The 55881-nt window shown below is 72.0% G+C and carries 53 protein-coding genes (2 of these 53 running past the window's edge); 18 read left to right on the forward strand and 35 right to left on the reverse strand.

All coding sequences use genetic code 11. The features are described from left to right. The 3 genes in view from B9S57_RS26130 to B9S57_RS26140 are tightly spaced (each overlapping or abutting the next) and all read left to right on the forward strand, a layout consistent with a single transcriptional unit that may run on beyond the window. Positions 1–998: the end of a LamG domain-containing protein gene (locus B9S57_RS26130; RefSeq protein ID WP_103759665.1), read on the forward strand. Its footprint begins 1258 nt before the window's first position; 998 of the gene's 2256 nt are visible here — the last part of the coding sequence; its start codon lies beyond the left edge, outside the window; its stop codon occupies positions 996–998. After that, a complete protein-coding gene (locus B9S57_RS26135; RefSeq protein ID WP_103759666.1) occupies positions 995–1696 on the forward strand; it encodes a hypothetical protein in 702 nt (233 codons plus the stop codon). The genes B9S57_RS26130 and B9S57_RS26135 overlap by 4 nt, the downstream gene beginning before the upstream one ends. Then, entirely contained in the window at positions 1693–2520 is an 828-nt protein-coding gene (locus B9S57_RS26140; protein WP_103759667.1) for a glycosyltransferase family 2 protein, read from the forward strand. Before B9S57_RS26135 ends, B9S57_RS26140 begins: the two co-directional genes overlap by 4 nt. A gap of 4 nt (positions 2521–2524) precedes the next feature. Here B9S57_RS26140 and B9S57_RS26145 read toward each other — a convergent pair whose 3' ends face one another. Then, on the reverse strand, positions 2525–3685 hold the full coding sequence (locus B9S57_RS26145) for a glycosyltransferase (RefSeq protein WP_103759668.1): 1161 nt from the start codon (positions 3683–3685) through the stop codon (positions 2525–2527). A 133-nt stretch (positions 3686–3818) separates the two neighbouring features. Here B9S57_RS26145 and B9S57_RS26150 point away from each other — a divergent pair, with 133 nt between their 5' ends. Continuing rightward, on the forward strand, positions 3819–5339 hold the full coding sequence (locus B9S57_RS26150; RefSeq protein ID WP_258036616.1) for a hypothetical protein: 1521 nt from the start codon (positions 3819–3821) through the stop codon (positions 5337–5339). Here the strand turns inward: B9S57_RS26150 and B9S57_RS26155 are convergent. From B9S57_RS26155 to B9S57_RS26165, 3 genes are read right to left on the reverse strand one after another with little or no spacing between them, the layout of a single operon-like run. After that, positions 5308–6552, reverse strand: a complete 1245-nt coding sequence (locus tag B9S57_RS26155; RefSeq protein WP_103759669.1) for a hypothetical protein — start codon at positions 6550–6552, stop codon at positions 5308–5310. The genes B9S57_RS26150 and B9S57_RS26155 overlap by 32 nt on opposite strands. Beyond that, entirely contained in the window at positions 6549–8237 is a 1689-nt protein-coding gene (locus B9S57_RS26160) for a lipopolysaccharide biosynthesis protein (RefSeq protein WP_103759670.1), read from the reverse strand. Before B9S57_RS26160 ends, B9S57_RS26155 begins: the two co-directional genes overlap by 4 nt. After that, the gene (locus B9S57_RS26165) at positions 8234–9478 is read right to left on the reverse strand and encodes a glycosyltransferase (protein WP_103759786.1); all 1245 of its coding nucleotides are present in this window, start codon (positions 9476–9478) and stop codon (positions 8234–8236) included. Before B9S57_RS26165 ends, B9S57_RS26160 begins: the two co-directional genes overlap by 4 nt. 166 nt (positions 9479–9644) lie before the next feature. Between B9S57_RS26165 and B9S57_RS26170 the strand changes: the two genes are divergently transcribed. Continuing rightward, positions 9645–10094 carry an adenylyltransferase/cytidyltransferase family protein gene (locus B9S57_RS26170; protein WP_103759671.1) on the forward strand — a complete coding sequence of 150 codons (450 nt, stop codon included), beginning with the start codon at positions 9645–9647 and terminating at the stop codon, positions 10092–10094. Here the strand turns inward: B9S57_RS26170 and B9S57_RS26175 are convergent. The 7 genes from B9S57_RS26175 to B9S57_RS26205 all read right to left on the reverse strand — a co-directional run bounded on the left by B9S57_RS26175 (position 10063) and on the right by B9S57_RS26205 (position 17438). Beyond that, positions 10063–10794, reverse strand: a complete 732-nt coding sequence (locus B9S57_RS26175; protein ID WP_103759672.1) for a CDP-alcohol phosphatidyltransferase family protein — start codon at positions 10792–10794, stop codon at positions 10063–10065. The genes B9S57_RS26170 and B9S57_RS26175 overlap by 32 nt on opposite strands. 76 nt (positions 10795–10870) lie before the next feature. Beyond that, positions 10871–11293, reverse strand: coding sequence for a monovalent cation/H(+) antiporter subunit G (gene mnhG, locus B9S57_RS26180; protein ID WP_103759673.1), 423 nt, complete (start codon positions 11291–11293; stop codon positions 10871–10873). After that, entirely contained in the window at positions 11290–11613 is a 324-nt protein-coding gene (locus tag B9S57_RS26185; RefSeq protein ID WP_103759674.1) for a monovalent cation/H+ antiporter complex subunit F, read from the reverse strand. Before B9S57_RS26185 ends, mnhG begins: the two co-directional genes overlap by 4 nt. After that, complete coding sequence (locus tag B9S57_RS26190; protein WP_103759675.1) at positions 11610–12239, reverse strand: Na+/H+ antiporter subunit E; 630 nt, start codon at positions 12237–12239, stop codon at positions 11610–11612. Before B9S57_RS26190 ends, B9S57_RS26185 begins: the two co-directional genes overlap by 4 nt. Further along, on the reverse strand, positions 12236–13891 hold the full coding sequence (locus B9S57_RS26195; RefSeq protein ID WP_103759676.1) for a Na+/H+ antiporter subunit D: 1656 nt from the start codon (positions 13889–13891) through the stop codon (positions 12236–12238). Before B9S57_RS26195 ends, B9S57_RS26190 begins: the two co-directional genes overlap by 4 nt. Continuing rightward, positions 13888–14538 (reverse strand): Na(+)/H(+) antiporter subunit C, encoded by a 651-nt coding sequence (locus B9S57_RS26200; RefSeq protein ID WP_258036618.1) that lies wholly within the window; start codon positions 14536–14538, stop codon positions 13888–13890. Before B9S57_RS26200 ends, B9S57_RS26195 begins: the two co-directional genes overlap by 4 nt. Next, entirely contained in the window at positions 14535–17438 is a 2904-nt protein-coding gene (locus B9S57_RS26205; protein ID WP_103759677.1) for a Na+/H+ antiporter subunit A, read from the reverse strand. The genes B9S57_RS26200 and B9S57_RS26205 overlap by 4 nt, the downstream gene beginning before the upstream one ends. A 702-nt stretch (positions 17439–18140) precedes the next feature. Between B9S57_RS26205 and B9S57_RS26215 the strand changes: the two genes are divergently transcribed. The 5 genes from B9S57_RS26215 to B9S57_RS26235 are packed head-to-tail and all read left to right on the forward strand — an operon-like array spanning position 18141 to position 23604. Continuing rightward, positions 18141–21014 carry a sensor histidine kinase gene (locus tag B9S57_RS26215; RefSeq protein WP_103759679.1) on the forward strand — a complete coding sequence of 958 codons (2874 nt, stop codon included), beginning with the start codon at positions 18141–18143 and terminating at the stop codon, positions 21012–21014. Next, positions 21011–21448 carry a roadblock/LC7 domain-containing protein gene (locus tag B9S57_RS26220; protein WP_103759680.1) on the forward strand — a complete coding sequence of 146 codons (438 nt, stop codon included), beginning with the start codon at positions 21011–21013 and terminating at the stop codon, positions 21446–21448. The genes B9S57_RS26215 and B9S57_RS26220 overlap by 4 nt, the downstream gene beginning before the upstream one ends. Next, positions 21445–21852, forward strand: coding sequence for a DUF742 domain-containing protein (locus B9S57_RS26225; RefSeq protein WP_374935989.1), 408 nt, complete (start codon positions 21445–21447; stop codon positions 21850–21852). The genes B9S57_RS26220 and B9S57_RS26225 overlap by 4 nt, the downstream gene beginning before the upstream one ends. A gap of 6 nt (positions 21853–21858) precedes the next feature. Beyond that, positions 21859–22428 carry an ATP/GTP-binding protein gene (locus B9S57_RS26230; RefSeq protein ID WP_103759681.1) on the forward strand — a complete coding sequence of 190 codons (570 nt, stop codon included), beginning with the start codon at positions 21859–21861 and terminating at the stop codon, positions 22426–22428. A 42-nt stretch (positions 22429–22470) separates the two neighbouring features. Then, positions 22471–23604, forward strand: coding sequence for an FAD-dependent monooxygenase (locus tag B9S57_RS26235; RefSeq protein ID WP_103759682.1), 1134 nt, complete (start codon positions 22471–22473; stop codon positions 23602–23604). Positions 23605–23665: 61 nt separating this feature from the next. On the opposite strand, the gene B9S57_RS26240 is transcribed toward B9S57_RS26235, so the two are convergent. Beyond that, the gene (locus tag B9S57_RS26240) at positions 23666–24067 is read right to left on the reverse strand and encodes a RidA family protein (protein WP_103759683.1); all 402 of its coding nucleotides are present in this window, start codon (positions 24065–24067) and stop codon (positions 23666–23668) included. Then, entirely contained in the window at positions 24064–25191 is a 1128-nt protein-coding gene (locus tag B9S57_RS26245) for an acyl-CoA dehydrogenase family protein (protein ID WP_103759684.1), read from the reverse strand. The genes B9S57_RS26240 and B9S57_RS26245 overlap by 4 nt, the downstream gene beginning before the upstream one ends. Positions 25192–25282: 91 nt before the next feature. Between B9S57_RS26245 and B9S57_RS26250 the strand changes: the two genes are divergently transcribed. Genes B9S57_RS26250 through B9S57_RS26265 form a run of 4 tightly spaced genes read left to right on the forward strand, consistent with a single transcriptional unit; the run spans position 25283 to position 29067 of the window. Further along, positions 25283–26902: an AMP-binding protein gene (locus B9S57_RS26250; RefSeq protein WP_103759685.1), complete on the forward strand. Its 1620-nt coding sequence runs from the start codon at positions 25283–25285 to the stop codon at positions 26900–26902. Between the two features lie 4 nt (positions 26903–26906). After that, complete coding sequence (locus B9S57_RS26255) at positions 26907–27728, forward strand: PaaX family transcriptional regulator C-terminal domain-containing protein (RefSeq protein WP_103759686.1); 822 nt, start codon at positions 26907–26909, stop codon at positions 27726–27728. Positions 27729–27781: 53 nt separating this feature from the next. Beyond that, the gene (locus B9S57_RS26260) at positions 27782–28603 is read left to right on the forward strand and encodes a GNAT family N-acetyltransferase (protein WP_103759687.1); all 822 of its coding nucleotides are present in this window, start codon (positions 27782–27784) and stop codon (positions 28601–28603) included. Beyond that, positions 28600–29067 (forward strand): hypothetical protein, encoded by a 468-nt coding sequence (locus B9S57_RS26265; protein WP_103759688.1) that lies wholly within the window; start codon positions 28600–28602, stop codon positions 29065–29067. Before B9S57_RS26260 ends, B9S57_RS26265 begins: the two co-directional genes overlap by 4 nt. On the opposite strand, the gene B9S57_RS26270 is transcribed toward B9S57_RS26265, so the two are convergent. Further along, the gene (locus B9S57_RS26270; protein WP_103759689.1) at positions 29054–31393 is read right to left on the reverse strand and encodes a bifunctional salicylyl-CoA 5-hydroxylase/oxidoreductase; all 2340 of its coding nucleotides are present in this window, start codon (positions 31391–31393) and stop codon (positions 29054–29056) included. The genes B9S57_RS26265 and B9S57_RS26270 overlap by 14 nt on opposite strands. Before the next feature lie 4 nt (positions 31394–31397). Continuing rightward, entirely contained in the window at positions 31398–32225 is an 828-nt protein-coding gene (locus B9S57_RS26275) for an enoyl-CoA hydratase family protein (protein ID WP_103759690.1), read from the reverse strand. Between the two features lie 294 nt (positions 32226–32519). On the opposite strand from B9S57_RS26275, the gene B9S57_RS26280 reads away from it, so the two are divergent. Then, on the forward strand, positions 32520–32978 hold the full coding sequence (locus tag B9S57_RS26280) for an ATP-binding protein (protein ID WP_103759691.1): 459 nt from the start codon (positions 32520–32522) through the stop codon (positions 32976–32978). On the opposite strand, the gene B9S57_RS26285 is transcribed toward B9S57_RS26280, so the two are convergent. From B9S57_RS26285 to B9S57_RS26295, 3 genes are all read right to left on the reverse strand, one after another. After that, a complete protein-coding gene (locus B9S57_RS26285) occupies positions 32926–34404 on the reverse strand; it encodes an amino acid permease (RefSeq protein ID WP_103759692.1) in 1479 nt (492 codons plus the stop codon). The genes B9S57_RS26280 and B9S57_RS26285 overlap by 53 nt on opposite strands. A 178-nt stretch (positions 34405–34582) precedes the next feature. Beyond that, entirely contained in the window at positions 34583–35599 is a 1017-nt protein-coding gene (gene argF / locus B9S57_RS26290; protein ID WP_103759693.1) for an ornithine carbamoyltransferase, read from the reverse strand. 117 nt (positions 35600–35716) lie between these two features. Continuing rightward, entirely contained in the window at positions 35717–36949 is a 1233-nt protein-coding gene (locus tag B9S57_RS26295; RefSeq protein WP_103759694.1) for an arginine deiminase, read from the reverse strand. A gap of 296 nt (positions 36950–37245) precedes the next feature. On the opposite strand from B9S57_RS26295, the gene B9S57_RS26300 reads away from it, so the two are divergent. Continuing rightward, entirely contained in the window at positions 37246–37584 is a 339-nt protein-coding gene (locus B9S57_RS26300; protein ID WP_103759695.1) for a nuclear transport factor 2 family protein, read from the forward strand. 72 nt (positions 37585–37656) lie between these two features. On the opposite strand, the gene B9S57_RS26305 is transcribed toward B9S57_RS26300, so the two are convergent. From B9S57_RS26305 to B9S57_RS26325, 5 genes are all read right to left on the reverse strand, one after another. Continuing rightward, on the reverse strand, positions 37657–40200 hold the full coding sequence (locus B9S57_RS26305) for a polynucleotide kinase-phosphatase (RefSeq protein WP_103759696.1): 2544 nt from the start codon (positions 40198–40200) through the stop codon (positions 37657–37659). Then, positions 40197–41672, reverse strand: a complete 1476-nt coding sequence (locus B9S57_RS26310; RefSeq protein ID WP_103759697.1) for a 3' terminal RNA ribose 2'-O-methyltransferase Hen1 — start codon at positions 41670–41672, stop codon at positions 40197–40199. Before B9S57_RS26310 ends, B9S57_RS26305 begins: the two co-directional genes overlap by 4 nt. A gap of 43 nt (positions 41673–41715) precedes the next feature. Further along, on the reverse strand, positions 41716–42651 hold the full coding sequence (gene mmuM, locus B9S57_RS26315; RefSeq protein ID WP_103759698.1) for a homocysteine S-methyltransferase: 936 nt from the start codon (positions 42649–42651) through the stop codon (positions 41716–41718). Positions 42652–42833: 182 nt separating this feature from the next. Further along, positions 42834–43757 carry an LLM class F420-dependent oxidoreductase gene (locus B9S57_RS26320; RefSeq protein ID WP_103759699.1) on the reverse strand — a complete coding sequence of 308 codons (924 nt, stop codon included), beginning with the start codon at positions 43755–43757 and terminating at the stop codon, positions 42834–42836. 92 nt (positions 43758–43849) lie between these two features. Further along, the gene (locus B9S57_RS26325) at positions 43850–44386 is read right to left on the reverse strand and encodes a DUF6099 family protein (RefSeq protein ID WP_103759700.1); all 537 of its coding nucleotides are present in this window, start codon (positions 44384–44386) and stop codon (positions 43850–43852) included. A gap of 426 nt (positions 44387–44812) precedes the next feature. On the opposite strand from B9S57_RS26325, the gene B9S57_RS26330 reads away from it, so the two are divergent. Beyond that, the gene (locus B9S57_RS26330; RefSeq protein ID WP_258036619.1) at positions 44813–45616 is read left to right on the forward strand and encodes an aminoglycoside phosphotransferase family protein; all 804 of its coding nucleotides are present in this window, start codon (positions 44813–44815) and stop codon (positions 45614–45616) included. Between the two features lie 24 nt (positions 45617–45640). Here B9S57_RS26330 and B9S57_RS26335 read toward each other — a convergent pair whose 3' ends face one another. From B9S57_RS26335 to B9S57_RS26380, 10 genes are all read right to left on the reverse strand, one after another. After that, on the reverse strand, positions 45641–45832 hold the full coding sequence (locus B9S57_RS26335; RefSeq protein ID WP_103759702.1) for a hypothetical protein: 192 nt from the start codon (positions 45830–45832) through the stop codon (positions 45641–45643). A 113-nt stretch (positions 45833–45945) separates the two neighbouring features. Continuing rightward, entirely contained in the window at positions 45946–46284 is a 339-nt protein-coding gene (locus B9S57_RS26340) for a nucleotide pyrophosphohydrolase (RefSeq protein WP_103759703.1), read from the reverse strand. Beyond that, on the reverse strand, positions 46281–47453 hold the full coding sequence (locus B9S57_RS26345; protein ID WP_103759704.1) for an ATP-binding protein: 1173 nt from the start codon (positions 47451–47453) through the stop codon (positions 46281–46283). Before B9S57_RS26345 ends, B9S57_RS26340 begins: the two co-directional genes overlap by 4 nt. Positions 47454–47508: 55 nt before the next feature. Continuing rightward, positions 47509–47916 (reverse strand): cell division protein SepF, encoded by a 408-nt coding sequence (locus B9S57_RS26350; protein WP_103759705.1) that lies wholly within the window; start codon positions 47914–47916, stop codon positions 47509–47511. A gap of 75 nt (positions 47917–47991) precedes the next feature. After that, the gene (locus tag B9S57_RS26355) at positions 47992–49299 is read right to left on the reverse strand and encodes a cytochrome P450 (RefSeq protein ID WP_258036620.1); all 1308 of its coding nucleotides are present in this window, start codon (positions 49297–49299) and stop codon (positions 47992–47994) included. Continuing rightward, positions 49296–49910, reverse strand: coding sequence for an ATP/GTP-binding protein (locus B9S57_RS26360; protein WP_103759706.1), 615 nt, complete (start codon positions 49908–49910; stop codon positions 49296–49298). Before B9S57_RS26360 ends, B9S57_RS26355 begins: the two co-directional genes overlap by 4 nt. Further along, positions 49888–50241: a DUF742 domain-containing protein gene (locus B9S57_RS26365; RefSeq protein ID WP_103759707.1), complete on the reverse strand. Its 354-nt coding sequence runs from the start codon at positions 50239–50241 to the stop codon at positions 49888–49890. The genes B9S57_RS26360 and B9S57_RS26365 overlap by 23 nt, the downstream gene beginning before the upstream one ends. Beyond that, positions 50238–50660, reverse strand: coding sequence for a roadblock/LC7 domain-containing protein (locus B9S57_RS26370; RefSeq protein WP_103759708.1), 423 nt, complete (start codon positions 50658–50660; stop codon positions 50238–50240). Before B9S57_RS26370 ends, B9S57_RS26365 begins: the two co-directional genes overlap by 4 nt. Continuing rightward, complete coding sequence (locus tag B9S57_RS26375) at positions 50657–52105, reverse strand: ATP-binding protein (RefSeq protein ID WP_103759709.1); 1449 nt, start codon at positions 52103–52105, stop codon at positions 50657–50659. The genes B9S57_RS26370 and B9S57_RS26375 overlap by 4 nt, the downstream gene beginning before the upstream one ends. A 68-nt stretch (positions 52106–52173) precedes the next feature. Continuing rightward, positions 52174–53166, reverse strand: coding sequence for an MBL fold metallo-hydrolase (locus tag B9S57_RS26380; RefSeq protein ID WP_103759710.1), 993 nt, complete (start codon positions 53164–53166; stop codon positions 52174–52176). A gap of 405 nt (positions 53167–53571) precedes the next feature. Here B9S57_RS26380 and B9S57_RS26385 point away from each other — a divergent pair, with 405 nt between their 5' ends. Beyond that, positions 53572–54465, forward strand: a complete 894-nt coding sequence (locus tag B9S57_RS26385) for an SIS domain-containing protein (RefSeq protein ID WP_103759711.1) — start codon at positions 53572–53574, stop codon at positions 54463–54465. A 67-nt stretch (positions 54466–54532) separates the two neighbouring features. Here B9S57_RS26385 and B9S57_RS26390 read toward each other — a convergent pair whose 3' ends face one another. After that, positions 54533–55111: a hypothetical protein gene (locus B9S57_RS26390; RefSeq protein WP_103759712.1), complete on the reverse strand. Its 579-nt coding sequence runs from the start codon at positions 55109–55111 to the stop codon at positions 54533–54535. 201 nt (positions 55112–55312) lie between these two features. Then, positions 55313–55881, reverse strand: partial view of a transglycosylase SLT domain-containing protein gene (locus B9S57_RS26395; protein ID WP_103759713.1) — the 3' portion only. The gene runs 289 nt beyond the window's last position; only the last 569 of its 858 coding nucleotides appear in the window; its start codon lies off the right edge, out of view — the gene reads right to left on this strand; it ends in the stop codon at positions 55313–55315.

The following is a 55881-nucleotide window of genomic DNA, read 5'->3' on the forward strand; positions in this document are numbered from 1 at the left end:
ACACCGGTGCGCCCTGGGTGCCCAACGTCAGTCTCTCCACGGTCACCCCGGGACAGATCGACGTCAACTGGCAGACCAGCTTCGACACCGACGACGGTGAGCTCACCTACCGGATCTACAAGGACGGTGCGAGCACGCCCGTCCACACCGTCACCGGCTACTCGCTGTTCTGGGACCGCCCGCAGCTGAAGTGGACGGACACCGATGTGGCGGTGGGCGAGACCCACTCGTACCGCATCACGGCGAGCGACGGCACCAACACCAGTGCCAAGTCGCCGGCCCAGTCCGCGACGGTGGCCGCCTCCACGCAGGCCTACCCGGCGAGGGTGCTGTCCGACGGCGCCTCGCTGTACTGGCGTTACGACGAGGGCACCTCGACCTTCGCGGCGGACACCACGGGCGGGCTGGACAACGGGTTCCTGCGCAACGCGCCCGCCTACCGGCAGACCCCGGCCGCGATCGCGGGGAGCTCGACCGCCATCGGCTTCGACGGCGCGAGCGAGTACGCGTACAGCAACAAGCGCCACACCCAGCCCACCCGCTTCTCCGTGGAGACCTGGATCAAGACCACCACCACCAGGGGCGGCAAGGTCATCGGGTTCGGCAACCTGAGCATGCAGAACAGCACCCGCTACGACAAGCAGGTGTACATGGCCAACAACGGGCGGCTGGTCTTCGGCATCTACAGCGGCGGCTACCGCACGGTCACCACGACCGGGGCCTACAACGACGGCAACTGGCACCACGTCGTCGCCACCCAGGGCACCGGTGGCATGGCGCTGTACGTCGACGGGCAGCTGCGGGCGTCGAACTTCCTCTACACCTCCAACGAGAACTACCCCGGGTACTGGCGGGTCGGCGGCGACAACCTGGCCAGCTGGCCGAACCGCCCGACGAGCAACTTCTTCGCCGGTCAGATCGACGAGACCGCCGTGTACCCGACCGCGCTGAGCGCTTCCACGGTCAGCGCGCACTACGCCCTGAGGACGGCTGAATGAGATATCCGTTCCTGGCCGGTGCCGCCGTCGCTCTCGCGACGGCGGTGCTGGCCGGCTGCGGCTCGTCCGGCGGGTCCGGCGACGGAGGCAAGGAGGAGACCGCGGGCGGCAAGCCGTCCGCGGCGTCCTCCCCCGCGCCCTCCGTCGCCGGTCCGGCGGCCGGTTCACGGACACCGCAGCCCCAGAAGCCCAGTGCCGCCCCGAAGGCTCCCGCCGGGGACATCACCCCGGCCACCGGCTCCTTCACGAAGAAGCAGAAGGAGTACCTCACCGACCGCGTACCCAAGGGTATGGATCCGGCCGCGGTGCTCCAGACGGGGCAGGAGACCTGTGACAGGCTCCGCTACCTGGTCAAGGCCGACCGGGAGATCGCCGTCGGGGCGATCGTCTCCGGCGAGATCGCGGACGCGGAGCCGGCCGTGGCCCACCTCTGCCCCCAGAACCAGGACCTCGTCGACGAGGCCGCACGCGGCTACGCCGACGGCACCCACGAGGGCGCGAAGGTCCGGCCGGGCCGGTACACGGCCGCCTCGCCCACCAAGGCCTGCAGCTGGCAGGTGACGGGAGAGAAGGGCAAGGCGCTGCTATCGGGCTCCTCGGACACCGGCAAGCGGGTGTCGATCACCGTCCCGGAGTCCGCGCGCGCCTTCACCTCCACAGGCTGCTACGCCTGGCTGCCCCAAGGAGACAACGGATGAACAAGCTGCCCATCGCCGTGGCGATCCCCACGAAGAACGAGGGCCTGAACATCGCCGAGGCGGTGAAGTCGGTCCTGGGCCATTTCGAGGCGGTCGTCGTGGTGGACTCCCACAGCACCGACGACACGGCGAAGATCGCCGAGGAGTGCGGGGCCGAAGTCGTCACGTACACCTGGGACGGAGGGCACCCGCGCAAGAAGCAGTGGTGCCTGGAGAACGTCCGCACGGATCTGGACTGGATCCTGCTGCTCGACGGTGACGAGCGGCTCAGCCCCGGACTGCTGGCGGAGCTGCGGCGGATCTTCTCCGACCCGGAGAGCCCGAAGCCGGCGGCGTACGACATCCCCCTGGGGTACTGGTTCTCGGGGAAGCGGCTGCGGCACGGCTACACCATCCGCAAGCGGTCGCTGACCGACCGGACCCGCAGCCACTACCCGGAGGTCGGCGATCTCGCGGCACCGGGTATCGGCGAGGTCGAGGGGCACTACCAGCCGGTCGCGGCCACCGCCGAGGCGCTGAGCAACCCGATCGAGCACCAGGACCTGGATCCGGTCACGGCCTGGTTCGAGCGGCACAACCGCTACTCGGACTGGGAGGCGTGGCTGGAGCACCACCCCGACGTCAAGGAACAGGTGCGGAAGGTGAAGTCCCGTCAGGGACAGCTCTTCCACAAGGCGCCGTTCAAGCCGCTGGTGTCCTTCGCCTACATGTACGTCTACCGGCGGGGCTTCCTGGACGGGCGCGCGGGACTGGACTTCGCGCTCGCCATGAGCTTCTACCGCTGGCAGATCGCACTGAAGTCGCGAGAGGACAGGACCGGTTGAGCCATCAGGCCCTCCGGCGGACCACGTCCTCGTAGGTCTGCCGGAGGGTTCGGGTGACCGCCTCGATGGTGAACTGCTCGTTGACCAGCTCCCACGCGGCCTTGCCCGCCCGGTCGCCCGCCTCCGGCTCCAGGAGCTCCAGGACGGCGTCGGCGACCTTCCGTGCGTTGGCGGCGTCCTCGCCGACCTTGCTGTCGATCACCCGGCCCGATCCCGCCCCCGCCACATCGGGGGCCTGCCCGCAGGTGCGGGTGATGACGACCGGGGTCCCGACCGACATCGCTTCCAGCACCGAGACCGGGAACGGCTCCTCGATCGCCGGCAGCACATACACGTCCGCCTCGCGGTCGGCGGCCAGGACGTCGTCGTGCTCCAACGGACCGACATGGTCCAGGGATTCGGCCACCCCCAGCTTCCGGGCCAGCGCGAGGGTGCCGGACAGCGCGCCGGTGTCCGGCCCGGCCATGACGAAGCGGGCGTCCGGGTGGCGGGCGAGGATGTGCGGCATCGCCCCGACGAAGTCCTCGGGCCGCTTGCGCTCCTGGATCCGGGCGAGGTACAGCACGGTGGGCGGACGGCCGGGCTCGCGGGCGGGCTTGCGCTCCTGCGGGCGGACCCCGTTGACCAGCCGGACGGTGCGGGTGAGCGGGACGGGGGCGGCGACGGCGTTCACGTCGAGGCGCTCCATCTCGGTCAGATGCAGGACCGCGTCCGCCTCACGCAGCACCTTGCGGACCCCGAGGACGTCGGTGAGCTGGGCGACCTTCTTCTCGGTGGGGTCGATCATGCCGTGGGTCTGGACGACCAGGGGCGTACGGGTCGCCAGCGCGAGCAGCGCCACGGGCAGGGTCACCAGGTCCCGCATCAGATGGACGTGGACGAGATCGGCACCCCGCATCATGCGGCGGGCGGTGTTCAGCAGCCCGGCGGAGGTGATCCCGCTGACCTCGAACATCGGGAGCAGGTGCCTGGCCTGGAAGAGGTGTACCGGAACTCCCTCCACCTGCTTGGGGAGTTCACCGTCGGGGAAGCCGTCGCCGAGGGCCATGACGCGCGCGTCGTCGCCGTGTTCCCGCTGGACCTTGGAGAGGTTGAACGCCACCCGGGTCGGACCGCCGAAGGCGTGGTCCGGAGTGTGGAGCGTGACAACATGCAGGATTTTCACGAGAGTTCCCCTTGATCTCGGCAGACCGTTCACAGACTAGTCATCCCATCACCTCATGTGGGCGGATTCGTTAGAGTGTTCGCGGGCCACGAGGCCGGCGAACGGGCCCCTGAGGGCCGGTGATCGGGGGGTCATGACGTCCGTGCACGAGACGGTGGGAGCCGCGCCCGCCCGAAAGGGTGCTCCGCGCCCCGGGGCCGAGCCCCCGGAGCGGCCGATCGCCTGGTCGATGCTGTCGCGCACGCTCTCCATACCGCTCATCCTCGGCCTGGTCTGCTTCCTGCCCGCGGTGATCGCCGCCCAGCCCGGCGACGGGGTCCGGGACACGGCGTACTGGCTGCAACTGGTGCTGACCTGCTATGCGGGGGCCCGGCTGGCGACGATGATCCTCTCCACCCGGCGGCGGCTGCTCCAGGGCGTCTTCTGGATGTTCGTGTACATCGCGATGGGCGTGGCCCCCTTCGCCCAGGTGGTGATCGGGCAGACGCCGACGCCGATGGTGGGGCCCCGCCAGGACCTGGTCACGGCCATCGCGATGGTCCTGGTGGGGTGCGCCGCCTACGACCTGGGGGCGCTGCTGGCCTCGCGGCGCCCGCTGCGCCGGCGCACCCCCTCCGCGCGCGGCCCGGGCGGGGGGCCCGCCGTGGCGCATCCGGTGCGGCTTCGACTACTGGTGCTGCTGGCGTTCACGGCGAGCGCGTTCTACGTGCTGAAGCTCGGCGGGCCCGCGGTCTTCTTCACCAGCCGGCAGGAGATCAACGAGACCGTCGCGGCGAGCGGAGTGACCGCGGAGGGGTCCAACGTGGGCTCGGCGTTCATCAAGGGCTTCGGCCAGGTCCCGGCGCTGTTGGCGCTGCTCTTCTACACCCGCCGTCTGGCGACCTCGCGCAGGGCGCGGCGCTCGCCCTCGACGGTGCTGGTGTGGGTGGCGCTGTCGGGCCTGAACCTCCTGGTGAACAACCCCATCTCCAACGCCCGTTACTGGTTCCTGACCGTCGTGGTGTCGCTGCTGTTCGCCGCCTTTCCGAGCAGTGCGGCGGTCTACCGGACGGTGCTGACGACGGGAGTGGTGGGGGCGCTGGTGCTGTTCCCGTACGCGGACAGGTTCCGGTACGAGGAGGGGGGACAGCGGGCGGTGCAGTCGGCCTCGGTCTTCGACCCGCTGGTGACCAAGGACTACGACCAGATGGTGATGTTCGCCAACACCATCTCGTGGGTCGACACCCGGGGCCATACCTACGGTCGCCAACTGGCGGGATCCGGGCTGTTCTTCGTGCCCCGAGCGCTGTGGAGCGGCAAGCCGGAGGACACCGGGGTCCGGGTCGGGCAGTGGATGGGCCTGCGGATGACCAACCTCTCGGCTCCGCTGTGGACCGAGTTCTGGGTCGACTTCGGCGCCTCGGGAATCATCGGCGGTCTCGCGCTGATCGGATACGTGTCGGCGCGCACCGACCGCAGGTACGCCCGGGCCGTCACCCGGGCGGGCCCCGGCCCGGGGAGCACCCTCGCGATCGCAGCGCCGCTGATCGCGGGGTACACCTTCATCCTGCTGCGTGGTCCGCTGCTCCAGGCGGCGGGGAAGCTGGCCATCGGAGCGCTCTGCCTCGTGCTGATCACGACGTTCAGGGAGCAGAGGGCAGCGCGTCGGCGCTGAGCACCTCACCCGCCGCGGGGCTCCGGCGCCGCAGTCGCACGACCCGGGTCCAGGTGGCGACGGCCTTGCAGACCGAACCGAGGCACAGCCCCCAGGCCGCACCGGGCACCCCGCCCAGGGCGTAACCGCCGGCCATGAAGACGACGGCGGTCAGCGAGAAGACCACCTGGATGCTCAGCGTCGTACGCGGGTCGAGCATGCGCAGGGCGAGCAGTCCGCAGGTCCCGGCGGCCATGGCGGCGTACTGGCTGCCGGTCGCCGGAAGGAGCGCCGATGCCACCGGCCAGGTGTCGCCGAGGAGTTCGCGGCCCGCCCGGTCGGGGAGCAGCACCAGCGCCGTGGCCCAGAGGGCGGCGGTGCCGGCGAGTACGGCGGCGAGCGCCGCGGTGGCACGGACCCGGCGCCGCTCGCCGGTGATGCGGCCGAGCAGCGGCGGGCCGAAGGAGGTGGCGGAGGTGAACAGCACGTTGAGCGGTCCGAAGAGGGTGGTCGCCCCGCGCAGCGCGCCGACCAGGAGCGGATCGGCCACGGCGCCGAGGCCGAGCACCGACAGCTGGCCGGTCGCGTTGCCCACGCCGAACTCGACGACGAAGCGCTGCCCCAGGTAGCCCCGGCTCAGCATGGGGCGCAACCGTACCGGCGTTCCGCTGGTCGCGCGGTGCAGCAGGAGGGCGGAGAGCAGGAGTGCGGGGAGGGCGGACAGCCCCCACACGGCGACCAGCCGGGCGGGGCCGGTCCCGTACCCCTGGGCGGACAGTGCGCCGAGTGCGCAGACCAGTCTCACCAGGTCCGAACCCAGAGCGAGATGGGGCCGCTGGAGGGTGGAGAAGGCGTAGCGCAGGGCGTCCTGCCCGAGCACCACCGGCAGGACGAGTCCGAGTACGGTCAGGGCGCGTGCGGTGTCCCCGGGGACGAGGACGCAGACGCCGGCCATCAGTGCGCCGAGGACCGCCGACGCCGCGACGGTGAACACGGCGGCCGAGCGGCAGGCCCCCCGGGCGTCCTCTCCGCCACCGCGCCGAAGCACCAGTGGCTGGCCGGTGTAGGCGCCGCCGGCGCCCAGCAGCACCGTGAAGACGAGGTAGACGGCGGAGAAGCGCGCGAAGTCGGTCACGGTGGTCAGCCGTGCGGCGGCCACCAGCACCAGGATGTTGGTCAGGGCCGCCACCCCCTGGTCCGCGACCGAAGCGACGATCGCGGTGCGGGCTCTCACCGGCGCGCCCCCGGAAGGGTGACGGAGCGCAGTCCCATCGTCTCGGCCGGGTCCCCACCGGGCGCCGGCGCGTCCGGACCCGCGGGGGGTCCGTCCGGTCCTCCGCCGGTACGCCTGCGGGAGGACCTGGGCGCGCGCTCGGCGCGGCGGAACCGGCCGCGCCCCGGGTGGAGCAGGGCGCCGAGCACCGACCCTCCGGAGGCGCCGATGATCTCGCGGATGCGTTCCAGGTCGCTGCGGTGCACCTCACGGGGGTCACAGACGATCATGACGCCCTCGACCCGGTCCACGAGGGCCACGGCATCGGCGTACGACAACACCGGCGGGGCGAGGACGATGACCACGGCGCCCGGCCGGTCGGCCTCGGCGACGATGCGGCCGACGGACGCGGAGGTCAGGGCGCGTGGCACGTTGTCCGCGGTGGCCCCGGCCACCAGGGCGAAGGCCCCGGAGCCGGGCACGTCCACGTTGGAGCGGCCGCCGGCCGGCCAGCTGCGGTCGCCCTCATCGGCGGCCCAGCGCGGCGGCCTGACCTCGTGGGCCGCCGGGCCCAGGTCACGGGCGAGGGACGGGGTGCGCAGGTCGGCCTCGACGAGCAGGACCTCGCGCCCCATCTCGGCGAAGGCGGCGGCCAGGTTGGCCGCAGCGGCGGACGCGGCGGCGTTGTCCCCGCGTGGCGCGGTCACCAGGAGACGGCGCCGCTCGGCGAACGAGGGGTCGTAGGCGAGCCGGAAGGCGACCGCACGGTACTCCTCGGCCAGCCGCGACCCGCTTCGTCCGATGGCGAGCAGAGCCCCTGCTGCCGTGCGCTCCCTCGGCAGGGTGCCGAGCAGCGGCGCACCGAGCGAGCGCACCAGCTCGCGGGGGGAGCGCACGGCGGGGTCGAAGACGAGGCGCACCCAGGACAGCAGCAGCCCGAGGGCAAGGCCGACGACCGCGCCGAGCCCGAGGAGCAGCGGGAGCCCTGCGCCGCTGGGCTCGGTGGGGGCGACGGGCTTCTTGTTGAGGTAGCCGGGAGTGGTGTCGAGTGCCCCCAGTTCGGAGATCTTCCGGCTCAGTTCGGAGATGGAGACGATGATGTTGGCGCGGGCGCTGCTGACGTCGTCCGCGGCATCGACGCCGGTCCGCTCCTCCAGCAGGTCGCGCTTCTCCTCCAGCGGTTTCAGCTGGGCGCGGTAGCCGTTGGCCATGTTGTCGATGCTCTCCTCGGTACGCGCCTTCCGGTGCGCGAGGTAGGCATTGGCCAGGGCTTCTGCGCGGGATCTGGCCTGCTCCGGGGTGTCCCCCGTGTAGGAGAAACGCAGGGTCAGGGTGTTGGGCGGGTTGGTCACCTGGAGGCCCATGAGGAGCTTCCGCGCGGTGACGTCGTCGCCCTCCTTGAGCAGGGTGGCGGCGGCCAGGTCACCGACGGTGTCACTGACCGCGGTCTGCCGCTCGGAGCCGATGTTGATGCCCTTGTCCGCGGAGGCACCGGTGGCGAACGGGTCGGAGGTGGCGGAACGTACCTGCACCTCTCCGGTGGCCGCGTAGGTGTCGTCACCGCTGAGCGCGAGGAAGCCCCCGCCGAGCAGGCCCACGACGACGCCGACGACGAGCAGGGCGCGGTAGCGCAGGAGCTGGCGGAACTGGTCCCGCAGCAGCGCCGGTTCGTCGTGGTCGTCCGCCGGGCGGATCGGATGTGTCATCGGCGCGCTCCCCCTTGTGTGTCCCCGGCTCGCGCGGTTCCCGCTCCCGCGTCCCCCAGGGCCTCGGCGAGCAGGGCGTCGAAGCGGGCGAGACCCGCCTCCCTGCTCAGGTGCTGTGCGACGTACCTCGGCCCGTGGGATCCCAGCGCCTCCGCCGCCGGCGGATCGGCGGCCAGTCCGCGTACGGCGGCGAGGAGCGCGGCGGGGTCCTCGGGCGCCACCAGGACTCCCGCCCCCGAGCGGCGCACCTCGTCGGCGGTGCCGCCCTCGCCGGCGACCGAGGCGACGACGGGGCGTCCGGTGACGAAGTACGAGGTGAGCTTGGACGGCACGCTCATGTCCAGCACGGAGGCCCGCTGCGTCACCGCGAGCACGTCGGCGGCGGCGAGCACGTCGGTGAAGCCGTCCGCGCCCGCCGGCGGGAGGAAGTCGAGGTTGGGCAGCCCCGCGGCCCGTTCGCGCAGCCCGTCACGCTGGTTGCCGTCGCCCATGAGGACGACCCGGATGTCGGGGGCCAGCCGCGCCAGGTCGACGAGGACGTCGAGTCCCTGCTTCAGCCCCATGTTCCCGGAGTGGAGCAGCACGGGGGTCTCCTCCTTCCAGCCGAGGCGCGCGCGGGTGGCGGCGCGGTCGGCCGAAGGTCCTTCCACATGCGTCCAGTTGGGGACCACACGGATGCGCCCGGGGTCCACCCCGAGGGCGGTGACGCCTTCCACGAAGCTCTCGTGGATGACACCGACGAGGGCCGCTCCGCGCAGTGCGTACCGCTCGGCCCGGGCGGCGACGGCCGCCGCCCTGCCTCCCCCGCGGATGCCGCTCTGCGCGGCGGCGGCGCCCATCAGGTCCTGGACGACGGGTATGTGGGGGACGCGGTGGCGGTGCGCCAGCCGGGCGGCGATCACACCGCCCGCGAGGCTCGGCATCTGGGAGATCACGGCGTCGGGGCGTCCGGAGGGCGGGGCGAGGATGCCGTGGGCGAGCACGGAGGCCTCGAACGCACCTCTGCGCAGCGCGGTCTGACGGGGTGGTACGTAATGGCGGCGCCGGTGCACGCGCACGCCCTCGCGGCTCTCCACCCTCCGCCACGCACCCCGGTACCGCTCGTCCACCCGCCAGGCGGGGTAGTGCGGCATGCCGGTCAGGACCTCGGTCCTGGCCCCCGACGCCGCCCAGTGCTCGGCGAGCTGGGTGGCGTACGGCCCGATGCCCGTCAGCTCGGGGGCGTAGTTGGTGGAGACCACGAGAAGTCTGCGGTTCTCGAACAGCTTCTGATGCTCAGCAGCGGACAACGGATGATCGCCTTCCCCCCGGAACAGCCTCTTCCTTGAGCTTATCCGTTCACGGGTTGCACAAGTGTTCTTCACAGTAAGGTCGTTGCACCAGTTCCACCGTGGGGGGAGAGAACGGATGGTGCAGCACAGAGTCGGTTACGCACCGGGGGTGTACGACCTGTTCCACGTCGGCCACCTGAACATCCTGCGGCATGCCCGCAGCCAGTGCGACTACCTGGTGGCCGGGGTCGTCTCCGACGAGATGGCAGCGCTGGCCAAGGGCCACAAGCCGGTGATCCCGTTGCGCGAGCGGCTGGAGATCGTGCGGAGCGTGCGCTACGTGGACGCGGCGTTCGTGGAGACGGTTCCGGACAAGGTCGAGACCTGGCAGCAGGTCCGCTTCGACGTCATCTTCAAGGGCGACGACTGGCGGGGCACGGAGAAGGGCGAACGCCTGGAGCGGGACTTCGCCGAGGTCGGCGTGGAGGTCGTCTACTTCCCGTACACCGTGCACACGTCCAGCACCCAGCTGCGCAGGGCGCTGGACGTGCTCGTCAGCCGGCCCGGAGCGCTCTCAGCTCCCTGAACCACTTGGCGAGGAACGCCACGAGGAAGAGGGCGTGCACGGCCGCGAGCACGGCGTACCCGGCCCGGAAGGCTCCGGGTGCGCCGAGCAGCAGGAAGACCAGGCAGAAGACCCCGTAGTCCGCGGGCAGCAGTGCGACGGCACGGAGCCGGGAGACCGGGGCCGGGGGGCCCTCGGCCACCGGCGCGGCGCGGGCCGCCGCCTTGCCGAGCTGCTCCCGCAGCAGCCCCGCGCAGAAGGTGAGCACGGCGACGAAGAGGAAGCCGAGCGGCAGCAGCAGCCAGCCCTCGGCGGGCAGTCCGTCGAAGCGGAAGAACGAGATCAGGACGGCGCTGTGGACCAGGACCATCTTCGCGCAGTCCACGACATGATCGAGCCATTCACCGTCCGGCCCGCCCCGCCCGGTCAGCCGGGCGAGCTGCCCGTCTGCCGAGTCGAAGGCGAAGCCGACGGCCAGACCCGCGTAGACGAGCACCCCGAGCCACCAGGACGGTTCGACGAGCGCCACGGCGGCGATCGACGCGAAGGTGAACGCCGCGCTCAGCAGAGTGACTTGATTGGGCGTCAGCCCCACCCGGTACGCGCCCGCCGCGAGCAGACGCCCGGCGGGCCGGTTCACGTACCTCGAGTAGAGCGACACACCCTTGGACGACTTCTGTGCGCCGCGCAATTCGCGCAGCACCGTACCCGTACCCGACATACGCCCCCCAGCGCCCGGTGGTTCCCGGCCGCATCATCGCAGACCACGCGGGAGCGCGGGGCGGATACGGGGCACTTCACGGCCCGGCCTCGGGGGATCGGCCCTGCCCGGTGCCCGGATCCGGCCGCTGTTCCGTCCCCCGCTCCGGTTCCGGCTCGGTCAGCTGGGCGTCCAGGTCGTCGAAGAGCAGCTCGCCGCGCTCGATCTGCCCGGTCCGGTAGGCCGACCGTGCCACGAGGTGGGCCGCCACCGGGCCCGTCATCAGCTGGAAGAAGCCGATGAGGGCCAGGGTCGCCAGGTCCATGCCGCCGCGCAGCCTCAGCGCGACTCCCGCCAGCACCAGCAGCAGTCCCAGGGTCTGCGGCTTGGTCGCCGCGTGGCTGCGCGACAGGACGTCGGGCAGCTTCAACATGCCGACCACGCCCAGGAGGCAGATCGCCGCACCGAGGAACACGAGGACCGCCCCGGCCGTGTCCGTGACCTGCACCCAGACGGTCATTTCCGTCCCTCCTCGCCGGCCGGCCTCCGGCGCGACAGCGGCTTGTCGCGCACGGCGATGAAGCGGGCGATGCCGACCGACCCGGTGAAGCCGAGGAACGCGAGAACCAGCATGATCGGGAAGTAGAACGAGTCCCGCGCGAAGGCGGACTTGGCGCCGAGGCCCGCGATGATCACGGCGGCGCAGACATCGAGCGCGATGGCCCGGTCCAGCATCGACGGCCCCCGGCTGATGCGGACGAGCAGCAGCGCTCCGGCGACGACGATGAGCACCACGGCGGCGGTCATCAGCACCCGGTCGACGGTCTCGGGACCGCTCATGTCCCCTCCTCCCCGCCGCCGGTCGCGAAGTCGGGCGGCGGCCCGGACACCCGGGCGATCTCGTCCTGGGTGCCGAACGCCCGTACCGTCAGCTCCTCGAGCCTCCAGACCGAGCTCCGGGCCGCTTCGAGCTGCTCGGGCCGGTCCGCGTCCAGGACGTGCAGGAAGAGTGTGGCCGTGGCCCTGCGCACCTCGACGACGGATCCGCCCGGCACGTTGGACACGGTGACGGCGGTCGCGGCGAGCATGAGATCGCTGCGGCAGCGCAGGGGGACGCCGATGACGGCGGGCCGGTGCGGCCGGTCGGCGAAGATCTGCCGGGTGACCTTCACCCCCGAGGTGTACATGTCGTAGAGCAGGTAGCCGGCGAGCCGGACGATGCCCCAGGGGTGCAGCCGCAGCCCCAGGTCGACCTGGGGCAGCGGGAACGCCAGGCAGACGACGACCGCGACGGCCGCGCCGGTGATGACGTTGGCCCAGCTCAGGGTGGACCAGAGCAGGACCCAGATCAGGGTGAGCCAGGCGATCAGCGGTAGATCGAGCACCCGGCGCCGGCGGCCGGCGAACTGGACGCTGTACGGGGGCAGGTCGGAATTGCGGTGCGACAGGGTGATCAGGCGCCTCACGGGCCGAGCACCTCCTCCACATAGGGCCGGCGGGCGATGAGTTCGGCCGCGGATCGGTCGGTGAAGGCCGTCAGGGGCCCGGCGAGGACGGTGAAGGCGAGCCCGAGCAGGACGGCGGCCGCGGTGGCGGCGGTCATGGCCGGTGGCGGACGGACCGAGGTGGTGACGGTCCGCCCCTGCAGGGTGGCGGCGACGCTGGTCCCGGACGGTCTCCCTGCCGGGACGACACCTTCGTCGCCCGTCCCCGGGATCTTGTCGGGTCCGGTGTCGGCGTCGTCGTCGTCACTGTCGTCGGCGGCCTCCAGGACCGTGCCGTAGGCGGCCTGGCCCGGTGGCGCGGCACGCCAGAAGGCCAGATTCCAGATCTTGGCCATCACGTACAGGGTGAGCAGGCTCGTCACGGTCGCCCCGGCGACGAGGACCCAGGCCCACGCGCTCCCGTCCGCGACACCGGCGCGCATGAGGCCGAGCTTGCCGATGAAACCGGAGAGCGGGGGGATCCCGGCGAAGTTCATCGCGGGGACGAAGAAGAGCACCGCGAGCAGCGGAGCCGCTCTGGCCAGTCCGCCGAGCCGGGTGAGCTCGTTGGTGCCGCCCCGTCGTTCGATGAGCCCCGCGACGAGGAAGAGCGTGGTCTGCACGGTGATGTGGTGGGCGACGTAGAAGATCGCGCCACCGTACGACTCGCGCGTGGCCAGGCCGATGCCGAAGACCATGTAGCCGATGTGGCTGATGAGGGTGAACGAGAACAGCCGCTTCAGGTCCGTCTGGGCGACCGCACCGAGGATGCCCACGATCATCGAGGCGAGGGCGACGGCCATGAGCAGATCGCCGAGCCGGTTCCCCGGGAACAGGAGGGTCTCCACCCGCAGCATGCAGTAGATGCCGACCTTGGTCAGCAGTCCGGCGAAGACCGCGGTGACGGGGGCGGGAGCGGTCGGGTAGGAGTCGGGCAGCCAGGCCGCGAGGGGGAAGACGGCGGCCTTGACGGCGAAGACGGTGAGCAGCATCGCCTGGATCAGGGTCTGTACGCCGAGGGGGAGTTCGGGGAGCCGGAGGGCGAGCTGGGCGAAGTTGGCGGTTCCGGCCGCCGCGTAGGTCATGGCGATCGCGGTCAGGAACAGCATCGAGGAGAACAGGGAGATGATCACGTACGTGGATCCGGCGCGGATCCGGGGGCCGGTCCCGCCGAGCGTGAGCAGGACGAAGCTGGCGACCAGCATGATCTCGAAGCCGACGTAGAGGTTGACGAGGTCGCCGGCGACGAAGGTGAGGGAGACCCCGGAGACCAGGATGAGGTAGGCGGGGTGGAAGACGGCGACGGGCGTCTCCTTGTCCCGGTCCGCCATGCCCTGGCCGAGCGAGTAGACCAGGACGCAGAGGGTGACGGCCGAGGAGACGGTCAGCATCAGCCCGGCGAGCCGGTCGGCGACCAGGGTGATACCGAGCGGCGGCGCGAAGTCCCCGAGGTCCACGGAGAGGGGCCCCTGCCGGTCGGCGGCGATCATCAGCGCCACCGAAAGACCGAGGACGGCCGTGAGGACGGCGACGCTGATGGCGCGCTGGAAGCGCGCGAGCCGGGTACCGAAGGCGAGGCTCAGCCCGGTGGCGCAGAGCGGCAGGAGGACGGGCAGCGGAACGAGCGCGTTCATCCGGCGGCTCCACGGTCGGGGCCGGGTGCCACGGGGCCCTCGGGAGGGGCGCCGGAGGGCCCGCGGCCGGTGCTGTCGGGGGGATGGTCCACGTAGTCCTCCGGGTCGGCTCCCAGCACGTCGTGCCACAGGTCGCCACCGGCGTCGCGCCCCCGGGCCTGCAGCGCCCGGTCGGCGCGCAGCCGGCCGCGCAGCCGGCGGTGCTCCTGGCGGTAGCGTGCACGGTCCTTCCGCGTGCGGCCGGGCTCGGCCCGGTACTCCTCGCGGAGTTCGGCCCGCTCCCCCAGCACCTCGGCGCGGAGGAAGATGCGGCGGTCCTCGAGGTCGTCGTGGACCTCGTCCGTGCCGGTCAGCTGGTAGCTGCGGTAGGCCATGGCGAGCAGGAACGCCGTGGTGGCGAGCGTGATGACGATGGCGGTGAGGGCGATGGCCTGGGGCAGCGGGTCGGTGATGCGGCGGAGCGGTGCGCCGTAGAGCAGGGGTGCCGCGCCGGCGGATCCCGTCGACGAGAGGACCAGCAGATTGATGCCGTTGCCCGCGATCACCGCGCCGAGCAGGATGCGGGTGAGCGGCCGGGTCAGCATGAGCATGCCGCCGACCGCGCAGAGGACCACCGCCGTGGCGAGGAGGGAGACGCTCATGATCATCGGCTCGGCTCCCCGGTCCCGGTGTCCGTCGCGGGGGCCAGAGCGCCCGCCGCCCGCTCGATCTGCCGGTCGACCTTGGCGCCCAGCGCCCGCACGATGTCCAGGACCACGCCCAGGACCAGCAGGTAGACACCGAAGTCGAAGAGGACCGAGGTGCTCAGGTGGTAGTCACCGAACACGGGCAGGTGCCCGTAGTGGGTCCAGGCGTGCAGCACCGTGCCCTCCGCGAGACCGCCCAGGGCGACCCCGGTGGACACGAACAGCCCGAGGCCCGTGAAGAGTCCGGGCTGCAGCGGCGCGGCCTCGGCGAGCTCGAACCGTCCGCCCGCCAGGTAGCGGGTGATGAGGGCGAGTCCCGCGACGAGCCCGGCCACGAAGCCGCCGCCCGGCATGTTCTCCGCGCAGAACAGCAGGTACAGGGAGAGCACCAGGATGGGGTGGAAGAGCAGCCGGGCCACCACCTCGAAGACGACGGAGCGGTGTTCGGGCGCGAGGGTGGATCCGGCGGCCAGCCAGTCGCGTTCGGGTGCGGTGTCGTCGCCCTGCGGAAGACCGTTCAGCCGCCCGTTCGACAGCACCCAGGCGGTCTCCCCCCGCAGCTCGTCCCGGTTCATGGAGGTCTCGCTGCGCCGGTGCAGGTAGATGAGGCTGGTCACCCCGATCGCGGCCGCCGCCAGGACGGCGGACTCCCCCATCGTGTCCCAGGCGCGCAGGTCGACGAGGATGGTGGCCACGACGTCCTTGAGCCCGTGGTGGGCGACCTCCTCGACCATGGCGGCGCCGGCGGGTTCGGCGATGCGCGCGGCGCCGGCCACCCACACGGACACGCCCACCGTCGCCGCGGCGCCCAGCGCCACCGGGATCCGCATCGCCCGCCGCCAGGTGCCGATCGCCTCCTCGAACCGTACGGGCATGCGGCGCAGGACCAGCACGAAGACGATCATCGACACGGTCTCGACGCAGAACTGTGTGAGCGCCAGGTCGGGTGCGCCCTGCACGACGAAGAGCAGGGCCGTCCCGTACCCGGTCAGACCGGCCAGGACGACGGCCTTCATCCGGCGGCTGACGGTCAGGCAGGAGAGCGCTGCCGCGCAGGTCAGCACGGCGACCGCGCCCTGGAGCGGGGCGTCCCACACCCGGGGGGCGACCGCTCCGTCCCAGGGGCGGTCGGTGAACAGGACCGCCAGCTGGCCGACGAGCGTCACCAGGAGGGTGATGGCCAGGTAGACGGAGAGCGAGCCGCGCTGGACGAAGCCGGTGACCTGCAGGGCGACGCGTTCCAGGCCGAGCAGGAGGTGCCCGAAGACGCTGTCCGCGGTCGGCCAGGCGATGCGCCGGGAGATCCGGGTGACCGCCGTGCGCCCCGCGAAGAGCGCGGCACCGCCCGCCCAGGCCGCGACGGAGAGCAGCAGGACCGTCCCGAAGCCGTGCCAGAGCGCGAGGTGGTAGGGGTGGGCGGGCGCGGGGAACGCGTCCGCGTACGCGGCGAACAGACGGTCCGTCCACCCGACGCCGGGACCGAGCACCAGCCCGGCGAGGGCCAGCACGGCGGGCGGGGCCAGGAGGCCGGCGCCGACCCGGTGGACGGGGGTGTCGGCCAGACCGGCCTTGCGGGCGAACGCTCCCCAGAGGAAGCGCAGGGTGTACGCGACGGTCAGCACCGAGCCGACGACGAGGACGGCCAGCGCCCAGCGGTCCGCCCTGTCGCCGCGCAGCAACGCGTCGAAGGCCGCCTCCTTCGTCGCGAAACCGAGGAGCGGCGGCACGGCGGCCATGGACGCGGCGGACAGCACCGCGACGGTGCAGAGCAACGGCATGGCGCGGCCGAGGCCGGAGAGCCGGCGCAGATCACGGGTGCCCGTCGCGTGGTCGACGATGCCGGTGACGAGGAACAGCGCGGCCTTGAACAGGGCGTGCCCGAGGATCATCGCGACGGCGGCGAGTGCGGTGTCCCGGCTTCCCGCTCCGGCGAGCACGGTGAGGAAGCCGAGCTGGCTGACGGTGCCGTAGGCGAGTACGAGCTTGAGGTCGTTCAGACGCAGGGCGCGCCACCCTCCGAGGAGCATGGTCGCTCCGCCCAGCACCAGGACGACGGGCCGCCAGACGGGGATGTCGGCGAAGGCGGGAGCGAGCCGCGCCACGAGATAGACCCCGGCCTTGACCATGGCCGCGGCGTGCAGATAGGCGCTGACGGGGGTGGGCGCGGCCATGGCGTTGGGGAGCCAGAGGCTGAACGGCCAGATCGCCGACTTGGACAGCGCCCCGCACAGGACGAGGACGACGGCCACCGACACCGCGAGGGTGGGCTCCGGCGGTTCGGCGACGATCGCGGAGATCCGGTAGGTGCCCGCCGCCTGGCCGAGGATCAGGAAGCCGACCAGCATGGCCAGGCCGCCCAGGGTGGTGACCGTCAGGGCCTGGAGGGCGGAGCGGCGGTTCTGTTTGCGGGTGCTGGTGTGGCCGATCAGCAGGTAGGAGAAGACCGTGGTCAGCTCCCAGAAGACGTAGAGCGAGATCAGGTCGTCCGCGAGGACGAGGGCGAGCATGGCGCCGGCGAAGGCCAGCAGATTCCCGGCGAAGGAGGCCAGTTGGGGCGACTCGTCGGTGAAGTAGGACGCGCAGTACAGCAGGACGAGCATGCCGACCCCGGCCGCGAGCAGCACCATCAGCTCGGCGAGCGCGTCCAGACGCAGGGCGACCGACACGTCGTAGGTCCCGATCCACTCCCAGGACCAGGTGACCGACTTCCCGGAGGCGGCGCCCTCCCACCGGGTGGCCGCCCAGACCGTGGCGGCCGTCGGCGGCAGGGCGAGCACGAGGAAGGCGAGCCTGCCGAGCCGTCGCACCAGCGGGCCCGCACAGGCCGCCAGGACGAAATGACTGACGATGAGCGCGATCACGACAGGGGGTCCGGAGCAAAGGCCACCGAATACAGATATATCCCCCGGCCCGGTTCACCCGTCCGGCGCGCCGCGCGGCAGCCGGTCCACTGGTTCCGGCCCACCCCGCCGCTCGCCCCTCCTCGTCGCACTGTCGTCACGGAACGGCGTCTGCCCTGTTCGCGGCAGGTCACACGGCATGACGTGACGCCCGGCCCCGGCGGCCTCACCGCCGGGCGTCCCGGACCGGAGCACCCGGTCCGGGCTCAGGGGCAGGTGCGCGTGGCGGCCGGGCGCCTCGCCGGGAAGCCCTCGGGTACGCCCGAGGGCACGGAGCCGGCAGTGGGCGCCGTCCGACGTCGTGATGCCGCTCCCCTCGAACGACCTCTTGACGCCATGTGGAGGGGGTGGGACGGCCATGTCCATCGCCTCCCCGGCGCACGGGCGAAGGCCGGAAACGTATACCCGCACGTTCAGCGTCGCTCCGGAGCACAAGACCCGCCACCTGGCACGACGGACATCACCGACACTTCGCCGGGCATTCATGCAGATCCTGTGGGCACGCCGTGTTGCACATGTGAGGCCACTTTCTCTTCTTTTTTGCACTGTGGCTAATATCCATGTGTCCAAGTTCTCAACGTATTTGACCAGTCACCGACTGGCATCGACGTCAAGGAGAATCCCCTGCGCACGCGCGCGTCACGGCGGACCGGCTCGGCACCCATGTCGTTGCGGACGGCCCTCCTCGTACTGGCGATCGTCCCGGGAGTCGCGCTGGCAGCCCTGTGGGCCGTCACCAGCGGTCAGACCCTCCTGGACTTCCAACGTCAGGCAGCCCAGGGACTCTTGGCCGAACAAGCGGGCCAACCGTCCAACATCGTGTACTACAACCTGCAGGAGGAGCGCCGGCTCAGCGCGGAGGCGCTGGCCCGCCCCGGCGACTCCGGCAAGGCGCTGAAGCAGCAGCGCACGCTCACCGACGAGGCGATCGCGACCTTCCAGTCCCTCTCGGACGTCAACGCGGACGACGCTCCCGACGAGGTCCAAAAGGCCGTCGGCAAGGCCCGCGAGGCCATCAGCCGGCTGCCGGCCCAGCGGAGTCTGGTCGACGAGGGCGACGCGGACCAGCAGGACGTCGTCTACGACTACTACACCGATCTGATCGCCGTGGACCTCCAGTTGTTCGCCGCGCTCAGCCATGTGGACAACGGCGAGGTGACCACGGCCGGCCAGCCCCTGGTGGACCTCTTCTGGACCAAGGAGATGATCTCCCGGTCGGACGCGATCCTCGCCCGGGGCTGGCCCGCGGGCAAGCTCGGCGAGGAGGACGTCCAGGCGGTACGCGAGGCGGTGTCCGGCCAGTCGTTCCAGGCCGGGATCAAGGTCGCCCCCTACCTCCCCGAGGACGAGCGGGCCCGGTGGGACAAGCTGACCGCGAGCGCCGCCTGGCGGGACAAGACGGAGATCGAGACGCAGCTCCTGAGCGCGTCGGCGGACCGGTCCGGCGCCGTCGAGCTGGAGGGCGACGAGAAGACCTGGCGGGGGGCGATGGACGAGGTCACCCCGCAACTGGTCGACCTGCTGGAGCAGCGCACCGACGCCGTCGTGGAGATCGGCAAAGGCACCGTCATGTCCCTGCTCCTGAAGACGGTCCTCACCTCGGTGATCGGACTGCTCGCGGTCGTCGCGGTCATCTGGACGACCTGGCGCCTCACCCGCAACCTCCGCAGGCGCATCTCCACGCTCCAGGAAGGGGCCGAGGAGCTGGAGCGGACCCTGCCGGACGTCGTGGAGCGCCTGGCCCAGGGGGAGAAGATCGACGTCGGGACGGAAGCCCGGGCGATCGAGGCTCCCGGCGAGGGCGGCGACGAGCTGACCCGGCTGGGCGACGCACTCAACCAGGCGCGCACCAGCGCCCTGGCCGCGGCGGTCAGACAGGCCGACCAGCACCGCGGCTTCGAGCGGCTGTTGCAGCGCATCGCGCGCCGAACGCAGCAGCTGATCGGCCAGCAGCTCAAGAAGCTGGACGAGCTGGAGCGCAAGCACGAGGACCCCGAGGTGCTCGACGGCCTCTTCGACCTCGACCACCTGACGGCACGTCTGCGCCGCTACGAGGAGAACCTGGTGATCCTCGCGGGTGGCTCCCCGCACCGGCGCTGGCGCAAGCCCGTGCCCCTGCTGGACGTCATGCGTTCCGCGCAGGGTGAGGTGCAGGACTACCGCCGGGTGGTCGTGGACCTCGACGGCGCCCCGTGGCTGGCAGAGCGGGCCGTCGGCCCCGTCTCCCACGTCCTGGCGGAGCTGATCGAGAACGCGCTGACCTTCTCCCGGCCGCCGAGCCCCGTCGAGGTCCGAGCGGCGCAGGTGAGCCGGGGCCTGGCCATCGAGGTCGAGGACCGCGGGCTGGGCATGGACGAGGACCAGCTCGCCGAGGCCAACGAACTGATGAGCCGTCCGCCCCGGATGGACGTGCTGGCCCACTCGGACGACATCCGGCTCGGCCTCTACGTGATCTCGCGCCTCGCGGACCAGCACGGGCTGCGGGTGGAGTTCCGGTCCTCCGCCTTCGGCGGGACCCGCGTGGTCGTCCTGGTCCCGGACGCGCTGATCGTGCCCGAGCCGGGCACCGGACCGGTCGGCCTGCCGTCGGCCGCTCCCGCTCCGGCGGAGCGCTCCCCCGCCGCCCCCGGGGCGCTGCCGACCCGCGTGCAGGGGCGGGCGACTGCCGGGATCACGGCCATCGCCGACCACGCCGCCAGGTCGCGGCCCGCCGGCGAGGAGCGGCCGTCCCCCGAGCAGCCGTACAGCGGATCCGGTGACCCGTTCCCGGTGCCGGGACGTCCCTTCCCGCCGGACGCCGAGCCCTTCGCCCCGGACCCCGAGGCGGACACCCCGTACCCCCAGACGGCCCCGTACTCCGAGACGGAGCCATACCCGTACACGGACGCGGACACCTCGTACGCCGGCACGGACCGCCCGTCCACCTCCGGCGACGGCCCGTACGACGAGCACGGGCAGCCCTACGCCGACGTCCCGTCCCCGGAGGCGATGCGGCCGTACGCGGACAGCACGTACCCCGCATCCGGGCAGCCGTACGCGGAGGCGTCCGACCCCTACCCCGGGACCGGCCGGCCCTACGCAGGCCGGGAACAGCCCTACATGACGGCCGCGGGGCAGTACCCCGTGCCCGGTCACGCCTACGCGGAGCCGGTCCAGGACGTGTACGCCGCGCCCGGGCCGTCCGGTCCGCAGCCGTACCCGGCGGGAGGTGACACCACAGGTACGCACGCCTACGGTGCGCCCGGGCAGGGCACTCTCCCCGCCGGCCCCGCGGAGCCGGAAGGCGGGGAGCCCCCGCTGCCACGCCGCGTACGCCAGGCCAGCCTGGTGGACGAGCTCCGGCTGAACCCGGCCGCCCGGACATCCCCGCCCAAGCCCCCGAGCTGGGACGAGAACCCGCTGCTGCGCCCCGTCCCCCGGCGGGCCGGTGCGGCGATCGGGGCATTCCAGCGGCGCTCGCGCGCGGCACGTGCGGCGGAGGAGCCGCCGGGCCCCGCACCCGCCGCACCCTCCCCTACGAGAGAAGACCGGTCATGACACGCACAACGGCCACCCTCCAGGATCTGGACTGGCTGCTCGACGGCCTCGTGGACTCGGTCGCCGAGACACTGAACGCCGTACTGCTGTCCGACGACGGACTGGTGGTGAGCCACTCGCGGACCATCGAACGCGCCGACGCCGAACGGCTCGCCGCGATATGCACCGGCCAGCAGAGCCTCGCCCGTGGGGTGGGCCAGCTGTTCGACGGCGGTTCGGTGCACCAGGTGATCGTGGAACTCGCCGACCTCTGGCTCTTCATCATCGCCGCGGGCCAGGGCACCCACCTCGCCGTCGTCGCCTCACAGGAGGTCGACGCCGAGGTGATGTCCCTGGCCATGCACAACCTGGTCCAGCAGGTCGGCCAGAAGCTCACCGCGCCGGCACGCGACGACTTCGACGCCTTCGGCACCGGGGACGGGCAGCGGGTGTGACTCCCTACTGGGACGACGGGGAGACCGAGGAGGACGGCGCGGGCACGATGGTGCGCCCGTACACGATCACCCGCGGCAGGACCGCCCCCGAACGGGACGACTTCAGCCTCATCACCGTGCTCACCACCGCGGAACAGCCGGCGGACCGGCACGGTGCGCCCCTGCGGGCAGGCCGGCTCCAGCCGGAACACCGCATGATCCTCGACCGCTGCCGGCGGCCGGCCGCGGTCGCCGAGGTCTCGGCCGGCCTCGATCTGCCGGTCTCGGTGACCAAGATCCTGCTGGCGGATCTGGTCGCCCAGGGCCTGCTGCTGGCCCGTGCCCCGCTGACGGTCGCCCGGGCCTCCGGCGGGGCCGACATGGGCACGCTGGCCGCCCTACGTGACGGACTCCGGAGACTCTGAACCGATATGACAACCAGTCAGACGGCGCCTTCCGCCGTCAAGATCCTCATAGCCGGTGGCTTCGGCGTCGGAAAGACCACCCTGGTGGGCGCCGTCAGCGAGGTGACACCGCTGCGCACCGAGGAGTACCTCACCCAGGCGAGCGTCGGCGTCGACAGCCTCGCCGGGGTGAGCCGGAAGGACACCACCACGGTGGCGCTGGACTTCGGCCGCATCACGGTCAGCCCGGAGCTGGTGGTGTACCTCTTCGGCACGCCCGGCCAGGAGCGTTTCTGGTTCATGTGGAACGACCTGGTCAACGGCGCGCTCGGCGGCGTCGTGATCGCCGACACCCGCAGGCTCGAAACGAGCTTCGCCTCGATCGACTTCTTCGAGAGCCGGGACATCCCCTTCGTGGTGGCCATCAACTGCTTCCACGGGCACAACACCCGCACCGCGGACGAGATCCGGGCCGCGCTGGACCTGGATCCGCACGTCCCGCTGCTGATCGGAGACGTCCGGGAGCGGGCCTTCGGCCGCGATGTCCTGCTCGCCCTGGTCGACCACCTGATGGCCCTGCCCGCGGCCGTCGGCTGACCACCTCCCCTTCCCCTTCCTTCTCGCCTGGAGAGATCTGAGATGGCAACACCCTTGCGTGTACTGGTACATGGCGGTGGCATCGGCGGACTCACCCTTGCCGTCGCACTCGCCCGGAGCGGGCACACGGCCGAGGTCGTCGAGCTCCGTGACGAGCTGGACGCACTCGGCGTCGGCATCATCCAGCCGTCCAACGCCCTGCACGTCATGCGCGAGATCGGCGTGCTCGACGCATGCCTGGCGGCCGGCTTCGCGTGGGAGGTGCTGACCATCTGCGACCCGGCCGGCACCACCCTCGCCAAGATCCCGCAGCCGCGGATGGACGACGCCCCGGCCAGCAGTGGCATACCGCGCCCCGCCCTGGCGAGGATCCTGGGCGACGCCACCGCCGCCGCCGGCGTCCCGATCCGCTTCGGTACGACGATCAGCGAGCTGTCCGACGACGGGTCCGGTGCCGACGTGACGCTGTCCGACGGCTCCCGCTCCCGCTGGGACCTCGTCGTGGGCTTCGACGGCATCGGCTCGCCGCTGCGGGCCCGGCTGCACGGCGACCGCTTCACCCCCGAGTACACGGGCTTCGCCAACTGGCGGGTCACCGTGGGCCGTCTGCCCGAGGTCCAGGGTGTCGTGGTGAGTGCGGGCCGGTCGTCCACCAAGGCGCTGCTCACCCCGATCACGGACGAGCTGATGTACCTGGCCGCCGTGACCGCCGAGGAGCCGGACTTCCGGCCGGACCCCGCACGGGCCCACGAGCAGCTCGCGGAGCGCCTCGCCTCGTTCGGCGGGCCCGTCGCCGAGGCCCTGGCCTCGGTCACCGCGGCGGACGACGTCGTGTACTCGCGCATCTCGCAGGTCACGGTGGACGCCCCCTGGCACGTCGGCCGGGTGGTCCTCGCCGGTGACGCCGCGCACGCGAGCACCCCGAACCTCGCGCAGGGTGCCGCGATGGCGGTGGAGGACGCACTGGTGCTGGTGCGCTCGCTGGACGCGGAGGACGACGTCGCGGCAGCCCTCGACGTGTGGGAGGAACGCCGCCGTTCACGCGCGATGTTCGTCCAGAACCTCTCGCGCGCGCTCCTCAAGGAGGAGACGGGGAGCGCGACGACGCCCGAGGAGGACGAGCTCCTGAAGGTCGGCATGCCGGGCGCCGCCCACGTACTGGTCAAGCCGTACTAGTCCGGCCGGCGCGGTCGAGGGGCGGTGCGTCCGGGCCGCACCGCCCCTCCCGCGTCCCCGCTCAGTCCAGGACCGCGATGCCGTCGAGTTCGACCATGGCCTGCTCGTCCCAGAGTCTGGCCGCGCCGATGACGGCCATGGCCGGGTACTCGCGCCCCGCCAGCCTCCGCCAGATGGTGCCCAGTTCATGGGCGTGGGCGCGGTAGGCGGCGACGTCGGTGGCGTAGACGGTGACCCTGGCCAGGGAGGCCGGGGCGCCGCCCGCCGCGCGGAGGGCGGCCAGGAGATTGGCCAGGGCCGTCTCGAACTGCTCCGGCAGGGTGGCGCCGACGATCTTCCCGTCGCCGTCCAGCGCGGTCTGGCCCGCCAGGAAGACCAGCGTGCCGCCGGTCGCCGTGACGGCGTGCGAGAAGCCGGTGGGCGGGGCGAGCTCGGTGGGATTGATCCGGGTGATCGGGTTCATGCGGGCGTCTCCTGTGTCGCGTACAGCTCCTTGGCGATGATGGTGCGCTGGACCTCGGTGGCGCCCTCGTAGATCCGGGGTGCGCGGACCTCCCGGTAGAGGTGTTCGAGCAGATGGCCGCGGCGCAGGGCGCGGGCTCCGTGCAGCTGGACGGCCGCGTCGACGACGTACTGCGCGGTCTCGGTGGCGTACAGCTTGGCCATGGCCGCGCGGCGGGGCACCCCCGGCTCGCCCGCGTCGTGGGCGGCTGCCGCCGCGTAGACCAGGAGCCGGGCGGCCTCGGTGCGGGTGGCCATCTCGGCGACCTGGTGCGAGACGGCCTGCAGGTCCTTGAGCGGGGCCCCGAAGGCGGTGCGGTGGGCCGTGTGTTCCAGCGTGGCGTCGATCGCGGCGCGGGCCATGCCGACGGCGAACGCCCCGACGCTGGGCCGGAAGAGGTTCAGGGTGTCCATGGCGACCCGGAACCCCCGGCCCGGCTCCCCGAGCACGTCCTCGGAGGTCACGGGTACGCCGTCGAGGTCCAGCGCGCCGATGGGGTGCGGGGAGAGCATGTCCAGGGCCGTCCCGGTCAGTCCGGGGCGGTCGGCGGGGACGAGGAACGCGGTGACGCCGCGCGCTCCCGCGCCCTCGCCCGTCCGGGCGAAGACGGTGTAGAAGTCGGCCTCCGGGGCGTTGGAGATCCAGCACTTCTCACCGCTCAGCCGCCAGCCGCCGGCGGCCGGCCGAGCGGCGAGGGCGAGCGCCGCCGCGTCCGACCCGGCGCCGGGCTCGCTCAGCGCGAAGGCGGCCACCGCCCGGCCGGCACGCACCTCGGGGAGCCAGCGGGCACGCTGGGACTCGGTGCCCGCCTGCCGGACCGGCCCGGCCCCGAGGCCCTGGAGGGCGAGTGCGGTCTCCGCCTCGGTGCAGCCGCGCGCCAGCGATTCGCGCAGCAGGCAGAGGTCGAGGGCGCCCGAGCCCAGGAGCCGGTCCAGGAGCCCGAGTCCGCCGAGCGCGGCGACGAGCGGGCGGTTGACGTGTCCTGGCTCGCCCTTCTCCGCGAGGGGGCGGAGCTCGTCGCGGGCGAGGGTGTACAGCTCTTCGCACCAGGCGGTTTGACCGGGATCGAGGGAGAATGCCGTCATACCGGCGCCTCTCTTGTCACGACTTATCGCGGACCGTTGACTACCGTCACTCAAACGATACGCTCCAAGGGCGACAAGGGGGCGATGCTTCATGAAGCCGTCAGGTACCGCGAGCGCGCACACCGACACCTTCGCGCGCGACCACCTCCCACCCGCCGAGGACCGGCCCGATCTGGTCTTCGACCTCCCTGAACTGGCCTATCCGGACCGCCTGAACTGCGGACACGAGCTGCTCGACAGCACCCTCGGCCGCTTCGGCCCCGACCGCCCGGCCTTCCGGAGCGGTGACGGCGGCGTCTGGAGCTACGGGGAGCTGCGGGACCGCGTGGACCGGATCGCCCGGGTGCTGACGCAGGATCTGGGCGTCGTCCCCGGCAACCGCGTGCTGCTGCGCGGCCCCAGCACGCCGTGGCTCGCGGCCTGCTGGCTCGCCGTGATGAAGGCCGGGGCGGTCGCCGTGACGGTGCTGGACCGGCAGCGGGCGTCGGAGCTCGCCACGATCTGCTCCATCGCCCGTGTCGGCCACGCCCTGTGCGACATCAGGTCGGTCGACGACCTGGCCGCCGCGGACGTGCCCGGGCTCCGCATCACGACGTACGGCGGGGACTCCCCGGGCGATCTCACGGAACGCGCGGCGGCCCGTCCCGGGCCCTACCGTGCGGTGGACACCGCCGCCGACGACATCGCGCTCATCGCCTTCACCTCAGGGACCACAGGACGGCCCAAGGGCTGTATGCACGCCCACCGCGATGTCCTGGCCGTCGCCGACACGTTCGCCCGCCACGTCCTGCGGCCGGAGCCCGACGACGTGTTCACCGGCAGCCCGCCACTCGGCTTCACCTTCGGTCTCGGCGGGCTCGTCATCTTCCCCCTGCGGGCCGGGGCCTCGGCCCTGTTCCTGGAACAGGCCGGCCCCAAGCAGCTCCTGCCCGCACTCGCCGCCCACCGGGTCTCGGTCCTCTTCACCGCGCCGACCGCCTACCGCGTGATGCTCGACGCGCTCGACGGCCACGACCTGTCCGCGCTGCGCCGCTGCGTCTCGGCCGGGGAGAACCTCCCCGCGGCGACCTGGCGGTCCTGGTACGAGCGGACCGGGCTGCGCATCATCAACGGCATCGGCGCGACCGAACTGCTGCACATCTTCATCTCCGCCGCCGACGGGGCCATCCGGCCGGGCACCACCGGAGTGCCGGTCCCCGGCTGGCAGGCACGCGTGGTCGGCGAGGACGGCGCGGAACTGCCCGACGGCGAACCCGGACTGCTGGCGGTGCGCGGCCCGGTCGGCTGCCGGTACCTGGCCGACGACCGCCAGCGGGTCTACGTGCGCCACGGCTGGAACATCACCGGCGACACCTACGTCCGCGAGCCCGACGGCTACTTCCGCTACGTCGCCAGGGCCGACGACATGATCATCTCAGCCGGGTACAACATCGCCGGCCCCGAGGTCGAGGAGGCGCTCCTGCGCCACCCCGGCGTGGCGGAGGCCGCCGTGGTGGGCCGGGCGGACGATCTGCGCGGGCAGATCGTGGCCGCCTACGTCGTGCGGCGCGAGGGTGCGCGTCCCACGGCCGACGACCTGCGCACCCACATGAAGTCCGCGCTGGCCCCGCACAAGTGCCCGCGCGTCATCGAATTCCTGCCCGCACTCCCCCGGACGGCCACCGGAAAGCTCCAGCGCTTCCTGCTGCGCGGTCCCGCCGCTCTAGAGTGATCGCGTGGCCGAGCACACTCCCCGTTCCCTGATCGTCAGCCTGTACGGCGCGTACGGCCGTTCCCCCGGCAACGCCCCGCTGGCGGTGTCCGAGCTGATCCGGCTGCTGCACGCGGTCGGGGTCGACGCCCCGTCGGTGCGCTCTTCCGTCTCCCGGCTCAAGCGCCGGGGGCTGCTCGTCCCCTCCCGGACGGCGGACGGGGCGGCCGGCTACGCGCTGTCGCCCGACGCCCGCCAGCTGCTGGACGACGGTGACCGGCGGATCTACCGGCAGCCCGCTCCCCTGCCCGGGGACGGCTGGGTGCTCGCCGTGTTCTCCGTACCGGAGGCCGAACGCCACAAGCGCCACCTGCTGCGCTCCCGCCTCGGCCGCCTCGGCTTCGGCACGGCGGCGCCCGGGGTGTGGATCGCCCCCGCCGGGCTGTACGAGGAGACGCGGCACACGCTGGAGCGTCTCGAACTCGCGCCCTACGTCGACCTGTTCCAGGGGGAGCATCTCGGCTTCGCCGCGACGGCGGAGGCCGTGGCCCGGTGGTGGGACCTGGACGCGATCGCCCGGCTCCACCTCGCATTCCTCGCACAGCAGGAGCCGGTGCTGCGGTCCTGGGACGCGCGGCGCGGCGGCGGGGGCCCGGATCCGGAGGAGGCCTACCGCGACTACCTGCGCGCGCTGGACGCCTGGCGGCAGCTGCCGTACGCGGATCCGGGACTGCCCGGGGAACTGCTGCCGAAGGACTGGCCGGGAGGCCGCTCGGCGGAGGTGTTCGGCCTGCTGCACGCCCGACTGCGGGACGCGGGAGCCCGGTTCGTCCGGGAGCGTCCGTGATCCGCCTCTGAAATCCGGATGACCGGGGGCGGCGCGAGCCGACAGGATGAGGCATGACCTGGACCTTCACCGATGACGTGGACGCCTTCCTGGAGGCCGCGGAGGCATCCCTGTCCGCCCGGCCCGCCGAGAACACCCTGTTGCTGACCGTCACCGCCACTCTGAGGGCCGAAGGCCCGGGGGCCTACGGGCCCGAGCCGCCGGTGCTGGGCTGGTGGCGCGGGGCGGACGGCGAGGTGTCCGGGGCACTGGTGCACACTCCGCCCTTCCCGCCGGTCCTGGGCACGGTGCCGCCCGAGGCACTCGGTCCGCTGACCGGCGCGCTCGTGCTGCCCGGGATCAACGCGGACCGCGCCACCGCCCTTTTGCTGGCGTCGCGTTGGCCACGCCACCGCGTCGACGAGGAGCACCGGCTCTACAGGCTGGGCACGTTGGTGCCGCCCTCCCCCGCGCCCGCCGGTCTGCCCAGGACGGCCACCGCCGCCGACCGGGCGCTGCTCGTCGACTGGATCCGTGCCTTCGGTGAGGAGACCGGCCAGGACGGCGAGCGGGCCGAGCGGATCGTGGACACGCGCACGGCCCACGGCGGGCTGACCCTCTGGGAGAACGGCGGGGTTCCGGTGTCGATGGCGGGCGTCTCGCTCAGGATCGCCGGCGCGGTGCGGGTCGTGACCGTCTACACCCCGCCGGAGCACCGGGGCCGCGGCTACGCGGCGGCGGTGACGGCACAGGCGAGCCGCCTGGCGCGGGAGGACGGCGCGCGGGAGGTCCTGCTCTTCACCGACCTCGCCAACCCGACGAGCAACGGCGTGTACCGGCGCATCGGTTACGAGGCCGTCTCCGACCGTCTGCTGATCATCGCGGAGCCCGGGTGAGGGCCGGGGCCGGGGAGGCCGGCGAGGTCCCGGCCGGGCCGGGCTGGCTGATCGCGGCGAACGTCGTGCGGTGGCGGCGCTACGGGGAGGGCGGCCAGCAGCTGCGGCCCGGCACCAAGTCCTACCGGGGCGGCTCCAAGGTGTACGTGATCGAGACCCACCCCGGTTCGGGTCACGAGCAACTGACCACGATCGGTCGCGGACGCCACACCGGTACGTACATCACGATCGGCATGGCGACGCGCAACCTGCACACCTTCCGGGCCGTTCCCGTCCACAGTCCGACCGTGCTGCGGCTCTGCGAGCAGGCGGACGTGGGGGGCTGCTGGACGGACCGTCAGGACGCCGAGGAACTCGCCGCCCGCCTCGGCAGGCTGGCCGTGGAGTACCGCACCATCCACTGGGCGGCCGCCCACCCGGTCCCCTGCCGGTGCCACGAGTGCCTGACGCTCAGTCCAGCGTGAGCCGGGGCTTCGGGGCATCGGTCCGGCCCGACGGCGGGATACGGCTGCCCGCGCGGTACGGGAGCGGCCAGGAGGCACCCGGCCCCTCGTAGCCCTGCTCCGCCGCCGCGTGCAGGGTCCAGTGCGGGTCGTACAGATGGGGACGGGCCAGGGCGCAGAGGTCGGCGCGGCCGGCCAGCAACAGCGAATTGACGTCGTCCCAGGAGGAGATGGCGCCGACGGCGATGACCGGCACGTCCAGGGCGTTGCGGATCCGGTCGGCGTACGGGGTCTGGTAGGAGCGGCCGTACTCGGGCCGTTCCCCGGGGACGACCTGGCCGGTGGAGACGTCGATGGCGTCCGCGCCGTGGGCGGCGAAGGCACGGGCGACGGCCAGGGCGTCCTCGTCGCTCGTGCCGCCCTGCGCCCAGTCGGTGGCGGAGATCCGTACGGTCATGGGCCGGTCGCCGGGCCAAGCGGCGCGGACCGCGTCGAAGACCTCCAGGGGGAAGCGGAGCCGGTTCTCCAGGGACCCGCCGTAGCCGTCGGTGCGCAGGTTGGTGAGCGGGGAGAGGAAGCCGGAGAGCAGGTAGCCGTGGGCGCAGTGCAGTTCGAGGAGGTCGAATCCGCAGTGTGCGGCCCGCCGAGCGGCCTCGGTGAACCGGTCCCTGACCGCGTCCATGCCCGCCCTGTCCAGCTCCTGCGGGACCTGGCTCACCCCGTGGGCGTACGGGAGGGGCGAGGCGGCGCTGAGGGGCCAGTTGCCGTCCTCCAGCGGCTGGTCGATCCCCTCCCACATCAGCCGGGTGGAGCCCTTGCGGCCGGAGTGGCCCAGCTGGAGACCGATCGCGGCTCCCGGGGCGGCGTCGTGGACGAAACGCGTGATCCTGGCCCATGCCTCGGCCTGTTCATCGGTCCACAGCCCGGTGCAGCCGGGGGTGATGCGGCCGTCGGGGCTCACGCAGACCATCTCGGTCATGACGAGTCCGGCGCCGCCGAGCGCGCGGGCGCCGAGGTGGACGAGGTGGAGGTCCCCGGGCATCCCGTCGACGGCGGAGTACATGTCCATGGGCGAGACGACGACACGGTTGCGGAGTGCGAGGCCGCGCAGCCGCAGCGGGGTGAACATCGGCGGGGTCCCCGGTGGGCAGCCGAACTCCTCCTCGACGGCCCCGGTGAAGCCGGGGTCGCGCAGGCGCAGGTTGTCGTGGGTGACGCGGCGGCTGCGGGTGAGGAGGTTGAAGGCGAATCGCCGGGGCGGCTGGTCGACGTAGCGCGGGAGTTCCTCGAACCACCGCAGGCTGGCCGCTGCGGCGCGCTGGGTGGACAGGACGACCGGGCGGCGCTCGGCCTCGTAGGCGCCGAGGGCGGCGGGCAGGTCGGGCTGCTCCTCGATGCAGGCAGCCAGGGCGAGGGCGTCCTCGACGGCGAGCTTGGTGCCGGAGCCGATGGAGAAGTGCGCGGTGTGGGCGGCGTCGCCGATGAGGACGGTGCTGCCGTGCGACCAGTGCGCGTTGGTGACGGTGGCGAAGGTGAGCCAGGAGGAGCGGTTGGAGCGCAGCGGCCGGCCGCCGAGGGCGTCCGCGAAGACCTTCGCGCAGTGTTCGGCGGACCGGGCCGTGTCGCAGGTGTCGAGACCGGCGGCCCGCCAGACCTCTTCGCGCATCTCGACGATGACGGTGGAGGCCCCGGGTTCACGTGGCGGCCCGAAGGGCCTCGTTGAGGGGTGGTGGTCGGGCGACGGGCGGGAGAAGGGGTAGGCGTGCAGCTGCATGACGCCGTACTCCGTCTCGGCGATCTCGAAGCGGAAGGCGTCGAGGGCGAAGTCGGCGGCGAGCCAGATGTAGCGGTTGCGGTGGTCGGTGACGGTGGGACGGAAGTGGCGGGCGTGGGCCTCGCGGGTGGCGCTGTGCACCCCGTCGGCGGCGATGACCAGGTCGTGGCCGGCGGCGAGCTCGGCCGCGGGCGGCGCCTCGGTCCCGAAGCGGAGCCGTACGCCGAGGGAGGCGCAGCGCTCGTGCAGGATCCTCAGCAGGGTCCGGCGGCCGAGCGCGGCGAAGCCGTGGCCGCCGGAGGTCTGTGTCGTCCCCCGGTGCACGACGTCGATGGTGTCCCAGCGGACGAACGCGTCACTCAGGGCCCGGTACACGACGGGGTCGGCGTGTTCGATGCCGCCGAGCGTCTCGTCGGAGAGGACCACTCCGAAGCCGAAGGTGTCGTCCGGCGCGTTGCGCTCCCACACGGTGATCTCGCGGCCGGGGCGCAGCCGCTTGAGGAGGGCGGCGGCGTAGAGCCCGCCCGGCCCGCCGCCGATGACCGCGATCCGCCCCGTGTCCGAGGGGGGCATCGCGCTACCTGCCCCGCCACTTCGGCGGCCGCTTCTCGGTGAAGGCCGCGTGGAATTCCGCGTAGTCCTCGCCGTTCATCAGAAGGGCCTGGGTGGCGGCGTCCATCTCCACGGACGCGGCGAGCGGCATGTCGAGCTCGGCGGTGAGCAGAGCCTTCGTCTGGGCCAGGGCGAGGGCGGGCCCGTCGGCGAGCCGCCGGGCCAGGGCGGCCGCCCGGGTGTCGGCCTCTCCTTCCCCGGTCAGTTCGCTGATCAGCCCGATGCGCTCGGCCTCGGGGGCGCGGACGGGTTCGCCGAGCATCAGGATCCGGGTGGCGTGGCCGAGGCCGACGACCCGGGGCAGGAGGTAGGCGGCGCCCATGTCGCCGCCGGACAGCCCGACGGCGGTGAACAGGAAGGCGAAGCGGGCGGAGGGGGCGGCGATCCGGAAGTCGGCGGCCAGCGCGAGGACCGCTCCGGCGCCGGCGGCCACCCCGTGGACGGCGGCGATGACGGGGAAGGGACACTCCCGAAGGGCCCGTACGACCTGACCGGTCATGCGGTTGAAGTCCAGGAGCTGCGCGGTGTCCATCGCGAGCGTGGCGCCGATGATCTCGTCGACGTCACCGCCGGAGCAGAAGCCTCGCCCTTCGCCGGCGAGCACGAGGGCCCGCACGGAGCGCTCTCGGGAGAGCTCGGCGAGCAGGTCGCGGAGATCGGCGTAGGCACCGAAGGTGAGCGCGTTGAGTTTTTCGGGGCGGGCCAGCGTGACGGTCGCCACACCGCCTTGGACCGTCAGACGCAGATGCTGCCAGCGCTCGGTGCGCGGGGCGGAGCCGATGAACGGGCTCATGGAAGGTTCCCCTCCAGCCGTCGGGCTGCTGCTGATGCATCTCGAAGCTATCACTCATCTGTGACTTCCGTCATGAGTACGCGATAGGCCTGGCGGTGCCACTGTGGCGAAGGTCCCTTTTGTGCCGGTCGTCAGCCTCTATGTCTGCGGCGTCGCGCTTCGTATGGTTGAGCGCAGGAAGTCCTGGTACAGAAGCCCGTACCTTTCCGGTGACAGAGGACGCCGCCCCGACCCAGCAGCCCCGGGGCCGAGGTCCCCTTCCGGATGCCTCGCTCCCGAACGGAAACGCCCGCCTTGCCGTCCGACGCCCCCGCACCGCAGCCCCGCTCCTGGCGCATCGCCCTGCCGCACTCGACGGCAGCGGTGCCGATCGCCCGCGCCCTCGTCCGTACGGCGCTGGCGGACCTGGACGCGCCCGCGGACAGCGACACGGCCGAGCTGCTGACCGCGGAGCTGGTCGCCAACGCCGTGGAGCACACGGACGGCTCGGGGCCCATCGAGCTGGTGGTCGAGCTCCTGGCGTCCGGCTGCCAGGTCGAGGTCCACGACCACGACCCGGGTCCGCCCGGCGACCTGTCCCGCCTGCTGCCCGGCAGCGCGCCGGACCCCTGGCAGGAGCACGGGCGCGGGCTGCTCCTGATCCGCGCGCTCAGCTCCGCCTGCGGTCACCGCCCCACCGAGCACGGCAAGGCGGTCTGGTTCACCCTCCGGTCGCACCCGGCGCCGCCGGGTGCGGCGGCTCCCCGGAACTGACGAGCCGGGAGCGGCTGCGGCCGTATCCCGCGTACACCAGGGCCCCCACCGCGAGGAAGACGACGAACTGCACCCAGGTCGTCCAGCCCGTCCCGTACATCAGGTACAGGCAGAAGGCGACGCCCAGGACCGGGCTGAGCGGATAGAGGGGCACCCGGAAGGAACGCTTCAGCTCAGGATTGCGGCGGCGCAGCGCGATGACGGCCACATTGACCACCGCCATCGTCGCGAGCGTCCCGATGGTCGTCAGGTTCACGACGACGTCGAGGGACGAGAACGCGGCCGGGACGGCGAAGACGACGGCCACGATCCAGGTGTTGGCGACCGGGGTACGGGTCTTCGGCGACACCCGCTCGAAGACCCGGGGAATCAGCCCGTCACGGGACATCGACATCAGGATCCGGGTCTGGCCGTACATCACCGCGAGGACGACGGACGCGATGGCGACGACCGCGCCGAAGGCGATGACGCCGCCGCCGACGCTCGACCCGGTGACCGTGTCGACCACCAGCGAGAGCGCGGCCGGCTTGTCGCCCACGGCATCCGCGCCCAGAGCGCCGATGGCCCCCAGGGCGACGGCGCAGTAGAGCAGGGTGACCACACCGATGCAGATCATGATCGCGATCGGGATGTTGCGGCGCGGGTTCTTGACCTCTTCACCGGCGGTGGTGATGGCGTCGAACCCGATGTACGAGAAGAACGCCACGGACGCGCCGGCGGTGACCCCGGCCATGCCCTGGGGGGCGAAGGGCGAGAGGTGCCCGTCCTCGAACGCGGTGAAGGCGATCACGCAGAAGGCGATGAGGACGCCGATCTTCAGCACCGCCATCGCCGCCGTGGCGCCCGCGCTCTCCCTGACGCCGCGCACCAGGAGGGTGGCCGCCATCATGACCACGACGACCGCGGGGAGGTTGATCACACCGCCGTCGCCGGGCCCGGAGGAGAGCGCGTCGGGCAGGTTCCAGCCGATGAGACTGTCCAGCAGCTCGTTGACGTACTGGCTCCAGCCGACCGCGACCGCGGAGACCGAGACTCCGTACTCCAGCAGCAGGCACCAGCCGACGAGGAACGCGACGCGCTCCCCGAGGGTGGCGTAGGCGAAGGAGTAGGAGCTCCCGGAGACCGGGATGGCGCCGCCGAGCTCGGCGAAGGAGAAGGCGGTGAAGACGCAGGTGACCGCGGCCAGGACGAACGAGACCACCACGGCGGGCCCCGCCTCGGCGACACTGTCGGACAGCCCGACGAAGATCCCGGTGCCGACGATCGCCCCGACACCGAAGCACACGAGCTGGAAGAGGCCCATGGTGCGCCGCAGGCCGTGCCCTTCCAGGTCGGCTCCGGACTCGGCGAGCAGCAGATCGGGGCTCTTGACGCGCGCCCCGGCCCTGCGGGCAGGGCTCTTCGGGGCGGAGGAGGCGGGACTCATGGGGGGACGGGTCTCTTCTCTGGTGGTGCGGCGGGAACGAGCCTGTGGGGAGGGCTCTCACCTGGGCACGCGCGCCGGACCGGGCACACGAAAAGGGGTTCGGGCGTGCGAGCCCGAACCCCACCAAGTAGCACCATCGTAGCCACTTGCACGCATGTTCACCCAATCGGGTGCATGCTCATACGCTCTCCGCGCCGCCCCCCAGCGTCGCGACGAGAACGGCCTTGATCGTGTGCATCCGGTTCTCCGCCTCGTCGAAGACGACCGAGTGCGAGGACTCGAAGACCTCGTCGGTGACCTCCAGCTCCGAGAGACCGTGCCGCTCGTGGATCCCCCTGGCCACCTTCGTGCCGAGGTCGTGGTAGGCCGGGAGGCAGTGCATGAACTTCACGTCGTCGTTGCCCGTGGCGCGGAGCACGTCCATGGTCACGGCGTAGGGCGCGAGGGACGCGATGCGCTCGTCCCAGACCTCGACGGGCTCCCCCATGGAGACCCAGACGTCGGTGACGACGAAGTCGGCCGCCCGGACACCCTCGGCCACGCCCTCGGTGAGGGTGATGCGCGCCCCGCTGGACTCGGCCAGCTTGTGGGCCCGGTCCACGACCTCCCGCGCCGGCCAGTACGCGGCCGGCGCGACGATCCGGACGTCCATGCCGAGCAGGGCTCCGGTGATCAGGTAGGAGTTGCCCATGTTGAAGCGGGCGTCACCCAGGTAGGCGAAGGAGATCTCCTCCAGGGGCTTCGCGCTGTGCTCGGTCATCGTGAGGACGTCGGCGAGCATCTGGGTGGGGTGCCAGTCGTCGGTGAGCCCGTTGAAGACGGGCACGCCGCCGTAGGCCGCGAGCTCTTCGACCGCCTGCTGGCTGTCGCCCCGGTACTCGATGCCGTCGAACATCCGACCGAGCACCCGGGCGGTGTCCTTCACCGACTCCTTGTGCCCCATCTGCGAACCGGAGGGGTCGAGGTACGTCGTGGACGCCCCCTGGTCGGCCGCGGCCACCTCGAACGCACAGCGGGTGCGGGTCGAGGTCTTCTCGAAGATCAGGGCGATGTTCTTGCCGCGCAGCCGCCGCACCTCGGCGCCCGCCTTCTTGGCGGCCTTGAGCTCGGCGGACAGAGCGATCAGGCCGCGGAACTCCTCGGCCGTGAAATCCAGCTCCTTGAGGAAATGGCGGCCTGTGAGGTCTGTGGCCATGGTGACTGCTCCTGGGTCGACTGAGGCGTGGGGGCGATCGCCTGGAAGTCTATACGAGCAACCGTATTGCTATACAGGGCTCCCCCGCGCCTCCGCACCGCCCCGGGCCGTCGCCCCTCACACGGGATCACGCACCACGGGACAGCTCATGCAGCGCGGGCCCCCCCGGCCCCGCCCCAGCTCGCTGCCCCGGATCTCGATGACCTCGATCCCCTCCCTGCGCAGATACGTGTTGGTGGTCGCGTTCCGCTCGTACGCGACGACGACCCCGGGCTCCACCGCCAGCACGTTGCAGCCGTCGTCCCACTGCTCCCGCTCTGCCGCGTGGACGTCCTGGGTCGCGGTCAGCACCCGGATCCGGTCCAGGCCGAGCGCGGCGGCGACGGCCCGGTGCATGTGCTCGGGCGGGTGATCGGTGACCTTGAGCTCACGGGGGCCGGTGCCGGGCTCGATCGTGTAGGAGCGGAGCATCCCGAGGCCGGCGTACTTGGTGAAGGTGTCACCGTCGATCATCGTCATGACCGTGTCGAGGTGCATGAACGCACGGCGCTTGGGCATGTCCAGCGCCACGATCGTCCGGGCGGATCCCGCGTCGAAGAGCCCTCGTGCCAGCATCTCCACGGCCTGCGGGGTGGTGCGTTCGCTCATACCGATCAGCACGGCACCTTGGCCGATGACGAGGACGTCGCCGCCCTCGATGGTGGACGGATAGTCGTCCTGGCCCTCCGACCAGTGGTGGAAGACGCCCGCCTCGGGTCCGGTGAACAGAGGATGGTGCCGGTAGATCGCCTCGAAGTGGACGGTCTCGCGCTGTCTGGCCGGCCAGCGCATCGCGTTGATGGACACGCCGTCGTAGATCCAGGCGGAGGTGTCGCGGGTGAAGATGTGGTTCGGCAGGGGGCTGAGCAGGAAGTCGTCCAGATCCATGACGTGGAAGCGCACGGAGGTCGGCTCGGCGTGCCGTTCCAGGAACTCCCGCTTCGTCATCCCACCGACCAGTGCCTCGGTCAGATCCGCGGCCGACATCTCCTCGAACGCCGCGCGCAGGTGCTCGGTGGCGAGCGGGCCGTACTCCTTCTCCGCGAACACCCGGTCGAGGACCAGCCGCCGCGCCACGGGGATGTCGAGGGACTCCCGGAGCAGATCGCCGAAGAGATGGACCTCCACCCCCCGGTCGCGCAGCACATCGGCGAAGCCGTCGTGCTCCTCCCTGGCACGGCGCACCCACAGCACGTCGTCGAACAGGAGAGCGTCCTTGTTGCTCGGGGTGAGCCGCTTCAGCTCCAGATCGGGGCGGTGCAGGATGACGCGGCGCAGCCGCCCGGCCTCGGAATCGACATGGAATCCCATGTCCTCATCCTCACCGCGCGGGGCACCGTTCACCCTGCGAACCGCCACCCGATTCGGGGCGGGCGGGCAACGGGCCACCACCGCCTCCGTGCGCACCCCTGTCCACCCGTCCACGGGTGGGCGAACGGGGGCAGTGACTCACTCGTCCACCCCAAGTCGGCGTGCCGATCGGGCGGCCCCGCGGGTCGGCCACCGAGACTGACACCGGCACCACCCCCGCTCCGGCCGGGCAGCCCGGGACCTCGTGGTCCGCCACCGGCCGCGCCCGCTTCACTCCCTCCGAAGGAGCCCTCCCCATGTCTGCCACTCCGCCGCCCCTGCCCCCGGTGGTCCGTGCGTTCCTGGACGCCTCGAACGCCCAGGACACGGCCGCCTGGCTGCGTACCTTCGCTCCGGACGGCGCGGTCGACGACTGGGGACGCGTGTTCACCGGGTACGAGGCCCTGCGCGGCTGGAGCGACGCGGAGTTCATCGGTGCGCATGTCACCCTCGACGTCACCGAGGTGTCGGCGGGCCCGGGCGAGGACGACGTGACCGTCCTGGCACAGGTCGGCGGTGACGGCTTCAACGGACCCTCGCACTTCGCGTTCACCGTACGCGAGAACCTGATCACCCTGATGCGCATCACCGCCTGACCGCGCCCGAGCGTGCCGGGCCCGACCCACGGCCCGGCGGTGGACCGGGCCGTGTCCGAGCCGGTGGACCCCCTACAGCCGGGGGTCCACCGGCTCGGACTCCAGCGCCAGCACCGCGAACACCGCCTCGTGGATCCGCCAGAGCGGCTCCCCGTCAGCCAGCCGGTCGAGCGCCTCGAGACCGAGGGCGTACTCCCGCAGGGCCAGCGACCGCTTGTGGCCGAGGAACCGGGAACGCAGGCGCTCCAGATTCTCCGGCCGCGTGTACTCGGGGCCGTAGATGATCCGCAGGTACTCCCGGCCGCGCACCTTGATGCCCGGCTGGACGAGCCTGCCCTTCCCGTCCCGGACCTGGGCGCCGAGCGGCTTGACGACCATGCCCTCACCGCCGCGGCCGGTCATCTCCAGCCACCAGTCCGTACCGGAGCGGACCGATTCCTCGTCACCCGTGTCGACGACGAGACGCCGCGTGACCTGGAGCAGTCCGGTCGGGTCGTGCTCGACCAGGCGGTCCAGCCACGCCAGCTGTTCGTCGTGCGGCACGGAGGCGAGGGAGCGGCCCCGCACCGCGAGGATCTGGAACGGCGCGAGCCGGACGCCGTCGAGCCCTTCGGTGCTCCAGCAGTAGCGGCGGTACGCCTCGGTGAAGGCGGCGGCGTCCTCGGCGCGTTCCGACTGGCGCCCTGCGAGGGCACCGACGTCGACCCCGCGGGCGGCAGCCGCCGCGAGGGCGCCCTCCGCCACGGGCAGCACCGCTCCGGCGGCCGCGCCCACCGCCGCGTACTGCGAGCGCAGAAGCCCGGCGGCCTTGAGGGACCAGGGCATCAGCTCGGCGTCGAGCAGCACCCAGTCGGTCTTCCACTCCTCCCACAGTCCGGCGGCGGTGACCGCCGCGCGCAGCCGTCCGAGGACCACCTCGGTGAGTGCCGTGTCGTCCAGGAACGGGCGCCCGGTGCGCGTGTGCAGGGCGCCGGTGGGGCCGTCCGTGCCGAAGCGCTCCCGGGCCGTGCCGGCGTCGCGGCAGACCAGCGCCACGGCGCGCGAGCCCATGTGCTTCTCCTCGCAGACGACCTTGGTGACGCCGTCCGCGCGGTACTGCGCGAAGGCCTCGGCCGGATACTCCAGGAAGCCCTCCTCGTGGGAGGTGGCGGTCGGTGCCATGGTCGGCGGGAGATAGGCCAGCAGCCTCGGGTCGACGGCGAAGCGGCTCATGACTTCGAGCGCCGCCGCCGCGTTCTCCTCGCGCACCGCGACCCGGCCCATGTGCCGGGTCTCCACGATGCGGCGGCCCTGCACGTCGGCGAGGTCGAGCGGCCGGCCCTCCCGGCCTCCGGGGGCCTCGGTGGTCAACGGCTTCACCGGCTCGTACCAGACGCGCTCGGCCGGTACCTCGACGATCTCCCGCTCCGGCCAGCGCAGCGCCGTCATCTTCCCGCCGAAGACGGCCCCGGTGTCCAGACAGATCGTGTTGTTCACCCAGGAGGCCACGGGCACCGGGGTGTGTCCGTAGACCACCGCGGCACTGCCCCGGTAGTCCTCGGCCCACGGGTAGCGCACGGGCAGGCCGAACTCGTCGGTCTCGCCGGTCGTCTCCCCGTACAGGGCGTGCGAGCGGACCCGCCCGGAGGTGCGCCCGTGGTACTTCTCGGGCAGCCCCGCGTGGCAGACGACCAGCCGACCCCTGTCCAGGACGTAGTGGCTGACGAGTCCGTCGATGAACTCACCGACCTGCCTGCGGAATTCGGGGTGCTCGGCGTCCTCCCGCTCCAGCTGCTCCACGGTCTCGGCGAGGCCGTGGCTGTGCTGGACCTTGCGCCCCTTGAGATAGCGCCCGAGCTTGTTCTCGTGGTTGCCGGGGACGCACAGCGCGTTGCCCGACGCCACCATGGACATGACGCGGCGCAGCACACCGGGGCTGTCCGGGCCGCGGTCGACGAGGTCACCGACGAACACGGCGGTACGCCCCTGGGGGTGCGCGCCGTCCTTGTACCCCAGCTCGCCGAGGAGGGTGTCCAGCTCGGAACTGCACCCGTGGATGTCGCCGATGATGTCGAACGGGCCGGTGAGGTGCCGCAGGTCGTTGTAGCGGCGCTCCAGGGAGACCCCGACGGTGTCGGCCTCCTCCTCGGTGCGCAGGATGTGCACCTTGCGGAAGCCTTCGCGTTCCAGACCGCGCAACGAGCGGCGTAGTTCGCGGCGGTGACGCTGCACGACATGGCGCGGCATGCCGGAGCGGTCGGGGCGGGTGGCGTTGCGCGCCTGGCAGACCTCTTCCGGCAGGTCGAGCACGATGGCGATGGGCAGCACGTCGTACTGCCGGGCCAGCTGGACGAGCTGCCTGCGGCTCTCGGGCTGCACGTTGGTGGCGTCCACGACAGTGAGCCGGCCCGCGGCGAGGCGCTTGCCCGCGATGTAGTGGAGCACGTCGAAGGCGTCGCCGCTCGCGCTCTGGTCGTTCTCGTCGTCCGCGACGAGGCCCCGGCAGAAGTCGGAGGAGATGATCTCGGTGGGCTTGAAGTTCCTGCGGGCGAAGGTGGACTTGCCCGAACCGCTGGCGCCGATGAGGACGACGAGGGACAGGTCGGTCACCGGCAGGGTGCGCGAGGTACTGGTCATGCGGCCTTTGCCTCCTTCGTCGTCTCCCGGGCCGTGGTCATCGTGAACACGGCCATCTGTGTGGGAGGCCCCACCTCGGGGTCCTCCGGTCCCACCGGTACGAACGCCACCGTGTAGCCGTGGCGTCCGGCGACCCGCTCCGCCCACTCCCGGAATTCCTGCCGGGTCCACTCGAAGCGGTGGTCACCGTGGCGCACGTGCCCCGCGGGCAGCGTCTCCCAGCGGACGTTGTACTCGACGTTGGGGGTCGTCACCAGCACGGTCCGAGGGCGCGCCGCGCCGAAGACCGTGTACTCGAGGGCGGGGAGCCGGTCCAGGTCGAGGTGCTCGATCACCTCGCTCAGCACGGCGGCGTCGTACCCCTTCAGCTGCTTGTCCGTGTAGGTGAGCGCGCCCTGCCGGAGGGTGACGCGCCCGGCCTGCCGCTCGCCCATCCGCTCCAGCTTCAGCCTGCGTGCCGCGACCGTCAGGGCGCGCACCGAGACGTCGACCCCGACGATCTCCGTGAAACGCGTGTCCTTGAGCAGCGCCTGCACCAACTGACCCTGGCCGCAGCCGAGGTCGAGCACCCGGTTGGCCCCGGCGGCACCCAGCGCCTCCAGGATCGCCCCGCGGCGCCGCTCGGCGAGCGGGACCGGCTTCTCCTCCGTGTCGGTGGTCTCGTCGACCGCGTTGTCGACACTCTCCACCTCCAGGTCGTCCGACTCGGCCAGCCGGACCAGCTCGAGCCGCTCCATCGCCTGCCTGGTGAGCCCCAGGCGGCGGGAGAGGTACCGGCTGGTGATCAGCTTCTGCTCCGGATGGCCCGCCAGCCAGCCCTCGCCGGCCCGGAGGAGCTTGTCGACCTCGTCGGGGGCGACCCAGTAGTGCTTGGCGTCGTCGAGCACGGGCAGCAGCACGTACAGCTGGCGCAAGGCGTCCGCGAGCCGCACGTCCCCTTCGAGCACGAGCCGGACGTAACGCGAGTCGCCCCACTCCGGGAACCGCTCGTCCAGAGGCACGGGCAGGGCCTCGATCCGTGTCCAGCCGAGCGGGCCGAACAGCTTGTGCACCAGCTCCGCACCGCCGCGGGCCGGCAGCGCCGGGATCTCGATCCGCAGCGGCATAGCTTCCCGCACCCGGTCGGGCAGGGCCCTGCACGCGCCGTTCAGCGCGGACTTGAACACCGTCGTCATCGCGACCGAAAGCAGCGACGACGCCGCGTAGGGCCGGTCGTTGACGTACTGCGCGAGCGCAGCGTCGGGGGCTCCGCCCCGGCCCTTGCCCTTTCCCCGCCTCACCAGCGCCACCGGATCGACCTCCAGCAGCAGCGCCGCGGTGCACCGCTCCTCGGACGCCTCGGGGTAGAAGACGTGCGCGGTGCCATGCGACGTGGAGAACGTCTGCGCCTTGTCGGGATGCTTGTGCAGCAGATAGCCGAGGTCGGTCGCGGGACGCTCTGGGGTGCCGGTGGTGCTGATAGTCAGGAACACCCGTCCGAGTATGGTGCGAGGGCCCGTCTCCCACCAGGCTTTTTCACGCTGCCGGCGACTCCAGCCGGTCCGCAAGGGCCGCGATGTCCGGCGGTCCGACACGGCAGCAGCCACCGACCAGACGGGCGCCGGCCCGCTGCCAGTCCCGCACCCTGCCCGGCTCGAACGTCCCCCTGCCGGTCCAGCCACGGCCGTCGGCGTCCCACTCCTCTCCGCTGTTCGGGTAGACGACCACCGGCTTGCCGGTGGCCGCGGCCGCCACCTCCACCGCCCGGTCGGCGTCGGCGGGATCGCAGCAGTTGACCCCGACGGCCACCACCTGCTCGATGCCCGCGACGAGACCGAACGCCTCCGCCAGGGGCTGCCCGGCCCTGGTGCGGTCGCCCGCCACGCTGTACGAGAGCCAGACCGGCACCGGGAGCTCCTGGACCACCTCCAGCAACGCCTCGGCCTCGACGATGTCCGGCACAGTCTCCAGAGCCAGCGCATCGGGGCCGGCCGCGGCGAGCGTCTCCGCCCGGGGCCGGTGGAAGCGCACCAGCTCCCGGACGGTGAGTCCGTACCGGCCCCGGTACTCGCTGCCGTCCGCGAGCATCGCCCCGTACGGTCCGATCGAGGCCGCGACCCAGAGCTCACGCCCTGCCACCGCGCCCGCCCTGCGCGCCGAGTCCACACTGTCGGCCATCAGGTCCGCCGCCCGGGCCCTGCCGATCCCGTGCCGTGCAAACCCTTCGAACGTCGCCTGGTAACTGGCGGTGATGAGCACCTGCGCCCCCGCCCGCGCATAGGCCGCGTGGGCGGCCTCGATCTGCTGGGGCGCGTCGGTCAGCAGACGGGCCGACCACAGGGCGTCGGACAGATCACAGCCCTGGGCCTCCAACTGGTTGGACAGTCCCCCGTCCAGCAGGACGGTCCCCTCGGCAAGCGCTTCGCCGAGCGTACGGCAGGGCGGCACGTTCGGCGTCCGGGCGGTGTGCACAGTTGCTCCTCGCTGTCGGCCGGTACCGGTCGGTCCCGTGCCACGGTCCCGTCCGGCCGGCGGTTGCCTGTTCGACGCTTCCTGCCCACCGGCGCCTGCCCCTGTCCGCCGGTCCTGTCCGCCGGTTCCCGACGGTCCGCGGCCGCCGTGTGGATCCGGTCCTTCCGGCCGCGTCCCCGCCGTCAGCCCAGTTGCGACTGGACCTGCGACGAGATGAGTTCCAGATGGTCCAGGTCGTGCAGGTCCAGGACCTGGAGGTAGATCCGCGAGGAGCCGATGGCGGCGTACCGGCCGATCTTGTCGACCACCTCGGCGGGCGAGCCCGCCAGGCCGTTCGCCTTCAGATCCTCGACCTCCCGTCCGATGGCGGACGCGCGCCGTGCCACCTCCGCGTCGTCCTTCCCGACACACACCACGAGCGCGTTGGAGTACACCAGGTCGTCAGGGGCCCGGCCCGCCACCACAGCCGCGTCCCTGACCCGGCCGAACTGCTTCTCGCTGTCCTCCAACGAGGCGAAGGGGATGTTGAACTCGTCCGCGTACCGGGCGGCGAGCCGAGGGGTGCGGACCGCGCCGTGGCCGCCGATCAGGACCGGCACCTTCGCCTGGGCGGGCTTCGGCAGGGCCGGTGAGTCGGTGAGCTGGTAGTAGGTCCCGTCGTAGCTGAAGGTCTTGCCGGGCTCGGTCTCCCACAGTCCCGTGACGATCGCCAGCTGCTCCTCCAGCCGGCCGAACTTCTCCTTCGGGAACGGAATGCCGTACGCCTTGTGCTCCTCCTCGAACCAGCCCGCGCCCAGGCCCAGCTCGACCCGGCCGCCGGACATCTGGTCGACCTGGGCGACCTGGATGGCCAGCACACCGGGCAGTCGGAAGGTGCCCGCCGTCATCAGCGTGCCCAGGCGGATCCGCCTGGTCTCGCGGGCGAGCCCGGCGAGCGTGATCCACGCGTCGGTCGGGCCGGGCAGACCGTCACCCGAGCCCATGCGCAGATAGTGGTCCGACCGGTAGAAGGCGTCGAAGCCGAGGTCCTCGGTGGCCTTGGCGACGGTGAGCAGGGTGTCGTAGCTCGCCCCTTGCTGGGGCTCGGTGAAGATTCGAAGATCCATGCCTCCATCCTGCACCTTCGCACCCGCCGCGCCCCGTCTCTCCCCTGCTCGCTTCTCCCGTCGGCGGCCGGTGCTCCCTTCCGGCCGCCGGCTCACTGCTGCCCGGCGACGAACCCCGCCGGACCGGTGATCACACCGAACGGGCCGTCACGCTCCCTGTCCGGCTCGTGTTCCCGCTCGCGGTCACGCTCCTGCTCCGCGAGCCGTCTGAGCATGCCGTGGATCCGGTCCACGGACTCGTCGACGGCGTCTATCGCCTCGATGCACTGCCAGTAGAGCCCTTCCTCCTCCGTGCCGCAGGCGACACCCACCAGGGCGATGCCCGCCTCGCCGAGCAGCGCCGCAAGAGCGGCCAACGTGCCCGGCACATGGGCCACTTCGGTGAGCTGCGAGGCCCTGACGCCTCCGGCCGGCACCATCGGGTGGTCGAGCACGGCGCTGCCGAGGGCGGAGGTCTCGCTGAGCCCGCGCGCCTCCGTCCGCAGCTCGGCCGGTCCGCACCTCGCCAGCTGTCCGCCGACCGCCCGGGCGAGGGCCTGGGCCTGCCATGCCTCCGCCATGACGGCCGGCACTCCCCGGCTCCCCGCGAGCGCGCTCCTGCCCGCAGCGATCAGTCGCTCCGCTTCCATCCGATTCCCCCGTCGCCGTGACCATCCGTACAGAAACCCGCTCATCTCTTCATTACCCACAGTGAGCTGCGTGGCACATGAATGCCAGAGGAAATCGGAAATCTGTGGACAGGAAGAGGATTGTGGATAAGTCGATCACTCCGAAGAGTGACGGTGCGTCGGTCCAGTACCGGCCTCGGGACTGGTAACCGTCGATAGTCCCGAGTACTGCATCGGGTGGTTCGACGAGACCACACTCCATCCTCTGTGCCGATGACACGGCATGGGGCGTGCACAGACGGTGCTCCTAGGATGTGCGAAGACCGCATCCACCACCCTGGGGACACGTTGAGAGAGTGGGCTTGCGTCGCACCAGAGGTCCGGGACCGGCTCGTCGTTCGGTTCGGAACAGGGGTGCTCGCCTGGTGTGACGAGTTGCCGGCTCTCGTGAACGAACTCGCCACCCGCTGGGGTCTGTCCCTTGTCGCGGCGGGTGGAGGAGGCACCTCGCGGGTGTTCCACTGCTTCAGGGGTGACACTGACGCCTCGGCGTGGCTGAAACTCACGCCGGAGCCCGGGATTGCCCGGGAGGAAGCCGAAGCCCTACGGCGTTGGGCAGATACGCCGTCGGTTGTCACGTTGCTGGGACAGGATCTGGCCGTCGGGGCCCTGCTGCTGGAGGACGTGGAGCCGGGAGCGCAGGTGAGGCACCGTGCCTGGAATCTCGCCGAGGTCGCGGCGCTGCTGCGGGACCTACGGGCCGCTGCTCCCGCGCCAGGTGAGCACTCGGTACTGCAGCCTCTCTCACACCGCATCGACTTCGTGTTCGACTTGACCGACCGCAGGCTGACGGCGGCCGACGTGAACGACCCGGCTGCCTCCACGATGCTTCGGCAGGCCCGGGCGGCAGCCCTGGAACTCGCCGCCGATGGGCCTGTGGGACTCGTACATGGTGATCTTCATCCAGCCAACGTGCTGTCCGGACCGGACGCCCGCATGGTGGCGATCGATCCCGGGCCCGCGTGGGGGGACCCGGACTTCGATGCCGTTGACTGGGTGCTTGAGGGAGCGGCGGATTTCAGCGTGCTGGAGCAAAGAATCGGGGAACTGGCGGAGCTGGTTCCCGGCCAGTCCCCTCAACGTGTGCTGGGTTGGTGTCGGGCCCTGTCCGCTCTCATCGCGGTCCCCAGGATGTGCGCGGGACGGGACGACGCGGAGACCCGGTTCCTCGTTTCTCTGGCCGAAGGCTGATCCTTCCGCCGGCCTCAGCCGATCTCATGCCAACTTGTCCGTCACCTGCCGTGGTCGCCCGGCGCGTAGTTCCCCCCAGAGGGCTCCCACATCCGTGGCGATGCGGGTGGCGCTCTTGTCGTGATGGCCGAGTGCCTGGGCGATGACGGCGCCGAGGCCTGGCGGCAGGGCCTCGGCGCCACCCAGCGCGAACGCCTCCTGGCCCTCCTCCCACACCGGAGCCGACCTGTGACCGCCCCACCACGGCAGAGGACCCCGGCGATGCTGCCGGAGTCCTCTCAGCATTCACGATCAATCTCGGCGCCAACCGCTGTACCGAGCGCTAATGCTCAGCCCCGAGTACCGTCCGGTACCGGGAAGCGCGTCTCGTTCCGGTCGATCTTGGCCGCCAGCGCCTCCAGCGCGTCGATGCCCAGGACCTCGCAGAACTGCAGCAGATAGGCGAGGACGTCCGCGACCTCGTCCGTGACGCGGAACGCCGTATCGGGGTCCTCCATCACCCTCGCCGACTGCTCCGGCGTCAGCCACTGGAAGATCTCCAGGAGTTCGGAGGCCTCCACGCTCAGCGCAACGCAGAGGTTCTTGGGCGTGTGGTACGGCTCCCAGGCCCGGGACGCCGCGAAGTCGGCCAGCCGCCGCTGCAGTTGTGCTACATCCAGTTCGGTCACGGTGACAGGTCTACCACCGTCGTGCCGGCCGCCCCGCGGGCCGCTGCCGCGGTCGCCTCACCGACGGTTCCCAGCAGGCGCATGTGCCCGTCCGCGCAGATCGACGCCGCCAGCGCCAGCAGTTCCTTCGCCTGCCGCGCGTCGAGGCTCCGGTCGAGCCCGTCGGCCAGCACGGTGAGCGCCTGCATGGCCGACGGCACCTCGGCCGCCGGGTCCACCACCAGGACATGGGGTCCCGTCAGGAGTACGAGCGCGAAGGCGAGATACCGCAGCTCACCGTCGCCGAGACGGCCGACTGGGGTGCTGCGCCCCGGGCCCCGGCCGGTCATGGCGCGCACAGTCCCGTCGTCCAGGCGCTCCACGGTCAGGCCGGTCACGCCTCCCGTGCACCCGGCGTCCGCACTGGCGACCAGGCGGGCGTGCCGCTGCGCGCACTGGCTGTGGGTGCGGTGGAGGACGTCGGCGAGGTTGTCGCAGCACGAGGTGAGACGCCCCTCCCCCACCGGCACCGCCGCGCGCATCCCCTGCGGCTGCGGGTCGCAGACGAAGGCAGACCGCAGGGCGACCACCACCTGCTCGGCCGCGGCCAGGACTCTGAGCTGGCCTTCCGTGGTCCCCGCGACGCGCAGCGGCAGCAGCGCCGTACCGAGCCGGTCGTCGGGGAAGGGTGCGCGTGTCACCGGCACGGCCCCCGCGGTGAGCCAGGCAGCCTGGACGGACGGGCGCCGTGGGTCCAGCAGCGCCGTGGTCAGCAGGGTCTCCCCACTGTCCCTCAGCCGCTCGCCGACGATGCGGAGCGAGGGCTCGGCCTGCACGGCGAGATCCAGTGTCACCGGGCCGGCCGGGCCCTCCACCGTGCAGCCGAGCCTGAATCCGCGCCGCCCCTGCGCGTCGGCGGCCGCCCTGTCCGGGACCCAGGCCGCCGGATCGGGGAAGACGTCCTCCAGTGGATCACCGGCGGCCAGCCGTGCGAGCGCGTCGTATCCGCGCAGGGCGGTCGTCTTCCCGCTGCCGCTGCCTCCCGCGAGCAGCGTGAGCGGCCCGAGCGGGATGACGGTGCGGCGGTGCGAGGCGAAGGCGTCGAGGCGGAGTTCGCCGACGAAGGGGCGGGCGGGGCGGTCCGCGCCGGACGGCGGCGGGGCCGTCCTGCCCGAGGAGATCACAGTCATGAGCGGACCGTACGCACGCCCCGGAGCGGCGAACCGTTCCGCCCGCGCGACCTTCCTACGATTGAGGTACGCCCGCCGCGGTGACCCCCTCGACCTCCATGCCGACCGGCGCCAGCAGGAACACGTTGCGGTCCACCCGGTGCATCCCGCTGCCGAGCCCGAAGACGACGCCGCTGCTGAAGTCCAGGATCCGCTTGGCCACGTCGCTCTCCGCCCCGGTCAGGTCCAGCAGGACCGGGATCTGCGCCACGAGGTACTCGGCGACCTCGCGGGCGTCCGCGAACACCTGGACCCGCAAAACGACGAGGCGCCGCTGCTCGGCCGACTCCTGCTGGTCCGGGACCGTCCGGTGGTCGACCCGGGAGGGCCATTCGTTACGGCCCCTCAGGGGTACGACCTGGGCGAGCCCTTCCCACTGTTCGTCGGTGGCGTCGTACCTGTCGTACCTGTCGTACCTGCTCACAGAACCACCCCGTCCGTATGCCGGTTGGCTGTGCGCCGGCTGCGCTCGCTGTTCATCGGGCAATTCTCTCGCCCCTCACCCGTTCGGCGTACCACCGACACGGGTCGGAACGTGATCGGAGGTCTCCGGTGCTCCCGCGTCGTCCGGTTCGGGGAGTGTGTCGAGCGGGGTGAATCGGACCGGGAGGTGGGCCGGGGCACGGTGGAAGGGGCCCGGCCGCCAGACCAGCGCGCCGGGTTCGACGGCCAGTTCGAGGTCGCAGAGTTGACTGGTCAGCTGCTCGATCGCGGTCATCGCCATCAGCAGGGCCGGCTGCTTGGCCGGGCAGCGGTGCGGTCCCGTCGACCACGCGAGGTGAGCGCCGTCGCCGGAGCGTACGGCGGGATCCTGGACCGAGGGCGGCGACTGCGTGTTGGCGGCGGCGAACGAGACCAGCACCAACTGCCCGGCGCGCAGCGGGACTCCGTGGAACTCGGTGTCGTGGCGCGGGAAGTGCGCGCCCATGTTGGCCAGCGGCGGGTCGCGCCAGAGCACGTCGTCCACCGCCTCGCGCGCGGTCATGGCACCGCCGTGCAGGGAGCCTCCGTATCCGGTGTCGCTGAGCATGCGCAGCAGCGCGTTGCCGATCAGGTTGGTGGTGGGGTCGTGGCCCGCGCTCATGATGAGCGTGATCTGACGGACGGCTTCGTCGTCGTCCAGCCCCGCCGGGTGGCCGAGGAGGTACGTGGTGAGGTCGCGGCGGGGTCTGCGGCGCCGGGAGGAGACGAGGGCGGAGACGACGCCGACGAGGTCGTCGTAGGCGGCTGTCGCGTCCGCCTCCGGGTCCATCATCCCCGCGGTGCCGCGGACCACGCGCTCGCTGTCCTCGGGTGCCACGCCGAAGGAGGCGGTGAAGACGTGCACGGGCAGTCGGCGGGCGTACTGGGCGATGAGGTCGCCGGAGCCGGTGGCCGAGAACGCGGCGATGAGCCGCTGTGCGACCTGGGCCACCTCCGCGCGCAGCAGGTGGGGTTCGATCAGGGCGAGGGTGTCGTTGATGGCGTCGCGGTACCGGGCGTGGACGGCACCGTCGGTGAACAGGGCGGTGGGCCGGTGGCCGAGCACGGGGAGGACCGGGGAGTCGGCGGGGACGCCCGCCTGCCAGGCACGCGGGTCCTTGGTGAAGGTCTCGGTGTCGCGCAGCAGGTCGACGGCCGCGTGGTAGTCGGTGACCAGCAGCGCGTCGACGTCCGGGGCGATACGCACCCTGGCCAGCGGCCCCTGGGCCCGCAGCCTGCGGTAGTGGCCGTGCGGGTCGGCGGCGAATCCCGCGCCGTACAGCGCGAGCGGTTCGAGGGCGGAGGGGACGGTTCCGGGTGAAGTACCGGACGCGGGAGGGGTCATGACGGTTCCTGGGACGCGGGCAGACAGGTCAGCGCGTGCTCGGCGAGGGCGATCAGGGCCTTGATGCCGCCCTCGCGTTCACGGGCGTCGCACTGGACGAGCGGGGTACGGGCGTCGAGGTCGAGGTGCTTGCGCAGGACCTCGTCCGCGTGGGCGGGGGCGTCGGGGAAGCGGTTCACGGCGACGGCGTACGGAAGTCCCTGCTCCTCCACCATGTCCATGACGGCGAAGGAGTCCTCGAGCCGTCGGGTGTCGACCATGACGAGGGCGCCGAGCGCACCCCGTGCGATGTCCTCCCAGAGCGGCAGAAAGCGCTCCTGGCCGGGGGTGCCGAACATGTAGAGCACCAGGTCGTCCTGGACGGTCAGCCGGCCGAAGTCGACGGCGACGGTGGTCGTGGTCTTGTCCGGGAGCCCGGCGGTGTCGTCGAGTCCCGTACTGGACTGCGTCATCGCCTCCTCCGTGTGGAGGGTCGGGATCTCCGACAGGGTGCGGATCAGGGTCGTCTTGCCCACGCCGAAGGGACCCGTGACGACGAGTTTCATCAGGGTCTCGGCGGCGCTCGGCAGATAGCCGACGCCGCCCCGGTCAGTGGAGGGAACGGAGTCCAACGAGCAGCCTCTCGACGAGCGACCGGTCGATCTCACCGGCGCTGGGGATCGGTGGTCGAGCGTGCAGGTGTCCGGCGGCCACGAGGTCCGTGGCCAGGAAGACCGTCGCGCTGACCGGCAGTTCCAGATGGGCGGCGCATTCGACGACGGTGAGGGCTCCCGGCTCCAGGAGCTCACAGAGCCTGCGCTGCTCCGAACCGGTCTCCGGCGGCACGGCCGAGTCGGTACGGATGAGCACGGCGAGCCGGTCGAGCCCGGGACCGGTGGGCACGGAGCGGCCACCGGTGACCAGATAGGCGGGGATCAGGCGGCGCCCTGGGCCGGGGCTCATGGCCGGGTGGCAGCGTCCGGTTGGCGGGTGGGGGCGTGCATGGCCCGGGTCAGCGCGGTGACCTGCACCTGCATCTGGTACGCGATGTTCCCCAGGTGTGCGTCGGGGGCCGCGAACAGGGCCAGCGTGGTGTTCCTGCCCGCCGGTACGACGATGGCGAAGCCCAGGTCTGACTCCACGACCGTCTGCGCCAGGCGCGGCGACTCGGCCTCGGTGAAGGCGGTGGTGAAGGCCCGGGCCGCGGCGTGCAGGGTGGCCGTCATCGCCGCGACGCGTTCGGCGGACGCGCGGTCCAGGCCGGGCGACGCGCCCTCGACGAGCCCGTCGCCGGTGGCGACCACGGCGTGCTGCACTCCGGGGAGCTCCAGCAGGGGGGTCAGCACCCAGGCGAGATCACCGGCGGTGGGGGTGGCGCTCACGTCTCGTCGTCTCCTTGGTCGTCCGATGGGGATGCCGGGGGCGCCGGTGGTGCGGGCGCCCGCCTGCCGCTGAGGGTGCCCTCCTGGAGGGCGGCCCAGGCCGCCCCGGCCCGCTCGGGCGTGCGGGGCGCGGACTCCTCGTCCACCTGCTGCGGGGCCGTCTCCGCCGCCGGGGAGGGCGCTCTGCGGGATCTGCGCCGCCGGGTGGGCAGTGCGGCCGCCTGTGCCGCGTCCTCGTCCGCTGGTGCTTCTGCGGCGGTCGCCGCGGTTTCGGCGGCACCGGAGTGCGCGGGAGTGACGGCGGGGGCTGCGGCCGGCTCGGCGGGAGCGGGGGCTTCGGCGGGGGACCCGGCCGGCGGCGTCACAGGGGCGCCGGAGCCGGCCCCCCGCGCGTGCAGCGGCTTCGGGGCGAGCACGGAGAGGGTACGGTCGTCGTCCATCACGGTCAGCAGATGGGCCGGGATCCGCAGCATCGCGCGCATCCCTCCGTACGGGGACGACTCGATGTGACAGCTGAAGCCGTAGCGCGCGATGAGCCGTCCCACGACGGCGAAGCCGGTCTGCGGCGGGTCCCCCAGCTCGGTGAGGAGCACCTCGGAGGGGCCCGACAGCAGGGCGTGGGCCCGCTTGAGCGCGTCGTCGTCCATGCCGATGCCCGCGTCGTCGACCAGGATCAGGGCGCCGCGCCCCGGGGCCTGCTGGACCGTCACCGGCACCTCGGTGTCCGGGTGGGAGTACGCCGTCGCGTTGGCCAGCAGTTCGGCGAGGGCGATGGCGAGGGGCTCGGCGGCACGGGCGACCAGCGCGAGCCGCTCCTGGCGCAGGTGGTTGGCGACCTTGATCCGCTCGTACCCCGCGACCCGGGACTGGGCGCCGAGGACGACCTCGACGAGCGAGGAGTTCTGCCGGGCCAGTCCCGGCCAGGCGTCGCAGAGCACGGCCGTGGCCTGGGTGCGGCGCAGCGCCAGTTCGTTGCGGAAGTCGAGCTGCAGGATCCGCGGGTCGTCGTACTCGTGCTGGAGCTCCTGGAGCAGGTGCTGCGACTGGTTGAGCAGCGACTGGATCTTGGCGGAGGTGCCGCGCATGGCCGATCGCGCCGCCGCGTCGACCCGTCCGCGCTCCTCCAGGACCGCCGCGCGCGCGGCCTGGACGGCCTCGGTGAGCAGCCGTGCGGCGTCCCCCTCGATGTCCGCCGCCCCACGCAGGCCAGGGACGGGCGCCGCCCGGTGGGAGAGCGCGGTGGCCGCGGCGGGTATCCGCTTCTCGGCGAGCTGGCGGATCTCCTCGGTGAGGGCGAGGGTGCGGGCCTCGGCGGCCCTGGCCTGCCGTTCGGTCAGCTCCGCACGCGCCGAGGCGCCGTAGGCCTCGCGCCCTGCCTGGTAGCTGCGCGCCGACGACCATATCGCCACCGCGACGGCGATCAGGGCCACGATCCATGCCACCACGGGGCGTCACCGCGTCTCTCGTGTCGGGGACGGCCGGCGGCTCGGTCCGCCGTCGTTGGGGCCGGCCGTCATGCCTGGCCGCCGGTGCGCTCCGTGCCGGGCTCCTGGGCGACGGCGGCGACCTCGGCCATCGCCTGGAGAACCCCGGGGAGCTCCGATCCGTCCAGGTGGCGGTATTCGCTCCCGATGGTCACCACGAGCCGCTCGGGAAGACCGAGGGACGGGTAGCGGTCCTCGGCGATCACCCGGCGCGCCGCCTCGGTCGCGGGCACCCCTGCCGCGTGGAGGGCATGGGCGCGTTCGCGTACGTAGGCGAGGTAGCCCATGTGTTCCCGCACTCCGGCCGGGTCGAGTACGGGCCCGTGGCCGGGCACGATCACCTCGGCGCCGGTCGCCAGGACCCGTTCGCAGGCGTCGATCACGTTGCTCAGGGGGCCGGCCCAGTGCACGGGATGGTCCCCGGGCTGCTGCGGGGTGGAGGAGAAGATGACGTCCCCGCTGAAGACGGCGCGCTGCGCGGGCAGGTGCACGATCAGGTCGCCCCCGGTGTGCGCGGGCGGGAGGGACGACACCTGGACCGCGTACTCCCCCAGGGTCAGTTCGAGCTCTCCGGTGAAGTACGTCGTCGGCCGCACGACATCGGTGGCCGACCAGTCGAAGGCCCCGAAGTGGCGGGAGAGGTAGGCCCCGAGGGGGGTGGACTGATCACTTCCGGTCACGAGGGCGTGCTGCTGCTGCGGAGTGGGGTCGTAGTGGATGTGCTCCCGGGCCTCCCGGGTCACGATGATCTCCGCGTCCGGAAGCACCCCGGCGCCCCAGAAGTGGTCGCCGTTGGCATGCGTGACGATGACACGGTCGATGCCGGCCCCGTCCGGCAGCCGTTTCTGGCTCTCCACGAGGAACTGACCGGCCAGCAGCGGGTCGTACGGCGTGTCGATCCACAACGCGCTGCGCGGGGAGACGAGAAGGCCGCAGTTGGCCAGGCCCCAGCCACGCTTCGGCGGCAGCCAGGCGTACAGGCCCCGGCCGAGGTCAACGACGTCCCCACCCGTGATCGACATGGGGCGATTATGCCGACCGCGATCCGGCCGCGCGTTCGAACTCGGCCAACCCGCCACACCGATGACGCGAAATCGCTCCTCCCCCGGGGTGTCCGCCGCGCGACGGTGACCGTCCGGGGTTGCCCCAGATCGGACTCACCAGGGATTTTCCGCCTGATGTATCTGATATCGACCGTCCGACCCTCGGCGCGCGACCGGTACCCAGACCGGGGCAGCGGAACCGGATTGAGCCGACTACCCACCGAGCATGGCCGAAAACCGACGCAGCGTGCCTCATGAAGACGCACGACGCTTGCTTGTTCTTGCTCGATAGACCCCTGTAACATGCAACATTGAACAGGCGGCGACGGTTTCGCCCAGACCCACCTCATCAGGCGCGAGCAGCAGCGGAAGCGGAGTGCGGACATGTCCCATGTCGAGACCGAGACAGCCGGCCAGCCGGAGTGCTGGCGCCGTGCCGAGGAGGTCGCCGCCGACCGGAAGGCGGTACTCCCCGCCACGGGTGAGCGCATCGCCGTCGTCGGCTGCGGAACGTCGTACTACATGGCGCAGGCCTACGCCGCGCTCCGCGAGACCTCCGGGCAGGGCGAGTCGGACGCGTACGCCGCCTCGGAGTTCCCTCTCGGGCGGACGTACGACCGGGTGGTGGCCCTGACGCGTTCGGGAACGACGACCGAGGTGCTCGGCCTGCTGGACCGACTGCGGGGCAGGACCCGTACCGTCGCCGTGACCGCCGACCCGCTGACCCCGGTGATGGACGCCGCCGACGAGGTGGTGGTCCTCGACTTCGCCGACGAACGGTCCGTGGTGCAGACGCGGTTCGCGACCACCGCACTGACCCTGTTCCGCGCCCACCTCGGGCTGCACACCGAGGACGTCGTACGGGACGCGGAGACGGCTCTCGCGGAACCGCTCCCCGAGGGACTGCTGGAATGCTCCCAGTACAGCTTCCTGGGGAGCGGCTGGACGGTCGGGCTCGCCAACGAGGCGGCGCTGAAGATGAAGGAGGCGTCGCTCTCCTGGACGGAGTCGTACCCGGCGATGGAGTACCGCCACGGCCCCATCAGCATCGCCACGGCCGGGACCGCCACCTGGATGTTCGGCAGCGCTCCCGAGGGGCTCCGGGAGCAGGTACTGGCGACCGGGGCCCGCTGGGTGCAGAGCGGCCTGGACCCGCTGGCCGAACTGGTCCGGGTCCAGCGGCTGGCGATCGCCCGCGCTGCCGCCCGCGGCCTCGATCCCGACCTGCCGCGGCATCTGACGCGGTCGGTGGTCCTCGGCGCTGCGGCGGGGACCTGAGGCCGCCTCAGGGTATACCGCGCACCGGGCCGGCGGGCAGCCCGGTGCGCGGTCGTGAAGGCGGAGGTCAGGCCTCCTCGAAGTAGGCGTCCAGCACCTCGTCGAGCTCCGCCGTCCACCCCTTGAGGTCGCTCCTGGCCCCTGCCTCGACCTCGGCGTTGAACCACCGGCGGCTCGACAGGTGGACCGTCACGGTGAACCGGCGCCCGAAGCGTCCGGTCCTGACCTCGACCGCGCCGATCTCGGACCAGTCGAACTCCGCCTCCTGGTCGTCCAGCCGGAAACGGACGCCGTCGGCGTCGACCCTGATGGATCCGCGCCGGTCGCTGACGTCGAAGACGGGGCCGTCCTCGTCGTCGGCGTCCTCGCGCGCCGCCCCGGCGTCCGGGGCGGCATCATCCGAGGCCGTCCCGTCGTCCCGGGGCGCGGCACCGGCGGCCGTGGAATCCTCCACCGCCTCCTCCTCGGCCGCGCCCTGGGCGGGCGCGTCCGTGACGTCGGCCTCCAGGGCCTCGGGCGCCGCCTTCTCCGCTTCCGCCTCCGCCTCCGTCCGCGCGGGGGCAGGGGCCGTCAGGCCGGGGATGTACGCCGGGTCTGTCCCCGCGGCGAACTCGGGCTGGGTGTTCGAATCTATGCGCTGCTCCACGGCGGGCAGTATGGACGACGAACCTGTACGAGACCAGTCACCCGGGCCCCGACCGGCCTGTCGCCCGGATATAGGCGGCCGTGACATCCCCCGGACACGACGGACGGGTGGTACGGGTTCCGCCGAACCCGTACCACCCGTCCGTACCGCTCTGGCCCTCTGTCACATTCCGTCTGTCAGAGGTCCGTCGCCCGTGAGGACTCAGTAGGCCCCGAAGACGTTGTCGATCGAGCCGTACCGGTCCGCGGCGTAGTTGCACGCGGCCGTGATGTTGGCGACCGGGTCGTAGCTGTCCATCGACGTACCGGGCACGTGGTAAGCCTGGAAGGTCGGGTCGATGACCTGCAGCAGGCCCTTCGACGGGACGCCGTTGATCGCGTTGATGTCCCAGTTGTTGATGGCCTGCGGGTCACCCGCGGACTCGCGGATGATGTTGCGGTGGATGCCCTCGTAGGTGCCGGGGATGCCGTGCTCGGCCATGACGGCCAGCGACTCCTTGATCCAGCCGTCGAGGTCGTTCGTGTACGAGGTCGACTCGGCGGCGGGAGCGGCCTCGGCGGCGGGCGCGCCCTCAGCGGCGATCTCGGTGCTCGTGCGCTCCGAACGGTCGGCGCGGTCGGAGCTCTCCTCCGCACGGTCGGACGCCTTGGATTCGGCCTTCTCGGCCTTGTCCGCGGACTTCTTCTCACCCTTGACGTCAAGGGTGATCTTCAGGCCGGGGTGAATCAGGTCCGGGTTTCCGCCGACCACCTTCTGGTTGCCCTCGTAGA

It is taken from the genome of Streptomyces sp. SM10 (assembly GCF_002910915.1).
In the GTDB taxonomy this organism is placed as follows: domain Bacteria; phylum Actinomycetota; class Actinomycetes; order Streptomycetales; family Streptomycetaceae; genus Streptomyces.

What these genes read in the sequence shown, in the direction of transcription:
- B9S57_RS26135 (WP_103759666.1), top strand. Translation starts at nt 995, where the DNA reads ATGAGATATCCGTTCCTGGCCGGTGCCGCCGTCGCTCTCGCGACGGCG.
- B9S57_RS26140 (WP_103759667.1), top strand. Translation starts at nt 1,693, where the DNA reads ATGAACAAGCTGCCCATCGCCGTGGCGATCCCCACGAAGAACGAGGGC.
- B9S57_RS26150 (WP_258036616.1), top strand. Translation starts at nt 3,819, where the DNA reads ATGACGTCCGTGCACGAGACGGTGGGAGCCGCGCCCGCCCGAAAGGGT.
- B9S57_RS26160 (WP_103759670.1), bottom strand. Translation starts at nt 8,237, where the DNA reads ATGACACATCCGATCCGCCCGGCGGACGACCACGACGAACCGGCGCTG.
- B9S57_RS26170 (WP_103759671.1), top strand. Translation starts at nt 9,645, where the DNA reads ATGGTGCAGCACAGAGTCGGTTACGCACCGGGGGTGTACGACCTGTTC.
- B9S57_RS26175 (WP_103759672.1), bottom strand. Translation starts at nt 10,794, where the DNA reads ATGTCGGGTACGGGTACGGTGCTGCGCGAATTGCGCGGCGCACAGAAG.
- mnhG (WP_103759673.1), bottom strand. Translation starts at nt 11,293, where the DNA reads ATGACCGTCTGGGTGCAGGTCACGGACACGGCCGGGGCGGTCCTCGTG.
- B9S57_RS26185 (WP_103759674.1), bottom strand. Translation starts at nt 11,613, where the DNA reads ATGAGCGGTCCCGAGACCGTCGACCGGGTGCTGATGACCGCCGCCGTG.
- B9S57_RS26195 (WP_103759676.1), bottom strand. Translation starts at nt 13,891, where the DNA reads ATGAACGCGCTCGTTCCGCTGCCCGTCCTCCTGCCGCTCTGCGCCACC.
- B9S57_RS26200 (WP_258036618.1), bottom strand. Translation starts at nt 14,538, where the DNA reads ATGATCATGAGCGTCTCCCTCCTCGCCACGGCGGTGGTCCTCTGCGCG.
- B9S57_RS26215 (WP_103759679.1), top strand. Translation starts at nt 18,141, where the DNA reads ATGTCGTTGCGGACGGCCCTCCTCGTACTGGCGATCGTCCCGGGAGTC.
- B9S57_RS26220 (WP_103759680.1), top strand. Translation starts at nt 21,011, where the DNA reads ATGACACGCACAACGGCCACCCTCCAGGATCTGGACTGGCTGCTCGAC.
- B9S57_RS26230 (WP_103759681.1), top strand. Translation starts at nt 21,859, where the DNA reads ATGACAACCAGTCAGACGGCGCCTTCCGCCGTCAAGATCCTCATAGCC.
- B9S57_RS26235 (WP_103759682.1), top strand. Translation starts at nt 22,471, where the DNA reads ATGGCAACACCCTTGCGTGTACTGGTACATGGCGGTGGCATCGGCGGA.
- B9S57_RS26240 (WP_103759683.1), bottom strand. Translation starts at nt 24,067, where the DNA reads ATGAACCCGATCACCCGGATCAATCCCACCGAGCTCGCCCCGCCCACC.
- B9S57_RS26245 (WP_103759684.1), bottom strand. Translation starts at nt 25,191, where the DNA reads ATGACGGCATTCTCCCTCGATCCCGGTCAAACCGCCTGGTGCGAAGAG.
- B9S57_RS26250 (WP_103759685.1), top strand. Translation starts at nt 25,283, where the DNA reads ATGAAGCCGTCAGGTACCGCGAGCGCGCACACCGACACCTTCGCGCGC.
- B9S57_RS26260 (WP_103759687.1), top strand. Translation starts at nt 27,782, where the DNA reads ATGACCTGGACCTTCACCGATGACGTGGACGCCTTCCTGGAGGCCGCG.
- B9S57_RS26270 (WP_103759689.1), bottom strand. Translation starts at nt 31,393, where the DNA reads ATGCCCCCCTCGGACACGGGGCGGATCGCGGTCATCGGCGGCGGGCCG.
- B9S57_RS26275 (WP_103759690.1), bottom strand. Translation starts at nt 32,225, where the DNA reads ATGAGCCCGTTCATCGGCTCCGCCCCGCGCACCGAGCGCTGGCAGCAT.
- B9S57_RS26285 (WP_103759692.1), bottom strand. Translation starts at nt 34,404, where the DNA reads ATGAGTCCCGCCTCCTCCGCCCCGAAGAGCCCTGCCCGCAGGGCCGGG.
- argF (WP_103759693.1), bottom strand. Translation starts at nt 35,599, where the DNA reads ATGGCCACAGACCTCACAGGCCGCCATTTCCTCAAGGAGCTGGATTTC.
- B9S57_RS26295 (WP_103759694.1), bottom strand. Translation starts at nt 36,949, where the DNA reads ATGGGATTCCATGTCGATTCCGAGGCCGGGCGGCTGCGCCGCGTCATC.
- B9S57_RS26300 (WP_103759695.1), top strand. Translation starts at nt 37,246, where the DNA reads ATGTCTGCCACTCCGCCGCCCCTGCCCCCGGTGGTCCGTGCGTTCCTG.
- B9S57_RS26305 (WP_103759696.1), bottom strand. Translation starts at nt 40,200, where the DNA reads ATGACCAGTACCTCGCGCACCCTGCCGGTGACCGACCTGTCCCTCGTC.
- B9S57_RS26320 (WP_103759699.1), bottom strand. Translation starts at nt 43,757, where the DNA reads ATGGATCTTCGAATCTTCACCGAGCCCCAGCAAGGGGCGAGCTACGAC.
- B9S57_RS26325 (WP_103759700.1), bottom strand. Translation starts at nt 44,386, where the DNA reads ATGGAAGCGGAGCGACTGATCGCTGCGGGCAGGAGCGCGCTCGCGGGG.
- B9S57_RS26345 (WP_103759704.1), bottom strand. Translation starts at nt 47,453, where the DNA reads ATGACTGTGATCTCCTCGGGCAGGACGGCCCCGCCGCCGTCCGGCGCG.
- B9S57_RS26355 (WP_258036620.1), bottom strand. Translation starts at nt 49,299, where the DNA reads ATGACCCCTCCCGCGTCCGGTACTTCACCCGGAACCGTCCCCTCCGCC.
- B9S57_RS26365 (WP_103759707.1), bottom strand. Translation starts at nt 50,241, where the DNA reads ATGAGCCCCGGCCCAGGGCGCCGCCTGATCCCCGCCTATCTGGTCACC.
- B9S57_RS26380 (WP_103759710.1), bottom strand. Translation starts at nt 53,166, where the DNA reads ATGTCGATCACGGGTGGGGACGTCGTTGACCTCGGCCGGGGCCTGTAC.
- B9S57_RS26385 (WP_103759711.1), top strand. Translation starts at nt 53,572, where the DNA reads ATGTCCCATGTCGAGACCGAGACAGCCGGCCAGCCGGAGTGCTGGCGC.